This window comes from Enterobacter cloacae complex sp. ECL411, from assembly GCF_021869665.1.
In the GTDB taxonomy this organism is placed as follows: Bacteria; Pseudomonadota; Gammaproteobacteria; order Enterobacterales; family Enterobacteriaceae; genus Enterobacter; species Enterobacter intestinihominis.
The window spans coordinates 1-56,257 of record NZ_CP091488.1 but is presented as its reverse complement, the minus strand read 5'-3'; the positions used below and the strand labels follow the sequence as shown (position 1 = coordinate 56,257).

The following is a 56,257-nucleotide window of genomic DNA, read 5'->3' as shown; positions in this document are numbered from 1 at the left end:
AAATTTCGCCTTTCAGAGAGAGCCAGTAGTGCTCGCCGCAGCTGAACGACAGGGCGAAGCCCGCGAGTGAGCGAGGAAGCACCAGGGAGCACCAGGGAGCAGAACGAACATAATCTACTGACGCGCCGTATGCAGGACCAAGACAAAACGCCCTCAATATGGATGATGATAACCGATTACTGAATAGAATGGGGCCATGGTCCCGGTTCCTTCCGGAGCGTGCAGCGAGTAATCCGGCCGGGCAACCGGGTGGCTCATGACACTGTGGTGCATAGTGGGACCGTGGTCCCAGTTCCTTTTGGAGTGTGACGTCAGCATTCCAGCCGGACAGCCGGGTGGCTCATGGCACTGTGGTGCATGGTGAGACCGTGGTCACAGTTCCTTTTGGAGTGTGACGTCAGCATTCCGGTCGGATAACCGGGTATGTCATGGCTCTCTGATGCAAGGTTGGACCGTGGTCCCAGTTCCTTTTGGAGTGTGGCGTCAGCATTCCGGTCGGATAACCGGGTATGTCATGGCTGTCTGGTGCAAGGTGGGACCGTGGTCCCAGTTCCTTTTGGAGTGTGGCGTCAGCATTCCGGTCGGATAACCGGGTATGTCATGGCTGTCTGGTGCAAGGTGGGACCGTGGTCCCAGTTCCTTTTGGAGTGTGGCGTCAGCAATACGGTCGGATAACCGGATATGTCATGGCTCTCTGATGCATGGTGGGACCGTGGTCTCAGTTCCTTTTGGAGTGTGGCGTCAGCAATACGGTCGGATAACCGGGTATGTCATGGCTGTCTGGTGCAAGGTGAGACCGTGGTCCCACTCAGTTCTCTGACTTATTAAACATCTGCGGAAGCCTACTGTAGATCGTTTTATTTCCATTACATTCGGGCGGAAAAGAGTAAAACAGATTTTCTGAACAATATTGGACGGACTATTTCGGGGGGATACTGCTTGGGATATCTATATCCCGAAGCAGCATGTAAGACAGGAAAGAAACCAGAAGTGAATTATGGGGATTAAAGGCATCACTACGCAGGCTGAATCTGTTGTAAATCACGCAGTATGCTTTCAATCTTCTCGATACACTCGGCAGGTAAACGTGATTTATCGAGATTGAAAATCACCTTATCGCCTTTATAAAGGGCTGTCGCACCGGGTACAAACTGATGACGGGTACTCAGATTAACTTTTTTACCGGATGGCTCTTTCAGTACTTCCATAAGTAAGCCGATGACTTCTTCGGGTTCAAACATAACACCGGCAGTTTTTTGTTCATGAAGTTGCTGCATCTGTTGCAACAATAACGCCTCTTTGCCTGAGAACGCTTTGTACAGCGCCTCACCGGACCGGGCGGAAAGTTCACCAGGATGAGTAAAGAGGGCAACCACGGATTTTGGTAACAGGGCCGTATTTATGCAGCGCGTGATGATTTTACGGGAAATATTCTCGGCATCTGCCAGAGCGGAGACATTGCCGTTAAATTCATTTTCCAGCCGAAGTGCGTAGCGTTTGCCCCGCTCATAAGCACTGACAGGTCGGTAATCATTACCCAGCCGGGATAATGCCATCATCTGTGCGTCATCGAGATCCCCTACGAGAACCCGGTAATCGGAAGAAGTCAGTATGGCGGCTTTCCGGCGACGACTGCCATCGGCAACCTCGATAACGCCTTCCACCCTCCGCCCGAACGCCGGTGTCTGCTGCCCACTCAGGAGAAAAGAGGGGATCAGATCATCAAGTGCGTCTTCGGTCAGTAGTTCCTGGTCACGTTCATTACCTGACCAGACTCTCGATGCCGTTTCAATACTCTCGCCCGGGACAGTTTCCAGAATAAATTTCACTTCCCGGCCACAAACCGGAAGCAGAATGGCATTCCCGCGGGCCATGGCTCCCACCCGTGCAATTAATGAATCAACCATCGGTGCAGCAGGTGCCGCTGACGGATCAGTTTCGGGACGGATATCTTTTACGGTATGTTTTGGAATGACTGGTGCACGTTTCATTATCTGATCTCCCAGCGAGGTTTAATCAGGCGATCAAAAATTTCGTTACAGACAGGCTCCCAGATAGCCAGCGCATTTCGCCAGGCTCCTGTAGATGAGCGCTGATCGATAGCCTGCTCAAACACCGTTCTCATACGGATCTGACCTTTACCGACCTCGTCGGTCTCGCGTACAACGTTTTTCAGTACCATGCTTCCCCAGGCATCGCGGATCTGTTCTTCCATCCAGGGTGACTGTGAGCCATTGTTATTGCTGTACTTGGTCAGAAGAATTCTGACGTCAGGTTCAAAACCCTGCAGGTCCACGTTTTTTAACAAATCGCGCAGCATGTCAAAAAACTGAAGGGCAGAAGTGTAATCGAATAACTCTGCTGGCGTTGGCACGATGAGCACATCCGCAGCACAGACGACATTGATGGTGCCAATACCGAGGTTAGGTGCACTGTCGATAACAATGACATCATAATCATGAGCCACCGTTTCAATGGCCAGGCGAAGCATCATGTGGGGTTCTGTCGGTAATTTTCCGTCGTCATACCGACCCATAAGCTCAGTTTCGATACGATGCAGCGCCAGGCAAGAAGGAATAATATCAAGTCCAGGCCAGCAGGTGGGTTTTACCGCATAGGCGACATCATCACGCTCACCAAGATAAAAGGGAAGTAAGGTGTCTTCGGCATGGATGTGCAAATCAGGAACCCAGCCGTGGTACATGGAGGCGGTACCCTGAGGATCGTTCCCTTCCACAAGCAGTACCCGCAGTCCTTTCAGTGCCAGATCCTGTGCCAGATGTACAGATACAGATGTCTTATAGACCCCCCCCTTATGTGCTGCCACTGCAATGACGGGCGGAACGCTGTCATCAGGCCGCCGCAGGCGGGTGCCAAACACATCCCGCATATGGTTAATCTGTTCGATCGTGTAACCCACTCTCTGCTCAACCCGGCCACGCATTTCCATGTCCGGGTGAGGGAGGCGACCTGCTTTTTCTGCATCACGAATAGCCTGGGATGAGACACCAATTAAATCGGCAGCTTCTCCCACACGCCAGCGACGCGTAATTTTTCTTGCCTCAGGGCTGTCATCATTGAACTGAGCAACTGCAATAGCTTTCGTCATTTCGTGGCCGGCTGCTATGCACTGATCGAGCGTATTCATCAATCCCATTGTACGTTCCTTGAACTCAACTTTGCATTGATATATTAAATCTTGATAAAACAAGCAAAGCAACACTAAATTTGCAAACCTAAGCTAAAAATGCAAAGTTGGTCAATATGTGAGTATATGTAAGTCTGAAAGCATTCCTCCAGGTTTGACTGGCATATCTCAGTCAATATCTGCCGCTCGCCGCAGTAAGGATACGAACGAAGATCGTATTCGTCGAGGAAGCGGAATTGCTGCGTAATCATATGATCCACTGACGCTCTTTAGCTGAAAAGGGTATGGGATGGTGGATTTAAGATTTTAAAAATTGACTGTTATATGCAGTATCTTGACTATAGCGTGTAAGATATCTGGAAACGTAAAGGGTGACCGGTCGCTCTGCTCTGCATACCACTGTCAATATTAAAGTGTTTCGGTAATGTTCTTTTCCTGTTTAGCCAATGACTGGAATGCGTAATTTGTGTTGTCCTGTGTTTTTACAGGGCTCTGCTCAGGTTATTCATAGGGTAGATCCAGTAATTGATCCTTAAGGAGATCATAGTGAGATCAAAAAGAGATCCCCGGATCGTGCTGTGCACCGATATTACTGGCCTGAAGAGGGGGCATCATTTACTGAGGTATGTCATATCTTGACTGTTGTGTGCAGTCTCACATATTGCGGTATGCATTTGTATTAACTGGGGTATGTATTTCCGTTGACTGAGATATGCGTATATACTTGCTTTTGTGGATAACTGTCGGTGTTTAAAATGGCTAAGGAAAATAATGAGTTACCTCTGAATCTTGAGGAGGTGAACAAAACAACAGGTGAAGTTGTTAAGCTGGATGTTAACAGCGCCAGTACTGTTCAGCCTGTTGCGCTCATGAGGCTTGGTCTCTTCGTTCCTACGTTAAAATCGACGTCCAGGAGCAAGACTAACCGCAAAAACGTCACTGATGCGACTGAGGAGCTCGTACAGCTCTCTATTGCCAAAAGTGAAGGGTATACCGATGTCAGGATCACAGGATCGCGTCTTGACATGGATACGGACTTCAAAGTCTGGCTTGGGATCATTCGTTCGATGTCTGAGTGTGGCGTCAAAAATGACACACTTGAATTATCCTTTGTCGAATTCGTGAAGATGTGTGGTTTCGATTCCCGCCGCTCAAACCAGAAAATGCGTGACCGGATCAGCAATTCACTGTTTAAACTTGCGTCAGTAACCCTCAAATTTCAGAGCGAGACGAAAGGGTGGACAACACACCTGGTACAGTCCGCTTATTACGACATCACCGAGGATGTTGTTGAGATCAAGGCGGAACCTAAACTCTTCGAATTGTATCACATGGACAGGCGGGTTCTGTTGCGACTGAAAGCCATCGATGCCCTGCAGCGCAAGGAGTCTGCTCAGGCACTCTACACCTACATTGAAAGCCTCCCACAGAATCCCGCTCCTATTTCCATGAAACGCATGCGGGACAGACTGAACCTGACGTCAAACGTCTATACGCAGAATCACACGGTTCGCAAAGCCATGATGCAGTTGAAGGATATCGGTTATCTGGATTACACCGAATTCAAACGTGGGCGCTCCACATACTTCAGTGTGCATTATCGCAATTCAAAACTTATCAGCAGCACGGTGAAAGTTCCGCGCAAGCCAGAAGAAGAAATACCTGAACAGAATTACGATGAAGTGATTAACGCCCTGAAAGCTGCTGGAATTGATCCGCAGAAACTGGCAAAAGCCCTCGCCAGCGTCAAGCCCGATAATGACTGAGGTATGCAGAATTACATCTTATTGACTGTGGTATGCAGGGCGCATACCACAGTCAATAATTCTTCCCGGCAAAGACCCTACTCTTTATCCATTAAATTGACTGTCGTATGCAGATTTGGCTTCCGGAATGCAAATATTGACTACGGTATGTGATGAAGGTGGGTTCCTGTCGCTTACATTGACTGAGGTATGTTCGCGGGCACACCTCAGTCAATATCCTGCGAGGTTGATGAACGCTTCTTTGTCCTGACCTGTCTATTTGCCCGGGGGCAATGAACGCAGGATATCAGCGGCATCACGACCATCACTGGTAAACGGAACGGCAATTGTTGCGGCCAGCTCCAGCGCAAACACTCTGGTATATACCTCCATCGAGCGCGGATCCTTGTGGCCGGCCAGCGCCTGAATCACTTTCCGGGGCTGGCGGTGATAGAGCATATGCATGATATAGCTGTGCCGGAAGGTATGGGGCGTTACCGGAATTGAAAAATGGACCCCGTCAGCTTCGGCCCGCTTAACGGCCTGCTTCAGCCAGTTACGCATGGTTTCATCGGTGACGGCCCACAGCGGTTCACGCCGGCGGGGACGGGTGGTGACCATCCAGCTCGCCATCTGCCTGACATAGCTTATATCGGTCAGCGGGACCAGGCGGACCTCATCTTTCGGTGGGGCCCGCGTCGGGCCCGTACTTTTTCAGACAGTACCCGCACAAAGGGTCGCAGACCATCGAGATCAAATGACTCCGGGGTCAGCGTCCGGGCTTCTCCGATACGGATACCGGTGTTCCACATGGTGGCGAACAGCATGTGATGGCGCTGGTCGGGCATATACCAGAGGAGGGCACTCACTTCCGGAGCCAGCAGATAAGCCGGGGTGGCACCGGTGGAGGTGGCCATGCGTCGTAATGCCACGGCGGTCGCAAAATCAACGCCCGGGGCGATCGGCAACAACGAAACGCGTTCTGGTGAATTCTGCAGGGGAATGACGTTGTTCATCGGCTATTTTTCACGTAGCGCACGCACTTTTTATGGATACAGGTATTTTGCACCTGACCGGCCGATCCTGCCATGACAATAAATCGCAGCGCGCGGATCCTTTTATTGTCTTATCCCGCATTATTGCGGGTAAAACCAAATGCGTAAAGGATCCTTTTTCAACATAGATCCACGTTAAAGCCAGTCATGACGCGGCCTGAGGGCTGTTTTACGGTTTTTGGGAGAAATGGGGTAATGCCAGGACATACATGATCGGACCATAATGAGAATGGAGCAGAGAAGAAGAGGATGCGCTACGTGAATTCTGACCTTGGTACACCCCTGTAACCCTGTCAGTTTTCACGTAGCGCAATGTGGTAACTGACTATTGCCAGTTGATATGACGGCCGGCATTCTGATGCTGACTTAATATACGGATAATAGGTAATGCTGCCAACTTATTGATTTAGGGAAGGTGCGAACAAGTCCCTGATATGAGATCATGTTTGTCATCTGGAGCCATGGAACAGGGTTCATTATGAGTCATCAACTTACCTTCGCCGACAGTGAATTCAGCAGTAAGCGCCGTCAGACCAGAAAAGAGATTTTCTTGTCCCGCATGGAGCAGATTCTGCCATGGCAAAACATGGTGGAATGACCTGCTCCCCGTTGATTAGTACACCCCGATGTTAGTAATGTCTTCATAAGCCACATGAGGACATCCCCATGAAGAAGCGTTTTTCCGACGAACAGATCATCAGTATTCTCCGCGAAGCCGAAGCTGGGGTACCCGCCCGTGAACTCTGCCGCAAGCATGCCATTTCCGATGCCACGTTTTACATCTGGCGTAAGAAGTATGGCGGTATGGAGGTGCCTGAAGTTAAGCGCCTGAAGTCGCTTGAGGAAGAGAACGCCAGACTCAAGAAGCTGCTTGCCGAAGCCATGCTGGATAAAGAGGCGCTTCAGGTGGCTCTTGGGCGAAAGTACTGACGACAGACCAGAAGCGGGAAGCCGTGATGTTGATGTGTGATGCGACCGGTCTGTCGCAACGTCGTGCCTGCAGGCTTACAGGTTTATCCCTGTCGACCTGCCGCTATGAGGCTCACCGTCCGGCTGCTGATGCGCATTTATCAGGGCGCATCACTGAGCTGGCACTGGAGCGCAGGCGTTTTGGCTACCGTCGTATTTGGCAGTTGCTGCGCCGTGAAGGGCTTCATGTTAATCATAAGCGCGTGTACCGGCTTTATCACCTCAGTGGCCTGGGCGTAAAACGCAGAAGACGTCGTAAAGGGCTGGCAACAGAACGTCTGCCGCTGCTCCGTCCGGCGGCGCCCAATCTGACCTGGTCGATGGATTTCGTCATGGACGCACTTTCCACCGGTCGCAGGATCAAGTGTCTTACCTGCGTCGATGATTTCACAAAGGAATGCCTGACGGTCACTGTTGCCTTTGGGATTTCAGGCGTTCAGGTCACGCGTATTCTGGACAGCATTGCACTGTTTCGAGGCTATCCGGCGACGATAAGAACTGACCAGGGGCCGGAGTTCACTTGCCGTGCACTGGATCAATGGGCCTTTGAGCATGGTGTTGAGTTGCGCTTAATCCAGCCGGGCAAGCCAACGCAGAACAGATTTATTGAGAGCTTTAACGGACGATTTCGCGATGAATGTTTGAATGAGCACTGGTTCAGCGATATCGTTCATGCCAGGAAAATTATTAATGACTGGCGGCAGGATTATAACGAATGCCGCCCGCACTCCACGCTGAATTATCAGACACCGTCTGAATTTGCAGCGGGCTGGAGAAAGGGTCATTCTGAGAATGAAGATTCCGACGTTACTAACTGAGTGTTGTATCTAATCGTGGGGGCAGGTCAATGCTCTGTACGAAATCTCCTCCATGCGTCTGTTTGCCCGGTTATCCCTGGATAGCGCCTTGCCGGACCGCACCACCATCATGAATTTCCGCCACCTGCTGGAGCAGCATCAACTGGCCCGCCAATTGTTCAAGACCATCAATCGCTGGCTGGCCGAAGCAGGCGTCATGATGACTCAAGGCACCTTGGTCGATGCCACCATCATTGAGGCACCCAGCTCGACCAAGAACAAAGAGCAGCAACGCGATCCGGAGATGCATCAGACCAAGAAAGGCAATCAGTGGCACTTTGGCATGAAGGCCCACATTGGTGTCGATGCCAAGAGTGGCCTGACCCACAGCCTGGTCACCACCGCGGCCAACGAGCATGACCTCAATCAGCTGGGTAATCTGCTTCATGGAGAGGAGCAATTTGTCTCAGCCGATGCCGGCTACCAAGGAGCGCCACAGCGCGAGGAGCTGGCCGAGGTGGATGTGGACTGGCTGATCGCCGAGCGTCCCGGCAGGGTAAAAACCTTGAAGCAGCATCCACGCAAGAACAAAACGGCCATCAACATCGAATACATGAAAGCCAGCATCCGTGCCAGGGTGGAGCACCCATTTCGCATCATCAAGCGACAGTTCGGCTTCGTGAAAGCCAGATACAAGGGGTTGCTGAAAAACGATAACCAACTGGCGATGTTATTCACGCTGGCCAACCTGTTTCGGGCGGACCAAATGATACGTCAGTGGGAGAGATCTCACTAAAAACTGTGGATAACGCCTTAAATGGCGAAGAAACGGTCTAAATAGGCTGATTCAAGGCATTTACGGGAGAAAAAATCGGCTCAAACATGAAGAAATGAAATGACTGAGTCAGCCGAGAAGAATGTCCCCGCTTATTCGCACCTTCCTTAGCCGGCGTAATCATGCTGTTACTGCTGGTCATTAAGGCAAAAGTTCAGCCTTTCATTGCACTGTTGCTCGTCAGTCTGGTCGTTGCACTAGCCGCGGGGATCCCGGCGGGTGACGTCAGCAAAGTCATGATCGCCGGAATGGGAGGTGTTCTCGGCTCCGTCACGATTATTATCGGCCTTGGCGCAATGTTAGGGCGGATGATAGAGCATTCTGGCGGTGCTGAATCTCTGGCCAACTATTTCAGCCAAAAACTGGGAAGTAAACGCACCATTGCTGCACTCACCCTGGCCGCATTTTTCCTGGGTATTCCCGTGTTCTTTGATGTCGGGTTTATTATTCTGGCACCGATTATTTACGGTTTTGCCAAAGTAGCCAGGCTGTCCCCACTTAAATTTGGTTTGCCGGTCGCCGGGATTATGCTGACCGTTCACGTGGCGGTACCTCCTCATCCAGGCCCGGTAGCCGCCGCAGGGTTACTCCATGCAGATATTGGCTGGCTGACCATTCTCGGTATCGCCATTTCCATTCTGGTCGGTATTGTCGGCTACATTGCAGCCAGAATGATCAATAAACGTCAGTACGCGCTGTCCGTTGACGTGCTGGAACAGATGCAACTGACTCCCGCGGCCAGTTCCGGGGAAACCACGAAAATCAGTGACAAAATGAGCCCCCCAGGTGTGGCGCTGGTTACCGCTCTGATTGTCATTCCAATTGCCATTATTATGGCCGGAACCGTGTCTGCCACGTTAATGCCGGCATCGCATCCGCTGTTGGGCACGCTACAACTGCTTGGCTCCCCGATGGTGGCGCTGATGATTGCGCTGATACTGGCATTCTGGTTGCTGGCTTTACGTCGGGGCTGGGGTTTACAACATACCAGCGACATTATGGGGTCGGCGCTACCCACTGCAGCAGTTGTCATCCTGGTGACGGGGGCGGGGGGCGTATTTGGTAAGGTTCTGGTGGAGTCCGGCGTGGGTAAGGCCCTTGCCAGTATGCTCCATATGATGGACCTGCCTCTGTTGCCTGCCGCCTTTATCATTTCACTGGCTCTCAGGGCATCACAGGGCTCAGCGACAGTGGCTATTCTTACTACCGGTGGGCTACTTTCTGAAGCTGTTGTGGGGCTAAATCCGATCCAGTGCGTGCTGGTTACACTGGCTGCCTGCTTTGGCGGACTTGGGGCATCACATATCAACGACTCTGGTTTCTGGATCGTGACCCGATACCTGGGATTAAGTGTGGCAGATGGACTGAAAACCTGGACCGTATTAACCACGATCCTCGGCTTCACAGGCTTCCTGATTACCTGGGGCATATGGGCAGTGGTTTAGCGTCAGTAAAAATCAGACACCAGTCAGAATTTTCACGCCCTGACCAGGAATGGTGAGGGGATGGGCATTCCGGTCACAGTCACCGCTGGTGAGCCACATCGCTTTACCTTTGCAACCTGATGTCTGCTCAAAACTTGTTTTTGAGCAGACGACGGGTTGGGCAAGCCCACCGGGCGCGTCAGGCCGTTATCAAAGGACTCACACTGACCCTTTCAGCATGGCCACCGCATCCGTCTCCGGCATCTGAAACTGCACCCGGTGCCGCGCCGCCACGTCCAGTGCAAACACCTTCGTGTACACCTCTGTCGAACTGACTGACTTGTGGCCCATCAGGCTCTGCAGCACCTTCAGCGGGATACCGGCGTACAGCATATGCATGGCGTAGCTGTGACGGAACGTATGCGGTGTCACCGGCACGGAGAACATCACGCCGTCGACCGCAGCGATTTCAACCGCTTCATTCAGCCAGGTCCGGACCGTCCGGTCGGTGATCTCCCAGATGCGGGCCTTCTCCGTTCTGCCGGTGCGTTTATTCTTCCGCTCAAGCGGGATCTTCAGCGTGGCAACCATCATCTCCAGCTGGCTGACATACTGCTGATCAGAAAGCGGTACCAGGCGATGCGCCTGACTGCCTGCAGGGGCACGGCCTGCCGTTCTGGCTGCTTTCTCCGTGCGCTGTTTCAGGGTGGCCAGTTGCACAAACGGATAAGGCGGCGCGAGCGAAAAATCCCCCCTTGTCAGGGCCAGGGCTTCGTTGATGCGTGCCCCGGTGTTCCACAACGTCGCCAGCAGCATTTTACGGTGCAGGTCCGGCACATAGTGGAGCAGGGCACTCACTTCCGGGGCCAGCAGGTATTTCGGCAGTTCATCCTGCACCAGCGCCATCTGACGCAGGACCAGCGCGGCCGGATAATCAATGGCCACCGGCAGATGAACGGGCTGAACCGGCGAATGCAATGCCGGTCGCTGTACCGGCAGGTTACTGTTCATCCCGTTCTCCGTTGCCCTGCACCGGGCCATCAGTATCCGGAGCCATCCGCCAGACGGCCCCGCCGAACTCGGTTCCCCCGACCACCTGCGACCATTCGTCACTGCAGGCCAGGCTTTTCGCCACCACCGCAAAATCCACATGGCTGAGCGGGGTGTCGCCACGCTCGCCAGGCGTTTCCAGGACCAGACCATCCGGTACCACCGGGCCGGGCGTGCCGGCCAGTCTGGCAGAGCGGCGCCAGAAACTGCGGATACAGCCCCCCTGTCTCAGGACACTGAGCAGCACCTGTTCGCTGATCCGCATGTCAGATCCCCCGGAACATCAGGTTGATGGCGTTCTGGATGTCATTCTCCAGGTGGCTGAGATCGGCCACTTCTTCCCCGATGACAGTGGCCGGCACACTGGCCATATCCGTGGTCATCAGACGATAAGGGTCACCTCCGACTGACACCACCGGATAAAGCTCACGCGAGACTTTGTCGGACAGCAGGCGGGCGCTGACCAGCGGGATCACCATCCGGCGTCCCGGGGTGTCAATAATGTCACTCTGCACGTCGACGAACAGACGGTAGCGGCTTTCTCTTTTATAGGCGTAAACCTTAAACTGCATATCACCAATCCCTGTTTTCGTCAGCAAACGATCCGTTAGCCTCGATAAAGCTGGCCACCTCAGCCATACCTTCCCGGTTTTCTTCCTGCCAGCGTTCGGCGCGCAGACGGCGGGCTTCGTTCTGCATGGTCGTACTGACCAGACCGGAGATATTTACGTCGTATGCCTTGAGCAACTGATAGCTGTCGCTGTCCACTGTCACTGTAATACGCTGCTTCACAATGCACCTCTTTTTTACATACTTCAGGTATGCCATAAAGTATACATTCTGCTGAAGCAAAAATCTGCTCCGCTCTGTGAATACTGTAAACCGGCTTACAGTGACTGAGTTAACTGTACACTGCTGTTATAGACATACCTCGCATATGCATTTTGATGCGCATCTTATTGATGCCGGATTTCGCCCCTTATAACGAATACTGTTAGCCAGCCACTAGTAACCTAATCATATTTTACACATAGCAACTTTCACCAGATGCAATTACAACTCAACTTATAAAAACACCCCTGAATTACCGGATGGCAGTTTTCTGGTGATCCGATTTCTGGAGTATTTAAGACTTTCCGGAAGTGTACCACGGTCAGGGAATAAGCGAAGCGCTGTTTTCCGCTGCTGCGCGCCGGGTCACGGGGCAGGGTGAAAACACAACATGTGGCAGAAGATTCAGCTGATGGCGTGGCACATCTTGTGTTTCTGTGCCGCCGCGCGCCGGTGCGTTTCCGGAGGATCCGAAACTTGGGGTTTTCGGATCCCGAGCAACAAAGTGCATGATATTTCTCGTCAGTGCAAATATACATGCCTTATATAGTGAATTTTCACAATAATCCGTAATCAGCATTAGTCTTATGTCATTGTTAACACTATAAGCAATAAATACCCATATGCCCGCTCCGGATATAAAAGAAGGTCATCAAAAGTGTCCTCCGGCCGTCCGCGGCTGTGACGTCAGCTTCGTCACGTCTATCGGCCTGAAAAAGTTTCGGGTGACTGACGGGGCAGTAATGTTCAGGAAGCGCGACCGGATCATAATCCGGGAATGCTATTAGGATATCCTGAATCACGGTATTTCCCCGCCAGGATTCAGGCTCATATAAAACAGATATTGTATTCAGGGTTCCGGTAACAACGCTTTCTTACACACAGGACTGTATATGCGGCTCAGAAAATTAAAACTTACAAACTTCAGAGGCTACAGAAACTCTACTGAGATCAGTATCGATGAGGGCATGACGGGCATTGTCGGCCGAAATGACTTCGGTAAATCAACGCTTCTGGAAGCGCTGGCTATTTTTTTTGAAACAGAAGGAGTGAAGGCAGACAGGAATGACATGAACTGTTTCGGCCTGAGAGAAGGTGAGGGCCGTTTTGAAATCGCCTGTGAGTTCGATGACCTGCCCGATTTTATTATGATCGACGACAGGGTGCAGACCACTCTTGCTTCAGAACATTTGCTGAATAAAGACGGCAATTTTGAAATCGTCAAATCGTTTAAAGCCACGACCTCAGGAAAACCCGACCAGACCTGCATCCGCTGCATCCACCCGGAAGCGGAGCCCCTGAGAAATTTACTGGGGATGAAAATATCTGACCTCAGGGCGGCGGGTAAGGACATTGAAAAAAATGTGGCGGATAAACGCACAGCATCGTTATGGCGTCAGGCCATCAGGGACGCCGCTGCCCCCTATGCCTGTTCAGAAATATTACTGGATGTCGACAAAGAGTTCGGAACCGACACAAAATCATTATGGGGAAAGATCCTTGATTTGCTGCCCACCTATGCGATTTTCAAAGCTGACAGGGAAAGCAGCGACGGGGATTCCGAAGCCAGAAATCCCTTACAGCAGGCCGTAAAAGACGCTCAGGCTGCGCTGCAGGACAAAATAACAGCGCTGGAAAATGAGATTCAGGACAGTGTCCTGGATGTCGCGCAGAGAACGCTGGATAAATTACGTGAAATGGCCCCCGAACTCGCCAGTGAACTGACTCCACGATTTAAGGAAAAACCCAGGTGGACCTTTAATTTCACCCTGGACGGTGAAAATGGTATCCCCGTTAATAAGCGCGGCAGCGGGATAAGGAGGCTTATTCTGCTGAATTTTTTCAGGGCTGAGGCTGAGAAGAATGTCGCCGGGACGCCAAGAAATGTGATTTATGCAATTGAGGAACCTGAAACTTCACAGCATCCGAACTATCAGGTGATGCTGATGAAAGCGTTACTGGCACTGGCAGGCCAGCCGCACCGTCAGATTATCGTTACCACCCATGTCCCGGCGCTGGCTGGATTGATCCCTGTCGAAGGCGTACGTTATGTCACCCGAAATGAGACGGGTGAACCCGTTGTAAAAATGCCGGATGACACTGTGCTGAAGGAAGTAACTGAAAGCCTGGGAGTGTTGCCAGAGACCGGTATGGAAAGGGCTAAAGGCATTGTTCTGGTAGAAGGAAAGTCGGATGTTACGTTCCTGAGGCATGCGGCCAGTACATTAAAACAGTCCGGTGTGCTGTCCGCCTCTCTTGAGGACGTGAAAATTGTGCCCGTCCTGATCGGGGGATGTGGCAGCGTCAAACACTGGGTGACCTTAAATCTGGCCAATGACCTGGGGCTTCCCTGGTGCGTATTCCTGGACTCCGATACCGGGGGGGATCCTGCACAGGTTCAGTCCATTCAGAAGCGTAAAAAAGAAGTGGAGGATGCCGGTAAGCTCTTTTTCGCCACGCGCAAACGTGAAATAGAGAACTATCTGTGTCCGGACCTTATCGAAGAAATTACCGGTGTAGTCGTCACATTTACGGACACCTGTGATGCTAAAAAAATAATCGGACGGGCTGTGGGAATGAAACCCGATAATGTGCTTGATAAATTCTGGCCCCGGATGACAGCGGAAAGAATTATCTCAAGATCAACCTATCATGACGGAATGCAGGAAAGGATTGAGCTGGTTGAGATCCTGAACGACATTGTTTCCATGACGAGATAATGTGTAAAAAATATCACAGGTGCCTATATTCCGGTCCACAACAAAAGACCGGAGTACAGAATATAAAAAACCCGAAATTAATCGGGTTTTAATTATTTAACGTTTAACAGGCTCCCGTGCCCGGGAGTGGTTTAAAATTACGCTTATCATGGCGTTTTTGCAATCTTTATTTTTGGCTTCCAAGCCATTTATTCATCTGTTCGATTTCACCTTTCTGCGCTTTTATGATGTCCTGCGCAAGCTTTCTCATTTCGGGATCTTTTCCGTATTTGAGCTCGGTCTCAGCCATTGCGATTGCCCCTTCATGGTGTGCGATCATACCTTTTGCAAAGGCCTTATCGGGATTGGATTCATTAACGGCGGCCATCATTTTTTCATGCATATTTTTCATGCCAGCCATATATTCCTGTGATGATGCCGATGAGTGCATATCTGACATTTTCATTTCCGAATGTTCAGCAGAAATGGCTGGCAGGGATAACATTAATATTACAAAAAGGGTGTTTTTGATTTTCATATAATAATTCCTTTCAGACAGGTACCGGTTAAGTGTAGCTGAGTCAGACAAAAAAGCCCCCTGACGGGGGGCAAAAATGTAGCAACGTTGTTTCAGGAAAATCTATCAGGGAAAAGGTAACAGCACGGATACTACCGTCGCATTCAGCCTGCATTGATCATGCGGCGGTGCGCTTCGGCCATGGCCTGATGTGGGCCGGATTGCCCGTTATTCATGAATTCATGGGCAACCGCTGCTCTTTCATGCTCATTCATCGCCGCGTAAGACGTTGACGGGACGGTCGTGGATACCGTGTTATTTCCCATCATCTTCTGATGACTTTCCACCATTTTCTGGTGCGCATCCGCCGAGCCGTTCGTCATGGTTTCATGAGCAATAATGGCCTGTTCATGCTGGTCCATACCGGTCATACGAGGAGCAGTCCCCTGGATCCCGACAGGAGCCGCAGCAGACTGCATCTGGTGAGCAGGAGCCTGTGCATTGTTGACGCGATCATGGATATTCACGGTTTCAGTGGCCCAGGCCGATGAAATTAAACCAAAGCCCAGCAAAGATGCTAATACGATATTTTTCATGATAACTCTCCATTTCTGAATTAGTGATGTCCGGGGAAGTACAACCGGTGTTTTCAGTTCCATAACTGAAACAAGTTCGGCAGCGTTTATTTCTCCGGAAGAGGGCTGGATATTCATTTCCTGGCGTACTCTGACGCCGGGTATTGATGAAGCAATCCAGCCTTCCTGATAAGTTGCACTAATTATATCGAATGGCTTCTGTTTGCTGCATGACAGGCTAATGACATCTTTGTCATTTACATCTTTATTTTCAGCATTGGGTTTCCGGGATCATTTTCTCCAGTCTGGGCACGGATAAGATAAAACGCGTGGAGCGTACGTCTGATTCCACCTGCACTCTTCCGTGATGTGCTTCCACGATTGACTTCACAATCGCAAGGCCGATGCCGCTGCCTTCTCCTTTTCGTTGTCTGGATGGATCCACCCGATAAAAACGGTCAAACAGCCTTGATAAATGTTCTTCAGGGATCGGTTTCCCCGGATTTTCAATCACAAGGTCAAAAAAGCTCTCCTGCTCTCTTATTGAGACGGTGATTGCCTGTCCCTCCGGGGTATAACGCAGGGCATTGGATAACAGATTATTGATCGCCCTTCTGAACATTTGTGGATCTCCCTCAACCAGGCAGGGCATCCCGTCAAATTTGAGCGTGATATTGCGTTCTTCGGCCCAGGCTTCGAAAAACTCGAAGACTTTCATGACTTCCGCTCTGAGGTCAAACATGACCCTGTCAGGTATCAGCTGATTATTGTCTGCCTGCGCCAGGAACAGCATGTCGCTGACCATTTTGGTCATCCGGTTATACTCTTCCAGGCTGGAGTAGAGGACATCCTCAAGTTCCTTCTGGGTTCGATCCTGACTCAGCGCGATTTCAGTCTGTGTCACCAGATTGGTGATGGGCGTTCTGATCTCGTGCGCGATATCGGCAGAGAAATTGGCCTGGCGGGTAAAGACATCCTCAATCTTTCCAATCATATGATTGAACGAGATAACCAGTTGCTCCAGCTCAATGGGAACCCGTGTCGGTTCCAGCCGCGCATCAAGATTCTCGGAGGTGATGCTTTTAATGGCATTGCTGACATTACGAAGGGGCAGATGCCCCTGACGGACAGCGATGCGAATGATCAGAACAATCAGCAGGCTTATCACAACAGCGATTGCAATCAGATTTTTTTTCAGCGCATCAAGGTAATGGAGATGGAAATTAATGGAGAGGCCAGTCAGCATGACATAGTTCTGCTGTTTGCCCTGAAATATCGCCTGGCCAGAGGAGGCGATAATCCGGTATGTTTCCATCTTCATTCCGGACCCGGTATCCATCGGTCCCGCAGGATCCTCCACCGTCCAGAGAAAGACATCCCGTGCGCGGCTGTGCTCGCTAAAATCTGCTGAATTCACTGCCGGGCGTAGTGCCGCCCCCTGAGCTGAGCTCAAGAGCACTTCACCCCTGGGATTGAGGAGCAAAAGGGCAACGTTGCGGTAGCTGGCAATTGATTCCTTTATTTTGCTTACTTTTTTTTCATCCGGATCTGCCGGGGACTGGAGTATACGGCTCAGTGTGGTGCTGATTTGTTGCAGATCGCTGACATCCTGCTCGGCAAAATGCTTTTCAACAGAATGCAGCATAAACCAGGTGAAGGCGATAAACGCCAGTATTGTGGACAGGCTGATAAAAAAGGTCAGCCGCAGAGCGAGTGAGAAAGGTCGTCTGGACGGTTTGCTATGCATCCGGGATCTCCAGCATGTAGCCCACGCCCCGCACTGTCTGGATCAGTTTTGTCCCGTAATCGTTGTCTATTTTAGCGCGGAGTCGCTTTACTGCGACATCAATCGCGTTAGTGTCGCTGTCAAAATTCATGTCCCAGACCTGAGAGGCAATCAGGGAGCGGGGAAGAACTTCTCCCTGATGGCGAATGAAGAATTCCAGCAAGCTGAACTCTTTACTGGTGAGCACAATGCGGTTCCCGGCGCGGCTGACTTTTCTGGATACGAGATCAACCGAGAGGTCAGCCACTTTAAGCTGGCTTTCCGTGATCATCGTGTTTCCCCGCCTGAGGAGGGTTCTTACCCGGGCGAGCAGTTCAGCAAACGCAAAGGGCTTCACCAGATAATCGTCCGCACCCAGCTCAAGTCCTTTGACCCTGTGTTCAATCGTGCCAAGGGCCGTCAGCAGTAATACCGGCATCCCCTTTCCGGCACTGCGCAGCATACGGATGATATCCCAGCCGTTTACATCAGGCAGCATGATATCCAGGATGACTAAATCATACTCGGCTGTCATGGCAAGATGATATCCGGTCAGACCATTATCAGCGTGATCCACGACGAACCCCGCCTCTGTCAGCCCCTTGCTGAGATATTCACCTGTTTTAATTTCGTCTTCAACGATTAATATTTTCATCATGCTCCCCGGCTGGCTGCTAATGTCATTTTATTGCGCCCACGATCGTTATCAACGGATTACAGCAAAAATGACAACATTGTCATTATCCTGTCACCCGGCAAACAGAGAGCGTTCGGTAAAGTATCCCTATCAATACTCTGGACTTCGTTTGAACCATTTACCAGGTCTGCCTGTACGAGAAGCGTTATGTTCAAATTAAAATTACTCAGCATCAGTACCATATTCATCCTGGCTGGTTGTGTTTCTCTGGCACCTGAATATCAGCGTCCGCCAGCTCCGGTTCCCCAGCAGTTTTCATTGTCTAAAAACAGTCTGACGCCTGCGGTAAACAGCTATCAGGATACGGGCTGGCGAAACTTTTTTGTCGATCCCCAGGTCAGCAGGCTGATCGGTGAAGCCCTGAATAATAACCGTGATTTGAGAATGGCTGCCCTGAAGGTTGAAGAGGCCCGGGCCCAGTTCAACGTCACGGATGCAGATCGTTATCCCCAACTGAATGCCTCATCCGGGATCACATACAACGGTGGTCTGAAAGGTGACAAGCCGACCACACAGGAGTACGACGCGGGTCTGGAGCTCAGCTATGAGCTCGATTTTTTTGGCAAACTTAAGAACATGAGTGAGGCTGATCGCCAGAACTACTTTGCCAGCGAAGAAGCCCGTCGTGCCGTACACATCCTGCTGGTCTCCAACGTTTCACAGAGCTATTTCAGCCAGCAACTGGCGTACGAACAACTCCGTATTGCGCGGGAAACGCTGAAAAATTATGAACAGTCCTATGCTTTCGTTGAGCAACAGCTCGTGACCGGGAGTACGAACGTTCTGGCACTTGAACAGGCGAGAGGACAAATCGAAAGTACCCGCGCCGAAATAGCCAAACGAGAAGGCGATCTGGCTCAGGCAAACAATGCCCTGCAACTGGTGCTGGGAACGTACCGCGCACTTCCGTCAGAAAAAGGGATGAAAGGCGGGGAGATCGCACCAGTAAAATTGCCACCAAATCTATCTTCACAAATTTTGCTGCAGCGACCGGATATTATGGAAGCGGAATATCAGCTGAAAGCGGCTGATGCCAATATTGGCGCAGCGCGAGCGGCCTTTTTCCCCTCCATTACCCTGACCAGTGGTCTTTCCGCAAGCAGTACGGAGCTGTCAAGCCTGTTTACGTCAGGAAGTGGAATGTGGAATTTTATCCCTAAAATTGAAATTCCTATTTTTAATGCTGGCAGGAATAAAGCCAATCTGAAGCTGGCTGAAATTCGCCAGCAACAATCGGTGGTTAATTACGAACAAAAAATTCAGTCAGCCTTTAAGGATGTTTCCGACACGCTTGCGCTGCGCGACAGCCTTAGCCAGCAACTTGAGTCACAGCAGCGTTATCTTGATTCACTTCAGATAACTCTCCAGCGTGCCAGAGGATTATATGCAAGTGGTGCTGTCAGTTACATCGAAGTGCTGGATGCAGAACGTTCCCTCTTCGCTACGCAGCAAACCATTCTCGATCTTACCTATTCCCGACAGGTTAACGAAATTAATCTGTTTACCGCGCTGGGTGGCGGTTGGGTAGAGTAAATTTATTTAATTAATCAGGAAATTAAAAATGCGTAATTCACTTAAAGCCGTTTTATTTGGTGCCTTCTCTGTCATGTTTTCTGCCGGTCTTCATGCTGAAACACATCAGCATGGCGATATGAATGCTGCCAGTGATGCTTCGGTACAGCAGGTTATCAAGGGCACCGGTGTCGTTAAAGACATTGATATGAATAGTAAAAAGATTACCATTTCGCACGAAGCAATCCCTGCTGTGGGCTGGCCTGCAATGACCATGCGCTTCACTTTTGTTAATGCAGACGACGCTATCAATGCCCTGAAAACCGGCAACCATGTCGATTTCTCGTTTATTCAGCAGGGCAACATCTCCTTACTCAAAAGCATTAACGTTACGCAATCCTGATTATCAGTCCGGAGCGAATACATCCAGTGCGCCTGAACATTCATTAAGGGATTACTGTGAATGAATGATCGGGCGCATATGCCAGGTGTTTTGATTTTTCAGCGAGAAATTGTATGGCTTCTTTAAAGATAAAATATGCTGCAATAATTATCAGCAGCCTCATAGCAGGGGGGCTGATATCGGTTACTGCCTGGCAGTATGTAAACTCATCACAAAAAACAGTACAAACCGAACAAAAGGCACCGGAGCGAAAGGTACTTTTCTGGTATGACCCGATGAAACCGGATACCAAATTTGATAAACCCGGAAAATCTCCCTTTATGGATATGGACCTGGTGCCGAAATATGCTGATGAAAGTGGCGATAAAAGCAGTGGCGGGATCCGTATCGATCCAACCCAGGTTCAGAATCTGGGATTAAAAACGCAAAAAGTTACGCGAGGAATGCTGAATTATTCCCAGACAATCCCGGCTAATGTCAGTTACAACGAGTATCAGTTTGTCATTGTGCAGGCGCGTTCTGACGGTTTCGTCGAAAAAGTGTATCCCCTGACGATTGGCGATCATGTGAAGAAAGGCACTCCGCTTATCGATATCACCATTCCTGAATGGGTTGAGGCACAAAGTGAGTTCCTGCTGTTATCCGGTACAGGCGGTACGTCAACCCAGATAAAAGGGGTTCTGGAGCGACTTCGTCTGGCTGGTATGCCGGAAGAGGATATTCAAAGGCTGCGTTCAACCCGCACAATCCAGACCCGTTTTACCATTAAAGCACCTATTGATGGTGTCATTACTGCGTTTGACCTGCGCACCGGAATGAATATTTCGAAAGATAAAGTAGTGGCTCAGATTCAGGGGATGGACCCGGTCTGGATCAGCGCTGCAGTGCCAGAATCTATCGCCTATCTGCTGAAAGATACGTCGCAGTTTGAAATTTCGGTACCGGCTTATCCGGATAAAACATTCCATGTCGAAAAATGGAACATTCTTCCCAGCGTGGATCAGACAACCCGTACGCTTCAGGTCCGTCTCCAGGTTTCTAATAAGGATGAGTTTCTCAAGCCGGGCATGAATGCCTATCTGAAACTGAATACCAAGAGCCAGGAGATGCTGCTGATACCAAGCCAGGCCGTTATCGATACCGGCAAAGAACAGCGCGTGATTACTGTTGATGATGAAGGCAAGTTTGTGCCGAAACAGATCCACGTTCTGCATGAATCACAGCAACAGTCCGGCATTGGCTCCGGCCTGAATGAAGGCGATACCGTGGTGGTCAGTGGCCTGTTCCTCATTGACTCCGAAGCCAATATTACGGGCGCGCTGGAACGTATGCGCCACCCTGAAAAAACAGAAAACAGTATGCCAGCAATGTCTGAGCAGCCTGTAAATATGCATTCAGGGCACTGAGGAGACGACGATGATTGAATGGATTATCCGGCGCTCTGTCGCCAACCGTTTCCTGGTCATGATGGGCGCACTGTTTCTCAGCATCTGGGGCACATGGACGATAATTAACACGCCGGTCGATGCGCTGCCTGACCTGTCAGATGTGCAGGTCATTATTAAAACCAGCTATCCCGGACAGGCCCCGCAGATTGTAGAAAACCAGGTCACCTATCCGCTTACCACCACCATGCTGTCCGTACCTGGCGCAAAAACCGTGCGTGGCTTTTCACAGTTCGGTGATTCGTATGTGTATGTCATTTTTGAAGACGGCACCGATCTGTACTGGGCCCGTTCGCGCGTGCTGGAATACCTGAATCAGGTTCAGGGCAAACTGCCTGCGGGTGTGAGCTCTGAAATCGGCCCGGACGCCACGGGAGTGGGCTGGATATTTGAATATGCCCTTGTCGATCGCAACGGAAAACACGACCTTTCAGAACTGCGCTCTCTGCAGGACTGGTTCCTGAAATTTGAGCTGAAAACCATCCCGAACGTGGCTGAGGTCGCTTCGGTTGGCGGCGTGGTGAAACAGTACCAGATTCAGGTCAATCCGGTAAAACTGTCCCAGTACGGTATCAGCCTGCCCGAAGTGAAACAGGCACTTGAATCGTCTAACCAGGAGGCCGGTGGCTCATCCGTTGAAATGGCCGAAGCGGAGTATATGGTCCGTGCCAGCGGTTATCTTCAGAGCATTGATGATTTTAATAACATCGTCCTGAAAACAGGTGAGAACGGCGTGCCGGTTTATCTGCGGGATGTTGCCCGCGTGCAGACCGGGCCCGAAATGAGGCGTGGTATTGCCGAGCTGAACGGCCAGGGAGAAGTCGCTGGCGGCGTGGTGATCCTGCGGTCGGGTAAAAATGCGCGCGACGTTATCACGGCAGTGAGGGATAAACTGGAGACGCTGAAGGCCAGCCTGCCGGAAGGCGTTGAAATCGTGACCACCTACGATCGCAGCCAGTTAATCGACCGGGCGATTGATAACCTCAGTTCCAAACTTCTGGAAGAGTTTATCGTGGTGGCCATCGTCTGTGCTCTGTTCCTGTGGCACGTACGTTCTGCCCTGGTGGCGATTATCTCTCTGCCGCTTGGCCTGTGTATCGCCTTTATCGTCATGCACTTCCAGGGACTGAACGCCAATATCATGTCGCTGGGAGGGATAGCGATTGCCGTCGGTGCGATGGTGGATGCCGCCATTGTGATGATTGAAAATGCGCACAAACGGCTTGAGGAGTGGGATCATCAGCATCCGGGTGAGCAGATTGACAACGCCACCCGCTGGAAGGTGATTACCGACGCCTCCGTGGAAGTGGGACCCGCGTTGTTCATTAGCCTGCTGATCATCACCCTGTCCTTTATTCCTATCTTTACCCTGGAAGGGCAGGAAGGTCGTCTGTTTGGCCCGCTGGCATTCACGAAAACGTACTCCATGGCGGGAGCGGCCGCACTGGCCATCATCGTCATTCCTATTCTGATGGGATTCTGGATCCGGGGGAAAATTCCTGCCGAGACAAGTAACCCCCTGAACCGGGTGCTGATCAAAGCGTATCATCCTTTGCTGCTGCGGGTCCTCCACTGGCCAAAAACAACCCTGCTGGTTGCGGCCTTGTCCATTTTCACGGTTATCTGGCCACTGAGTCAGGTGGGCGGTGAATTTCTGCCGAAGATTAACGAGGGCGATCTGCTGTATATGCCGTCGACCTTGCCTGGCGTCTCTCCGGCAGAAGCTGCAGCGCTCCTGCAGACAACAGACAAGTTAATCAAAAGCGTTCCTGAAGTGGCTTCTGTATTTGGCAAGACCGGTAAAGCAGAGACCGCAACGGATTCCGCGCCGCTCGAAATGGTGGAAACCACGATCCAGCTCAAACCTGAGGATCAGTGGCGTCCCGGCATGACAATTGACAAGATTATTGATGAACTCGACAGGACAGTCCGTTTACCGGGTCTGGCAAACCTCTGGGTGCCGCCTATCCGTAACCGTATTGATATGCTCTCAACCGGGATCAAAAGCCCGATAGGTATCAAAGTGTCCGGGACTGTTCTGTCCGATATCGACGCGACGGCGCAGAGTATCGAGGCGGTAGCCAAAACCGTGCCTGGCGTGGTGTCTGTCCTGGCTGAGCGACTTGAGGGCGGGCGCTACATCGATATCGATATCAACCGGGAGAAAGCCTCCCGCTACGGGATGACGGTAGGTGATGTCCAGCTGTTCGTCTCTTCAGCAATCGGAGGTGCTATGGTGGGTGAGACGGTTGAAGGGGTGGCCCGGTACCCTATTAACATTCGCTACCCGCAGGATTACCGGAACAGTCCGCAGGCGCTGAAACAGATGCCGATCCTGACCCCGATGAAGCAGCAGATCACGCTGGGCGATGTCGCGGATATTAACGTCGTTTCTGGACCAACCATGCTGAAAACCGAAAATGCCCGGCCAGCCAGCTGGATTTATGTTGATGCCCGCGGCAGGGACATGGTGTCGGTGGTTAACGACATTAAGACGGCCATCAGCGAGAAAGTGAAACTGAGACCGGGAACCAGTGTGGCATTCTCCGGACAGTTTGAACTGCTTGAGCATGCCAACAAGAAACTGAAGCTGATGGTGCCGATGACGGTGATGATCATTTTCATCCTGTTGTATCTGGCATTCCGCCGGGTTGACGAAGCCCTGCTGATCCTGATGAGCCTGCCGTTCGCCCTGGTTGGCGGAATATGGTTCCTGTACTGGCAGGGCTTCCATATGTCAGTGGCGACCGGAACCGGGTTTATCGCCCTGGCCGGGGTGGCAGCAGAGTTTGGCGTGGTCATGCTGATGTATCTGCGTCATGCCATTGAAGCGCACCCGGAATTGTCCCGTAAAGAGACGTTCACACCGGAAGGTCTTGATGAAGCCCTCTATCATGGTGCCGTACTGCGTGTCCGGCCGAAAGCCATGACCGTGGCGGTGATCATTGCGGGTCTGCTGCCAATACTCTGGGGAACCGGCGCAGGTTCAGAAGTCATGAGCCGTATTGCGGCACCCATGATTGGTGGGATGATCACGGCTCCGCTGCTGTCCCTGTTCATTATTCCTGCCGCCTACAAATTAATCTGGCTGCGCAGACATAAAAAAAGCGTGTCCTGAACCTGAAAGGGCACCCCCTGTGGGTGTCCTTCTTTACTGATTCACCCTGACGTCAGGGTTTATATCGATAATATACAGAGGTGAGTATGAAAAAAGTGGTTCTAATGGCGCTGGCTCTCGGCCTTTCACTACCCGCGATGGCGAGTGAAAAAGTGATTGATATGTACAAATCTGAAAACTGTGGCTGTTGTTCCCTGTGGGGCAAAGCGATGGAAAAAGACGGGTTCGAAGTACGAACTCACGTCATGAATGATCAGGCGCTGTCAGCCCTGAAAGAAAAGCATGCTGTTCCTGCAGGACTACGAAGTTGTCATACCGCGGTTGCCGGTAATTTGATCATTGAAGGCCATGTGCCTGCGACAACGATACATAAGGCAATGCAGTCTGGTTCGGGTATATACGGTCTCGCCACCCCCGGTATGCCAGCAGGAAGTCCTGGAATGGAGATGGGAGCCCGAAAAGAGGCTTACGATGTTATCGCATTCTCACCGGATGGAAGTAAAAAAGTCTTCCAGCGAATCGAATAGTCAGCGGAACGGCTGATAACGGGACGCCGGTAGCAGGCACTCCTGTGCCGGCGATATTCGTGGTAATCGCATCCATGACATACCCTGAAGACAGAAGATGCTTCGGTATGCATAAGGAGAGTTACTGTGAAAAATGACAATGCAGTGCAACACAACAACCAGACTGCTTCTGAGCAGACATTATCCCCGGACGAGGGCCACGTATTGCATAAGGTGAGAGATCCCGTGTGCGGGATGGTCATCCTGCCTGACAAGGCGCACAGCAGCATTCGATACCAGGACCATCAGCTTTATTTCTGCTCCGCCAGCTGTGAGAGCAAATTTAAAGCCCATCCCGATCATTATTTTACCGAAGATGCCAGTGAACATTCCCATCACCATCACCACGATCATCACGAAGTCAGCCCTGATCAGATAAAACAGCCTCACAACCAGGCGGAAAAAGAGAATTCTGAAGGTGTGTGGACATGTCCGATGCACCCGGAGATACGCCGCAGTGGTCCCGGAAGCTGTCCTGTCTGTGGAATGGCACTGGAGCCGCTCGTAGCTACGGCATCCACGGGGCCGAGTGATGAACTTCACGACATGACAAGACGCTTCTGGCTGGGGTTGTTGCTGGCGTTTCCGGTTCTGATACTCGAAATGGGATCTCATTTGTTTCCCGCCTTGAGGAATACAGTACCGCCACAGTACAACACATGGCTACAGCTGCTTCTGGCCTCTCCAGTCGTGTTGTGGTGTGGCTGGCCATTCTTCACCCGGGCCGGAATGTCGTTGCGTAACCGCTCCCTGAATATGTTTACCCTTGTTGCAATGGGGACCGGCGTAGCCTGGGTTTACAGCGTCATTGCAACCGTCTTTCCCTCCTGGTTTCCTGCATCGTTCAGAAACATGGATGGCCTGGTGGCCGTTTATTTTGAAGCCGCAGCAGTTATTACGGTGCTTGTTCTGCTGGGACAGGTTCTTGAGCTGCGGGCACGGGAACAAACCTCAGGTGCCATTACTGCGCTTTTGAACCTTGCCCCCAAAACCGCCAGGCGGCTGGATCATGACGGTCATGAAACGGATATTAATGCGGAAGATGTCCTACCTGGCGATAAGCTCCGCATCAGACCTGGAGAGAGTATTCCGGTCGACGGTACCGTGATCGAAGGCAAAACAACCGTTGATGAATCGATGGTGACTGGGGAGTCTATGCCGGTTACCAAAACGGAGGGCGACCCTGTCATTGGGGGGACGATTAATCAGACAGGTAGTCTTATCATCCGTGCTGAGAAAGTCGGTGATGAAACGATGCTCTCACGAATTGTTCAGATGGTCGCTGATGCACAGCGTTCGCGTGCCCCCATCCAGAGAATGGCTGACAGCGTTTCAGGCTGGTTTGTTCCTCTGGTGATACTTATCGCAGTTGTTGCTTTCGTGATCTGGTCTGTCTGGGGGCCTGAGCCCAGGATGGCGCACGGTCTCATTGCGGCTGTATCGGTCCTGATTATTGCCTGTCCCTGCGCGCTGGGGTTGGCCACGCCGATGTCGATAATGGTGGGAGTGGGCAAAGGAGCCCAGGCCGGGGTGTTAATCAAGAATGCCGAAGCCCTTGAGCGTCTTGAAAAAGTGGACACGCTGGTTGTCGACAAAACAGGCACGCTCACGGAAGGTTCGCCTACGGTGACAGGGATTATCAGTCTCAATCCGGGTGGGGAAACATTTCTTTTGCGTGTAACGGCCGCAGTGGAAAAAGGCTCGCAGCATCCGCTGGGTATGGCAGTAGTTAAAGCAGCGCAGGAAAAGGGAATCGCAATACCCGCAGTCACTCATTTCGATGCGCCGTCGGGTAAAGGTGTCTCAGGCGATGTCGAAGGTCAACGGGTTGTTATTAGTAATGAACTGGCTATGCAGGAAAACAGTATCGTTATTGATAATCAAAAGGCCGTTGCGGATACGTTGCGGATGGAAGGCTCTACCGTTATATATGTGGCCACAGACGGGGACCTTGCAGGTCTGATAGCTATCTCGGATCCCGTGAAAGCAACCACGCCGGATGCGCTTAAAGCTTTGCGTCAGGCGGGGATCCGCATTGTTATGCTCACCGGGGATAACCAGCTTACTGCTGAAGCAGTCGCACGGAAACTGGGAATAGATGAGGTTGAAGCCGGGATTCTGCCGGATGGCAAAAAAGCAGTAATAACCCGACTGAAAGCGTCTGGCCATGTGGTTGCGATGGCCGGAGACGGTGTGAATGATGCCCCGGCGCTGGCAGCGGCTGACGTGGGTATAGCCATGGGAACGGGTACAGATGTGGCAATTGAAAGTGCCGGTGTCACCCTTCTCAAAGGCGACCTGATGATGCTGAACAGGGCCCGTCATCTGTCAGAGATCACCATGAAAAATATCCGACAGAATCTGTTTTTTGCATTTATCTACAACGCACTTGGCGTGCCTGTGGCTGCAGGTCTGCTTTATCCTGTGTATGGAATACTGCTGTCGCCAGTTATTGCGGCGGCGGCCATGGCTCTTTCCTCCGTCAGCGTCATTGTGAATGCGTTGCGTCTGAAAAGTGTCAGGCTCGGGAAATAACACTGAGTGAAGGGTCTGTTACGAACAGAAGGAGTCCAGTATGAAAAGTACCACCTATGCGCTTATTGCTGTCGCCGCGATTGCGGCATTTGCCCTCCTGCGCGAACACTGGTCACATGTGGCAGGTTACTGGCCATATCTTTTATTGCTGGTCTGTCCGCTAATGCATCTTTTCCACGGCCACGGAGGGCATGGAGAGCATCAACATAACGGAAGTGAAAACGATAAAAAAAATTAATCTGGCAGACGGGACCGCGTCGCGGTCCCGTTATCAGTCCAGGTATCGTTCGTAGTCTCTGGCATGCGCAAAGGCATGCTGTTCGAGTTTGTTATCAGCGGGTGCCGCTGTCCGGAACGCCAGTGAGTTAACAGGATTGTTATTGATGACCAGCTCGTAATGCAGATGAGGACCGGATGAACGTCCGCTGTTACCGGATAACGCAATAGCGCCTCCCCGGGTAACCCTGGCCCCTTTAGTAACGAGTATTTTATTGAGGTGGAGATAGCGAGTTTTAACACCGGCTTTTCCCGTTACTTCAACAAAATATCCCATGGTACTGTTGTATTCGGCCCGGGTGATTTTTCCGTCGATGACGCTGACTATTTTCGTGTTCATGGGCATGGAATAATCAATGCCATTATGGGGACTCACTTTTCCCGATACCGGGTTAAGTCTTGCAGGATTGAAAGGCGAACTGAGTCTTGCTGTGGCCGGTAACGGATAATCGAGACTGCTTTTCCCGGAAGTATCGGAAAGGTTATAGAACTTTTTGTCTGATATACGATACGCCGTGTAATTAAATGAACCGGACGTAAATTTATAGGCCACTACACGTGATTTTCCCGCTTTCTTTTGCAGTACGAGTTTTAATGATTCATTTTTTTTCAAATGCCGCAGATTAAACCGGGAAGGCAAGGAGCGCTGAAGAGTAGCGATCTCGTTCGATTCCAGCCCCGAGCGGGTGGCTGAAAGGTAGGCATTTTCTTTTACGACATCGGTAGAATACATTTACTGGAATTCGCCGTTAGCATGAACACTGCGGCGTATGCTAGGGGTTTTCAGGAGGCGTGTCATCTGTCAGTTAATCGGGAGCACCGTTGATGGTCGTCATTTTTGTAACATATCTTGTTTCCCGTTTGCTCCTGAAGCTCTGGGAACTGTATGACCAGCCCGACGGTGATGATTAACGGGACTGAAACAGGTTACGGCAGAGCAATATGGGGCTCATGTCCTGCTACGTAACCCGTCAGTAAAGCCCTGCTGCGCACCTGACGCTAAGCACTAACCCGCCTGCAGTTACCTGGTCGAATACAGCCCGCGAAGCTTTCTTGCCTGCGTCTGATGTGCTTCCGCACCGGCATTATTGACCTGCTCATGCACGAGAGCGGCTTTTTCTCCGGCATTCAGTTCGTTAAAAGAAGAAGACGAGGTCTTTGAATTTGCATCACTGCCGGACAGCATTTTTTTATGTTCCTCAATCATTTTCTGATGCGCATAGGACGCGCTGTTGTTCATAAATGAATGAGCAACAATGGCCCTTTCATGTTCATTCATTTCAGAGAATGAGGGCGTGTTGTTTTTATTAACCCTGTCCGGTAAGTTTTCATGCGTCGAGGAGTTCACATGACTGACGGCTGAGGCATTATTAACAAATCGATGTGCTTCATGGGCAATATCACTGGACTGAGCAAAAGCTGCCCCACAAAATAAAGCTGTAAACGCAGTGGTCGTGATTAATATATTCATGTGTAATTACCTTCTGAGGTACATAAAAGATGTCCTTATGATCATATATAAAAATAATCAACCTGTGGGGAAGATGACGTAAATGTAATACAGCTATGTACATTACACGATTGTAATGAATTTGTTTCTTAAGGTGTGCTAGATTCATTTCATTGTAAGTGGATGAACCAGTAATTTAATTTAAATCGGTTCTCGAATTCTGTCAGTAACCATACTTTAAATAAGGGAATGCGCATGCTGTTGAAAACGTCTCGACGAACTTTCCTGAAGGGGTTAACCCTCTCTGGCGTAGCCGGAAGTCTTGGCGTATGGAGTTTCAATGCGCGTTCCAGTCTGAGCCTGCCAGTTGCCGCATCCCTGCAGGGTACTCAGTTTGACCTGACCATTGGTGAAACGGCCGTCAATATCACGGGCAGTGAGCGTCAGGCCAAAACAATCAATGGAGGCCTGCCGGGGCCCGTTCTTCGCTGGAAAGAAGGTGACACCATTACCCTGAAGGTCAAAAACCGTCTTAATGAACAGACGTCCATTCACTGGCACGGCATTATTCTTCCGGCCAATATGGATGGTGTTCCGGGGCTGAGTTTTATGGGCATAGAGCCTGATGATACCTACGTTTACACCTTTAAGGTTAAGCAGAACGGGACTTACTGGTACCACAGCCATTCCGGTCTGCAGGAACAGGAGGGGGTATACGGTGCCATTATCATCGATGCCAGGGAGCCAGAACCGTTTGCTTACGATCGTGAGCATGTGGTCATGTTGTCTGACTGGACCGATGAAAATCCTCACAGCCTGCTGAAAAAATTAAAAAAACAGTCGGATTACTACAATTTCAATAAACCAACCGTTGGCTCTTTTTTCCGCGACGTGAATACCAGGGGGCTGTCAGCCACCATTGCCGATCGGAAAATGTGGGCTGAAATGAAAATGAATCCGACTGACCTCGCGGATGTCAGTGGCTACACCTACACCTATCTCATGAACGGGCAGGCCCCGCTGAAAAACTGGACCGGACTGTTCCGTCCCGGTGAAAAGATACGCTTACGGTTTATCAACGGCTCGGCAATGACCTATTTCGATATCCGTATCCCCGGGCTGAAAATGACGGTCGTGGCTGCAGATGGCCAGTATGTAAACCCGGTTACCGTTGACGAATTCAGGATTGCCGTTGCCGAAACCTATGATGTCATTGTGGAGCCTCAGGGTGAGGCCTATACCATCTTCGCACAATCCATGGACAGGACCGGTTACGCTCGAGGGACACTGGCCACGAGAGAGGGGTTAAGTGCTGCCGTTCCCCCCCTCGATCCCCGTCCTCTGTTGACCATGGAAGATATGGGTATGGGGGGAATGGGACATGATATGGCAGGAATGGACCACAGCCAGATGGGAGGCATGGATAACAGCGGAGAGATGATGTCTATGGACGGTGCTGACCTTCCGGATAGCGGGACATCCTCCGCGCCCATGGATCACAGCAGCATGGCCGGTATGGATCATTCCCGGATGGCCGGAATGCCGGGTATGCAAAGTCATCCTGCGTCAGAAACGGATAACCCACTGGTTGATATGCAGGCGATGAGCGTCTCTCCGAAATTAAATGATCCGGGTATTGGTCTTCGAAATAACGGAAGAAAGGTTCTCACGTACGCGGATTTGAAAAGCCGCTTTGAGGATCCTGACGGACGTGAACCTGGCCGTACCATAGAACTGCATTTAACCGGCCACATGGAAAAGTTTGCCTGGTCATTTAACGGAATCAAGTTTTCAGATGCCGCACCGGTGCTGCTGAAATACGGTGAGCGGCTCAGGATCACGCTGATCAACGATACCATGATGACTCACCCCATTCACCTGCATGGTATGTGGAGCGATCTGGAAGATGAAAACGGTAATTTCATGGTTCGTAAACACACAATAGATGTTCCCCCTGGTACAAAACGCAGTTACAGAGTGACAGCAGATGCGCTTGGCCGCTGGGCGTATCACTGCCATTTGCTCTATCACATGGAAATGGGAATGTTTCGTGAAGTCCGGGTGGAGGAATGATGCGAATGAAGAGAAATTTGAAGGCCATACCTGTTCTGGTCGCCGGTTTGTTTACCTCACAGCTTTCTATTGCGGCGGGCTCCGTCTCTGCAGATCCCCACGCCGGGCACGACATGTCTGCCATGCAGATGCCAGCAGATGAGAATTTCACTGAGATGACGTCAATGGAGCCCATTGTAACTGAGAGCAGAACGCCAATTCCGCCTGTTACCGATGCCGACCGGAAGGCTGCATTCGGCAATTTACAGGGGCATGCGATTCACGACAGTGCGATTAATTATCTGGTTCTGCTGGATCAACTGGAATGGCAACGGTCGGATAACACCAACAATTTCAGCTGGAGTGTTAACAGCTGGATTGGAGGCGACACAGATCGGATTTGGCTAAAGAGTGAAGGTGAACGAAGCAATGGGGAAACGGAGGCGGCTGAAGCGCAGTTACTCTGGGGACATGCGGTTGGCCCATGGTGGGATTTGGTTGCGGGTGTCAGGCAGGATTTCAGACCTGCTTCTGCCCGGACCTGGGCTGCTGTCGGTTTTCAGGGGCTGGCACTCTATAATTTTGAGTCTGAAATTACGGGTTTTGTCAGTAATGGCGGAAAAGCAGCCCTTCGTCTGGGAGGAGAATACGACGTTTTACTGACTAACCGGCTCATACTCCAGCCATCCTATGAGGTGAATTTCTACAGTCAGGATGATGAATCGCGGGGTCGCGGCAGGGGACTGACTGACACAGAGCTGGGGCTCCGGCTGCGCTATGAAATACGCCGTGAGTTTGCACCCTATATAGGCGTTTCCTGGAATCAACTTTACGGGAAAACATCCGATATGGCGAAAAGAGAAGGTGAGAAAGACCATCAGGTAGTATTCCTGGCGGGAGCCAGAATCTGGTTTTAACGCACTGATATAAAACACTCAACTAAACAGGTAAATAAAATGTCGATTTTAAATAAAGCCATTCTTACAGGTGGCCTCGTTATGGGCGTTGCTTTCTCTGCTATGGCCCATCCGGAATTAAAAAGCTCTGTGCCACAGGCTGATTCAGCCGTAGCGGCCCCGGAAAAGATTCAGCTTAATTTCTCGGAAAATCTGACCGTGAAATTCTCAGGTGCAAAATTAACGATGACGGGTATGAAAGGCATGTCATCACATTCTCCGATGCCGGTCGCGGCAAAAGTGGCGCCAGGCGCTGACCCTAAATCGATGGTCATTATTCCGCGAGAGCCTTTACCCGCTGGCACTTATCGTGTTGACTGGCGCGCGGTTTCTTCAGATACGCACCCTATTACCGGTAATTACACCTTTACAGTGAAGTAATATTATGAACGACCTGATTATGATTGTTATTCGTTTTCTTCTTTATCTGGATTTGATGGTAATATTTGGATTGCCATTTTTTCAGATATATGGAATAAGCGGTGTCAGACATGAAACCTATAACCTGACTAATTTCAGGTCGTTTATAACCTTTGCTGTTGTTACAGGCATCATTCTTACTGGCATTAATATGCTCCTGGTATCTAATGCCATGAGTGGAGTAACTGACCTCAGAGAATTATCCATCCATGTTATCGAGATGGTGATAGAAGAAACTGATGTGGGTATTAGCTGGATTGTCAGGCTCTGTGCCCTGTTTACCACACTCGGTGCTTTGTTCCTTTACACTAATAAGAGAGTATTGTCCTGCCTGCTGATGACGATGAGTGGGGGCGTGGCGCTGGCTACACTTGCCTGGGGAGGACACGCCGTTATGCATGACGGTCTGCATTACTATCTCCATTTACTGAGCGATCTGACCCATCTCGGCGCTGCAGGTGCCTGGACAGGTGCTCTGGTTGCATTTGCTATCCTGCTGATGCGCAGAAACGAGCATAATGCACAGAGCGTCATTGTGATATCTGACTCCCTGGCAAAATTTGCCACGGCAGGAACGGTGATTGTTGTAGCCCTGATCCTGAGTGCGCTGGTCAACTATCTGTATATTGCTGAGGGTAACTTAACTCCCTTATTCAACAGTTCCTGGGGGAGGATATTGCTTGCCAAGACGGCTCTGTTTGTTCTGATGCTTCTTCTGGCTGCAGCAAACCGGTTTCACCTGGGTCCCCGGCTTGAAGTTATGGTCAGGGAAGGGAATTATGATCGCAGCGTTGCCCTGATGCGAAACAGCATCCTGACAGAATTCGTTGTTGCGATTATCATTCTGGGCGCCGTAGCGTGGCTCGGAATGCTTGCTCCGTCTCAGGTCAGCTAGGGGACAGCCAAAGCTCATGCGTGAGATTTTTACTTTCATATCAGCGAGTTGACCATGCAGCGTATTTTAATCGTTGAAGACGAACAAAAAACAGGTCGTTACCTGCAGCAGGGACTGGTTGAGGAAGGCTATCAGGCCGATCTCTTTAATAATGGCCGCGATGGTCTCGGGGCCGCGTCGAAGGGACAGTATGATTTGATAATACTGGACGTGATGCTGCCTTTCCTCGACGGGTGGCAAATCATCAGCGCACTGAGGGAGTCCGGGCACGAAGAACCGGTCCTGTTTTTAACCGCAAAGGACAACGTGCGGGACAAAGTGAAAGGACTGGAGCTTGGCGCAGATGACTACCTGATTAAGCCCTTTGATTTTACGGAGCTGGTTGCACGTGTAAGAACCCTACTGCGCCGGGCACGCTCGCAGGCCGCAACAGTCTGCACCATCGCCGATATGACCGTTGATATGGTGCGCCGGACCGTGATCCGTTCGGGGAAGAAGATCCATCTCACCGGTAAAGAATACGTTCTGCTTGAGTTGCTGCTGCAACGCACCGGAGAAGTGTTACCCAGGAGTCTTATCTCGTCCCTGGTCTGGAACATGAATTTTGACAGTGATACGAATGTGATTGATGTCGCCGTGAGACGTCTGAGAAGTAAAATTGATGATGACTTTGAGCCAAAACTGATCCATACCGTTCGCGGTGCCGGATATGTCCTGGAGATCAGAGAAGAGTGAGGTTCAAAATTTCCCTGACCACACGCCTGAGCCTGATTTTTTCTGCGGTGATGCTTACGGTATGGTGGTTATCAAGTTTTATCCTGATTAGCACCCTTAATGGCTATTTCGATAATCAGGACCGCGATTTTCTGACAGGTAAACTTCAGCTCACCGAAGAGTTTCTTAAAACAGAGACGTTCCGGAACAAAACGGATATTAAGTCATTATCAGAAAAAATAAACGATGCGATGGTAGGGCACAATGGTTTATTCATTTCTATAAAAAATATGGAAAATGAAAAAATTGTGGAACTGTATGCCAAAAATTCTGTTGTTCCAGCGGTTCTGCTTAATAAGTCGGGTGATATTCTCGACTATATGATCCAGACGGAAGAAAATAACACCGTGTACCGCAGTATCTCGCGGCGGGTTGCCGTGACGCCGGAACAGGGTAAAAGCAAACATTTCATCATTACGGTTGCCACGGATACTGGGTATCACACCCTGTTTATGGATAAGCTCAGTACCTGGCTGTTCTGGTTCAATATCGGTCTGGTCTTTATTTCTATTTTTCTGGGCTGGCTGACCACACGTATTGGTCTGAAACCGTTACGGGAAATGACCAGTCTGGCTTCCTCCATGACCGTACACAGCCTGGATCAGCGTCTTAATCCCGATCTGGCTCCGCCGGAAATCTCTGAGACCATGCAGGAGTTCAATAACATGTTCGATCGCCTGGAGGGGTCATTCCGGAAACTGTCAGATTTCTCGTCTGACATCGCGCATGAGCTGCGCACACCGGTCAGTAATCTGATGATGCAGACGCAGTTTGCACTGGCTAAGGAAAGGGATGTTTCGCATTACCGCGAAATTTTATTCGCTAACCTGGAAGAACTGAAAAGGTTGTCACGAATGACCAGTGACATGCTTTTTCTGGCACGTTCAGAGCATGGTCTGCTGCAGCTGGATAAACATGATGTGGACCTGGCCGCCGAACTGAATGAATTACGTGAGTTATTCGAGCCCCTGGCAGACGAAACAGGAAAGACAATCACGGTTGAAGGAGAGGGGGTTGTTGCCGGAGACAGCGATATGCTGCGTCGTGCTTTCAGTAACCTGCTTTCCAATGCAATCAAGTATTCTCCCGATAACACCTGTACAGCGATACACCTTGAGCGTGACAGTGACTGTGTGAACGTGATGATTACGAATACGATGTCTGGCCCGGTTCCCGCTAATCTGGAACGTTTGTTTGACCGGTTCTATCGCGCAGACTCATCAAGGGTTCACAACACGGAAGGCGCAGGGCTGGGATTATCAATTACAAGGTCGATCATTCATGCTCACGGCGGCGAGTTGTCAGCAGAACAGCAGGAGCGGGAAATTGTGTTCAAAGTGCGCCTGTTAATGGATTAATCCCGTTATTCAGGAGAAATATGGAAGGTGACAAAAATGTCATCATTCAGTCACGCGAGAAACAGAGGCGGTTTTTTATAATCATTCATAAATCAGGAGCGGCGAGATACTCAATCGCCTGGTTCCTGAAGTGATGAATAACCAGCCCTGAGATCAAATGCTTTCTCTGTTATAAGCCGTTGATTGTTTGGGGATGAAAACACCGGAGACCCAACCATGAAAAAGATCCTTGTATCATTTGCTGCCATTATGGCTGTCGCTTCAACCGCCGTGGCTGCAGAGACAATGAACATGCATGACCAGGTAAATAATGCCCAGGCACCTGCCCATCAGATGCAGTCAACCGCTGAAAAAAGCGCTATTCAAGGAGACAGCATGACAATGATGGATATGAGCGGGCACGATCAGGCTGCAATGTCCCATGAAATGATGCAAAACGGCAACGCTTCTGCCCACCAGGGCATGGCGGAAATGCATAAAAAAATGATGAAAGGAAAATCAGGAGCTACCAACGAAACAGCAAAGTCATTTTCTGAAATGAACGAACATGAAAAAGCCGCTGTTGTGCATGAGAAGGCGAATAATGGTCAGTCTTCCGTTGTTCATCAGCAGCAGGCTGAAAAGCATCGCAGCCAGATCACCCAGAATTAACCCGTAGCTCCACTTGTAAGACCCTCATTTGACGCCAAAGTCACTGGCTTACGCTCCCGACCGGGAGCGTTTTTTTTATAAAAAAATGAATAATAATGAAAGTTGCCATACACAATGTCTTTTTTGGTTATGCCTGCATGTTATTTAACATAAGATAGATTACACGAATCAAGCAATTGATTTGTATGCATTTTAATTTCTTGCCTGGTTATCTCCATGGTTCATGCCGCGCCATATCCTGAGACTGGCTGAGAATACGTATGACCGTAATCACCGAATGTGATGACACAAAGTAGATCATGTGTTGTTCCACCGGCAGCGAGCAGATATTGTCTCCCAGCTCTGAGCGATGCGTGCCGATGTCATGCATGGCCAGAACGTCAAACACCGCTGCTATTCGGCCGATATACGCATCCGCCTGAACAACCCCGAACTGCCGGAAGCTGTAGTCCCAGATTGCTTCCAGATCATCTTCTGCTTTGGGTGTCAGCTCAATCTCTTTCATTTGCCACCCTGGCTCTGACATTATTCAGGAATGCATCCTTGTTCCATGGTTTCGCCTCGCCGCTGCTGAGTCCTTCGGCCAGCAGATCGCGCAGTTCCTGAAGGCGTGATTCTGCCTGTTTCTCGCGCAGCAGACGCAGTGCGTCTCGCATGACTTCGCTCTGGGTACGGTAATCACCGGCCTTAACCAGGGAATCGATAAATTCACGCAGCTCATCACCCACGTCCACCGTCATCGTACGGGCCATACCCCCTCCTTTTCTTAATGTAAGATTTGTTCTTACATCATTATATCAGCTTACTCCCCTGCTTCCATCTCCGGCATCTTAGCAAAATAACCCAGCTGTAGTTTGGAGATCCGATTTAGCCAGAAACCGGATCTGCGCGGCGGGAAAACGGTATGAGATATGATAAGTAAACAAAACACATAAAATCATACTGTATGTGATATTCATTATTAATCATGAAATCATATCTGATATGATATTTACCAATTAAGTGTAAAATCATTTGAAGTTTGATTTTACATTTAACCGGACATTATCAGACGGAGCGTGCAGGATGGATGAGAAAGAAGTGACGTTTTCACTCAGCTATGAGCAGCTGACCCGGATAGCGGAAGAACGTATCCGGGAATGCGAGCTGGACAGCCAGGGCGTTAGATATATCAGCGAATCGAGTAAGGCCAGCACCCTGCTGGGATTCTGGTATGAACTGGCGCTTACTGGTGCGCCACTGAACAATTACGAACAAACCAAAGCGCTCATAGACGTCGATCATCAGCGTCTCAGAAAACTCATCTGGCCGGAGACGGATAAGCAATGACTCAGGCGCGCCGACCATCGCCGCTGCAGCGGCGGGTGCTGATTGTGCTGGCCGCCCTCGATGCGAAACGTCCGGGGCCGGTGGCCACGCGGGATATTGAGCGGGTGCTGGAGCAGGGCGGGGACGCCCCGGTGTACGGGCCGAACCTGCGCGCCTCCTGCCGGCGCATGGAAGCCGCGGGCTGGCTTCGCACCCTACGCGCGCCTAACCAGCAGCTGGCCGTCGAGCTGACCGGGACCGGACGCGATGTAGCGGAACCGCTTTATCAGGCAGCCCGAGATGACGAAATCTCCCGCCAGCGCCAGTTGAAGGTGCACAGTCTGCCCCTGCGCCAGTCGGAAACAGGTGAGGCGATGGAGGTTCTTCTCGGTGACAGCCTTCATCGTATCCGTCAGGCAGTCTACGTGATCCGCCTCGACGGCTCCACCTGTCTGCAAGTGACGAATGCAGGTGGAATACGTCAGATAATGGAAGGCGATCCCCTACAGGTGGCTGACTGGTATCAGGCCTGTTATGACGCGGGTCTTCCGGTACATATCCAGATTAACGAGAGCCAGGATTAACCTGGCAGAAACCCTTCCTGCACACCGTCTTTGAATGACGTGAATGCAGACTGTCGCACCACAAATGGAGTGGGTGTTTCATGTCAGAAATGAACATAATTAAAGCCAGCGTCAGCTATCAGGCCACCGTCGACTCTGTCATCTGGAAGGGATACGATGCCCTGACCCGCGAATATAGCCTGAAAGACACGGTGGATGTAGAGATCCCCGCCGGTAGCCATCCTCATTACGCCCTGGTGCTGATTGCTGACAGTATCAGTAAACAGCATCAGATGGAGATCAGCGGAAAACTGATTTCCCCGGTTCCTGGATCTGACGCCCGCGCAAGGTTACAGGACGGCCGGATTCAGATGGGGACTCACGAAATTATGGTCAGGGGTTATATGACGCTGAAAATCAAGTTCAGTGAGAATGAAGCCTGGCTGAACTCACTGGCAGCCTCCACAATGAGCGGAAAGAACGTCCTGCAACTGAAGGCCAGAAAATACCATTCCATCATGTTCAGGAAGTATTGCTCATGACAGAACATTCACCCTTTCCGCACAGAGTTGTCTGTGTGACACAGAGCCTGGCAGATTTCGGCCTGAAAGCCGGTGATAACGGCAAACTGGTACGTCTTGACGGTAGCCGTATCAAAACTCACGCGGCATTCAGGGACTGGCTCTACAGACTCAGACCGGGTGAACGCCTGCCTCGCGGCCGCTATTTTCGCAATAAAACCCCCGGGCGCCCGTGGCTGATGATGGATGAGCTTCACATGATGCTGAAGCCAATTAAACCGTGAAGGACCCTGAAGAGTGAAACTGACACAGAGCCGGATAGATAGCCTGATTGACACCCTGAATGACCTGATTTGCGATGAAAGAAGTCTGACACGGGAACACCGCGAGAATATGGTCAGGACGGTTGCAATACTCGGAGGACTGGGGGAGCGTCAGCGGCTGATCGCAGCTGAAGATGAAGCCCTGGAAGTAGCGGGTTCAGGAAAAAAGGCAGAGAAGGCCAAAAAACCGCGTGAACCGAATGCCGTCTTTCCCCGCACCGGGAAACCCTGGCAACAGGACGACCTCGAACTTATCCATTCAATAGTCGATGACATCCCGGATGATGAGATTGATAAGCACATTCTGTGGCTGTCCGGACAACAAGGACGAACACCCTATGCCATTGCCCTGAAGATTGTTGGTGAAGGACGACTGAATGAAGAATGGGCGAAAACCTGGAAAGCGGCAGCCAAAAAACTGCGTGAGGAATATGCCCTCACTAACGGTGGAGAGCCGTCACAAGGAACATAATGTTAATACTGAAAATACCCCTGATATACAATGTAACGTACTGAATAAATGATAAATTTAGCATAAATCTTTTCCCTGATGTGCCGATAATTAAAGGGTCAGGAAGGAAGGGTTATGAACGATTTTCATATTTTAAGTCTTTGTATTCAGAATAAGGATGTGGCAGGCGCCATGCGTGTGCTGCGGGATAAATCGGAGTTTGCTGCACGCAAAATTCTGGAGAAATTAAAGGTTCGCGTGACGTCTCAGACGGGCAGGGCATTCTGGCATCATGTCCAGGACTGGCTGCTGATGGCGTGCCGGCAGGAGAATACACCGAATGAATCAGTCCGTTCCCGGCCTTCTTCACCACCTTCAGACACCCGGCCAGCTCAGTCCGGCCGCCCTGGATATGGTCAAGCTTCTGGCGCTCCTGACCATGCTGATCGACCACATCAATACGGTGTTTATGACCCCAGCTCAGCCGGTGATGTATGCGCTTGGCCGGATGGCATTCCCCCTGTTCACGCTTATCTGGGCGATGAACGTGCGGCGCGCACCAGAACGTCTTCAGGTGAGAGCAAACCGTCTGTGGATATGGGCCATCATCACCCAGCCCGTCTTCAGCCTGGTCTTTGCCGGCCATCAGCCGTGGTGGGCACTGAACATTCTCTTCGTGTTCGCCGGCGTCACGCAGCTGCTCGCCCTGCAGTACCGGTTCGGCAGAAAGGGAAGTCTTGCCGGTGCTCTGCTGCTGGCCATCATGATCTGGCCGCTGAGTCCGGCCAGTTACGGTCTGGCGGGTGTTGCGCTGGCCACCGGCATGGTAATCACCACCGGCGGACAAAAACCTGGCGTGCAGCTCACGGGAATTATCGTGTCCGTCCTGGCGCTGTGTTGCCTGAACGGATTATCGCATCTGCTGAGTCTGCCGGCAGACACGCTGTTGTTCGCCACTCTTCCCACACTCGTTTTTCCCCTGATGGCCCTGTCCCTGAGCATTCATCTGTGTCCGGAAGGCTACCCGCGCTTCATGCCACGACATTTCTTCTACATTGCCTATATCGGCCATCTTCTGGTGCTGCTCCTCCTGATGCACCTCTGGTGAGAGAGCCACAGTTTCGGGGCGTCAGTGCGCCCCGGGAACCCCTCGCCCCCGCTCCAGTAAATCAATGGCCAGCTGAAGATAAAGGACCTGGTCCGGCTCCCATTTCCCGCTTTCGGCAATCCCATTTCGCAGCACAGCAACAATATTTTCACTGGTGGAATCGTGTCCGGCCTCAACAAGTGAAAACACAATACTGCCCACGACCTGGCACATCTCATCATGCTGGCGTAAGAACACTTCTGAATAGTCCATCCTGCTATCTCCACGGCGAGTCAGTTCAACATAATGATACATGGCCATTATGCCGCGTAGCGGCATAGAGACGCCAGCCGGAGCGGAATTGTATGCAGTGGGTGGGTGGCGTCGTGGCCGGCGTAAGCCGTTACTGGGGTCCGCTTGGAAAACGGAATCTATGGTCACTCCCGTTTTTGCAACACCGATTTTGACGACAAGTTGGCTTGCTTGAATCTATCCGGCGTCTGAATGGGATTTTATTCCCGCGCCTTGATGAGTTCCGCGCCTGATGAACCTCCAGAAAATATACGGCTTCAATGAGCCTTTCCGTTTTACAGGTTCCTCAACAGGCCGGTGGGCCGTTAGTATCATCAATATCAGTATTCGCAAAACCAGATCAGTAATTCTTTAAACCGGTGTATTTCTGCCGTTATGCTACATAAGTTTGCTGTCGTGCCGTTAGGGCCCAGGCTATTCTGGCCAGCTTGTTTGCCAGAGCACAAGTGACGACAAAGTTGCTTTTCCGGCACAGTAAATCCCTGACCCAATCGGCCAATTTGCCAGACTGGTGTTCCAGTTTTTGTATGAATACCCTGGCACACTGAACCAACAAAGTTCGGATCTTTTTATTACCTCGCTTACTAATTCCCAGCAATGTCGTCCTACCTCCCGTGCTGTACTGCCGAGGTACAAGCCCTGTTGCCGCCGCAAAGTCACGGCTGCTGGCGTACTGCTTCCCGTCGCCAATCTCAGTTGAAATAGTACTCGCTGTCAGTGTTCCGACGCAGGGAATGCTCAGCAAGCGCTGTCCAACCTCATCTTCGTCCAACTTTCGTTTCAACTGGGATTCCAAATCTTTAATCTGCTCAACAAGATAGTGATAATGCTGTTGTAATTTCAGCAATAACTGGCTGAGGTAAAGAGGCAAACTATTATCCTCAAGAATGGTACTCAGTCGGCTAATAACGGCAGCTCCTCGGGGAACGCTAATGCCAAATTCCAGCAGAAAAGCATGCATTTGATTGGTTGTTTTTACCTTATCCTGAACCAGGGATTCACGGACACGATGCAGAGCCCGCATTGCCTGCTGAGATTCCGTTCTGGGCTGCACAAAACGCATAGACGGACGCGATGCAGCTTCACAAATAGCTTCGGCGTCGACAAAGTCGTTTTTATTGCTTTTAACGAACGGGCGGACAAATTGTGGTGATATCAGCTTTGGGGAATGCCCCAACTCTTCCAACTTGCGTGCCATAAAGTGAGAACCGCCACAGGCTTCCATTGCGATGGTTGTAGCGGGGCATGTCGCCAAAAATTCGATCAACTTTGGCCGGGTAAATTTTTTACGGTAAACAGCCTTCCCGCGACGATCCTGGCAATGAATATGGAAAGAGTTTTTACCCAGATCGATACCAATGAGCGCAATGTTTTCCATGATAGTTCTCCGAATGAAAGCCTGTCCTCAGCATAGTACCGGGAAGGAGGGAGTGACCATCTCATTAATTATCCCACGCTAAGACTGCTTTTTGTACAATTCGGTATCGACTGAGCGTAATGGTCGATATTTTCCGGACTCCAGCTTAAGATTATTACGCCAGACGTAATCGCCACTCAGATTGATATGTTCCCAGCCCAGTGGAGAAAGATGAGTTTGGACGTCCCTCCGCACTGAACGAAGAACAGCAGCGGGCAGTGATTGCACGTATTGATTCCGGAATTAGTATCAGCGCCATCGCTCGCGAGTTCAGCACCACAAGACAAACCGTTCTCAGGGTGAAAGCAGCACATTTAGCACCTGATAAACCGCCCTCTCGTCCTGCTTGATTTGGTTAACCTGTTCAAGGGGAATTCTGATTATCCTCTTTTGTTAAATATCCGAATGCGTTGCGTTTGATAAAAAATAATATTTCCACTATTCTGGAAATATAGAATATTTGCAACGAAGGTATATAATGGATATCGAATCGGCTGCATCCGCACTAAAAGAACTCGGTCATCAGACTCGGCTGGCAATCTATAAACAACTCGTCAAAGCCGGGTCAACAGGGATGTCAGTAGGTGAACTACAGAAAAGAATTGAGATCCCTGCATCTACGCTAAGTCATCACCTGTCAGCTCTGATGTCCGTCGGCCTGATTAAGCAGGAAAGACAGGGTAGAACGCTTTTCTGCCATTCTCGCTACGAGAAACTAGAAGAACTCATGGCTTTCTTGATTGAGGAGTGCTGTGCTGGCGTATCTTGCCCTCGTTTTGAGGAAAACCTGACTCAAGGGAATAGCAAATGAATGAATTGAAAAACATTACACCTGATTTATTTGAATCTTCTATTAGCGAGGAACGCCTCGGTATTCCTGCAGTTCCCCATCCTCCTCGTATCCTGATGCTGTACGGTTCTGTACGCGAACGCTCCTACAGCCGACTGGCAACGGAAGAAGCGGCAAGGTTACTGACCGCCATGGGCGCAGAAGTGCGGATCTTCAATCCTTCTGGCTTGCCTCTTCCTGATGATGCGCCTGACTCGCATCCTAAAGTCATGGAACTGCGCGAGCTGGTTCGTTGGTCCGAAGGGATGGTGTGGTGCTCGCCTGAACGCCATGGTGCGATGACCGGTATCATGAAGGCCCAGATTGACTGGATACCACTATCGGAAGGCGCTGTACGCCCTTCTCAGGGTAAGACGCTGGCCGTTATGCAGGTCTGCGGTGGATCTCAGTCTTTCAATGCCGTAAACCAGATGCGTATTCTTGGCCGATGGATGCGGATGATCACCATCCCGAATCAGTCCTCTGTGGCAAAAGCCTGGCAGGAGTTTGATGAAGATGGGCGAATGAAACCGTCGTCTTATTACGACCGCATCGTGGATGTAATGGAGGAACTGGTGAAATTTACTCTGCTGACCCGAGGTAACTCAGCCTATCTCGTTGATCGCTACAGTGAACGAAAAGAGTCGGCAGAAGAACTTTCCCGGCGGGTTAATCAGAGCAAAATTTGAGGGCTGGTATGAGTGATGTAACGGCATTCAACAACTGCATGAGCGTGTTCTGGCGGCAACATGAAGCCGAACTCTCTCGCTTTCTGACATCGAAGACAGGTGATAGCGAAAAGGCAGCCGACCTTCTGCAAGAGCTATTCCTGCGTGCCCGCGCTCATTCAGACAGTTTCTGCGAGATGGAGAATCCACGAGCCTGGCTGTATCGGGCGGCGAGGAACCTGCTGATTGATGAGTACCGCACCACCAGGGAGTTCGTTGAGCTGGAAGAAGATGCCCCATTCACAGACGCATCCCCTGATGCCATCTCAACGCTGGATATATGCCTGCCTGAAACATTACAGGCTTTGTCCGAAGATGAGCGGTGGCTGATTGAAGAGTCCGATCTTAACCGGCGTCCTCAGCAGTCCCTGGCCGATGAACTGGGTATTACGCTTACCGCGTTTAAATCCCGTCTGCTGCCACAAAAAAATGAACTAATCGCGCATCTTTTTCCCACCACCTTCGTTTACCTCAGTGTAAAGCCAAATGGCTAAACACTGAGGTAAACAATCCATGTCAAAAATTGAGATCTTTGAAGCTGCAGGGTGCTGCGCAACCAGTAGCGTTGTGGTCAGCGACGAAGCCGTCAAATGGAACGCCAGCGCCGAATGGGCGAAAAAGAATAGCGTTGATATTCAGCGCTACAGCCTTGCGAAAAACCCGCAGCAGTTCCTGAATACCCCTGTCATCAAAGAGTTTCTGAACACATCAGGGATGGAGTCCCTGCCTGTCACCTTGCTCGATGGAAAACTCGTGATGGAAGGCAAACTCCCGACTCGTGAAGATATCGCCCGTTGGGCAGGTATTCCGCTTACTCAGGACTGGAGTGAAGACAGCACACAACCACGCTGCTGCTGCATTCCACGTATGCCTTAATTCCAGAGGAGCTAACACTGATGAATATGCCATTTTTAAAAGACATTCCCCCATTCATCTTCTTCACCGGTAAAGGTGGGGTGGGTAAAACATCCCTGGCCTGTGCTACTGCGGTATGGCTGGCTGACCAGGGCAAGAGAACGCTTCTGGTGAGTACCGATCCGGCTTCCAATGTCGGCCAGGTATTTAGCCAGACTATCGGCCACCGAATCACAGGTATCAGCACCGTTGAAAATCTTGCCGCGATGGAAGTTGATCCAATGGCTGCTGCACAGGCTTACCGCGACCGTGTGCTCGACCCCGTTCGTGAGCTAATGCCAGCTGATGTGGTCAAGAGCATTGAAGAACAGCTCTCAGGTTCATGCACCACGGAAATCGCAGCATTTGATGAGTTTACTGGTCTTCTTACCAATCATGAGTTGCGGGAAAAGTATGACCATATCGTATTTGATACTGCGCCAACCGGTCATACCATCCGTATGCTTGAGTTGCCAGGGGCCTGGAGTGGTTATCTCGAAGCGAACCCTGATGCCGCCGCTAACCTCGGGCCGCTAGTGGGTCTGGAGAAACAACAACACCAGTACTCAGACGCGGTTAAGGCGCTCGCTAATGCTGCACTCACGCGCCTGGTTCTGGTTGCCCGCGCCCAGGCTTCGACACTGAAAGAGGTTTCCCATACGCATGATGAGCTGTCTGCTATCGGTTTGCAGCATCAGCACCTTGCCATTAATGGTGTGTTGCCGCCATTTGTGGGAGAAAATGATCCGCTGGCACATAGTATTTTGGCTCGGGAGGAAAAAGCGCTACTTGCTATGCCAGAGAATCTGGCGAACCTTCCCCGCTCGCAGCTGTATCTCAAGCCATTTAATCTGGTCGGTCTCGAAGCCTTGCGTGAGTTATTTACAGAGAGCGAAGCCTCGATGTCTCTCCCAACTACCACGCTGAACACTCTGGATTTACCGAAACTTGCCTCGCTGGTGGATGAACTGAGCCAGACGGGCAAAGGGCTGGTCATGACGATGGGTAAAGGCGGTGTGGGTAAAACGACCGTGGCGGCATCGGTGGCGGTATCTCTGGCAAAACGCGGTCATAAAGTCCATCTGACCACGTCAGATCCGGCAGCACATCTGTCTTATACGCTGGATGGCTCGCTACCAAACCTTCAGGTCAGCCGTATTGACCCGAAAGTAGAGACAGAACGCTATCGTCGCTTTGTTCTGGAAAATCAGGGGAAAGGGTTAGATGCTGAAGGGCTGGCGGTGCTGGAGGAAGATCTCCGCTCACCATGTACTGAGGAGATCGCCGTCTTCCAGGCATTCTCGCGGATCATCAAAGAGGCAGACGATCATTTTGTCATTATGGACACAGCGCCAACAGGTCACACGCTTCTGCTACTGGATGCAACAGGAGCCTATCACCGGGAAATGGTGCGCCAGATGGGGCAAACTCATGACCATGTGTTGACGCCAATGATGCAATTGCAGGACCCGGAGAAGACGAAGGTGATTATCGTGACGCTTGCCGAAACGACACCTGTACTGGAAGCAGCCAACCTGCAGCAGGATTTGCGTCGGGCTGAAATTGAACCATGGGCATGGGTAATCAATAGCAGTCTGGCTGCTGCGAAACCGTCCTCACCGTTCCTGGTAACCCGAGCCAGTCGCGAACTGCCGCTGATAAATGACGTTACAGAGCAGTTTGCAAAGCGTATTGCATTAACACCACTGCAGAACGAAGAACCAGTGGGTGCGACTCTGCTGGCAAAAATGGCAGGCTAATAGATGGGGCTGCGGCCCCATCTTCTGTAGCCAAACTTTTGCTTATACAGATTATAAGTTTAAGTGCTTAACCTGCTGTCGCGAATTCCGGTAGTTTGTAAAACACCATTACTGGAGCAATTCGATGCACATTATCAAAGCTGAAGAACAGCACATTACCGCGATATGCAATATCTATGCTCACCATGTTCTACATGGTACAGGTAGCTTTGAAACCGAACCTCCTGATACGCAGGAAATGCTTAACCGACTGAGGAGCATTCAGTCTCGGGGATTCCCATGGTATGTCGCCCTGCAGGGCGATACGATCATTGGCTACTGTTATATTTCCCGTTACCGCGAACGCCATGCTTATCGGTTCACGGTTGAAAATTCGATATATATTGATCCGGCTTATCAGCGCCAGGGCGTCGGAAAAGCACTGCTCGATCATGCATTAAAATGGGCCGAATTTCAGGGATATCGTCAGATGATTGCTGTTGTGGGTGACAGCGCTAACGTTGCTTCTGTTGCGCTGCATATCCGCGCAGGATTTACTGAAATAGGCACATTAAAGGACATTGGTTTCAAACATGGTCGCTGGCTTGACACGGTTTTGCTGCAAATGAAACTTGGTGAAGGGAATAGTACTCTGCCAGAAGGTTCAGATCCTATGCCTTGAGGCAGGAATAAGGGGGCGTCTGCCCCCTTTATGTTTATTTCAATCGCTTACCTGTTTCATCAACGACTTTCTCGCCGTCTTCCTTAGCAAATGCGCCTTTTTGCGCATCCGGAAGAATATCCAGTACCACTTCGGAAGGGCGGCAAAGGCGCGTTCCCAACGGTGTCACCACAATCGGGCGGTTAATCAGGATCGGATGCTGAAGCATAAAATCGATTAACTGATCGTCAGTAAACTTATCTTCGGCAAGCCCCAGCTCTTCATAAGGTTCGACATTTTTACGCAGCAGCGCCCGTACTGTAATCCCCATATCTGCGATAAGTTTGACCAGTTCATCGCGTGACGGTGGATTTTCAAGGTAATGAATAACGGTCGGTTCATTACCGCTGTTGCGGATCATCTCCAGCGTATTACGTGACGTGCCGCAGGCCGGGTTGTGATAAATGGTGATGTTGCTCATATCAGTATCTCATTACAAAGTGAAAGAGAGACGTAGCGCCAGCGCTGCCAGCGTTACAAACAGCACAGGCAGAGTCATGACGATCCCGGTGCGGAAATAGTATCCCCAGGTGATGGTCATATTCTTCTGTGAAAGGACATGCAGCCAGAGCAGCGTTGCCAGGCTACCAATAGGTGTAATTTTCGGGCCCAGATCGCAGCCAATCACGTTGGCGTAGATCATCGCCTCTTTAATAACGCCAGTTGCAGTGCTTCCATCAATAGAAAGAGCGCCAACCAGCACGGTAGGCATGTTGTTCATGATGGAAGACAGGAAAGCCGTCAGGAAGCCAGTACCCAGCGTCGCAGCCCAGAGTCCTTTATCCGCCAGTACGTTCAGCACACCTGAAAGGTATTCGGTTAGCCCGGCGTTGCGCAGACCGTAGACCACCAGGTACATCCCCAATGAGAAGATGACGATCTGCCATGGCGCACCGCGCAGCACTTTGCCAGTGTTAATGGCATGGCCTCGTTTAGCTACTGCAAACAGGATCACAGCTCCAACAGCCGCAATCGCGCTAACGGGAATGCCGAGCGGCTCGAGGACAAAGAACCCAACCAGCAGAAGAATTAAAACTATCCAGCCGGTTTTGAAAGTTGCCAGATCTTTAATCGCCTTTGCCGGTGCTTTCAGGAGAGCCAGATCGTAAGTCGGTGGAATATCTTTGCGGAAGAACAGATGCAGCATCACCAGCGTGGCGATAATAGCGGCAATATCCACCGGCACCATTACCGACGCATACTCAGTGAAGCCCAGTCCAAAGAAGTCCGCCGAGACTATATTCACCAGGTTCGACACGATAAGCGGCAGGCTGGCCGTATCGGCAATAAAACCGGCAGCCATGACGAATGCCAGCGTGGTGCCTTTGCTGAACCCTAGTGCCAGCAGCATGGCGATGACTATCGGCGTTAGAATAAGTGCCGCACCATCGTTGGCGAACAGTGCCGCCACCGCCGCACCGAGCAGAACAATATACGTAAAGAGCAAACGTCCACGACCGTTACCCCAGCGGGAAACGTGCAGCGCTGCCCATTCGAAAAAACCGGACTCATCAAGCAGCAGGCTGATAATAATTACGGCAATAAAGGTCGCCGTCGCGTTCCAGACGATATTCCACACCACCGGAATATCTCCCACATGCACAACGCCAGATATCAGAGCCAGTCCCGCGCCCAGCATTGCACTCCAGCCGATCCCTAATCCCTTCGGTTGCCAGATAACCAAAACAATGGTCAGGACAAAAATAGCGCCTGCCAGTAACATAAAACCTCCTGACAGGGCGACTTTGTCGCCCTGTATATGCCAAAAAATTAACTCATCAACTCTCTGAGCTTTTCAATACCGGCGGGCTCTGACGCCAGCACCGGAACAAGCGCTATACGGTCAGCGTGCTGATTCTTAACAGCCTCAATCTGAGGCAGTTCCTGATGAGCACGCTGGCAAAGCAACGAAGAACGCGTATCCGCAATGGAAAGGCTGTTATTGATAATCCAGCCCCAGGGATGAATCCCCGCTCTTTCAAGGTCAGCCTGCAGGTTTGCCGCTTCCAGCACTGGTGTTGTTTCAGGCAGGGTGACCAACAGGACTTTGGTTCGCTCCGAGTCCTGAAGCTGCATCATCGGAGTGGTAAAATGACCTTTATCCCCCATCTTCTTAGCAATTTCGCGGTGATACGCCCCGGTAGCATCCAGCAACAACAGCGTGTGCCCGGTAGGTGCCGTATCCATGACCACAAACCGTTTGCCTGCTTCACGGATTACGCGTGAGAACGCCTGGAACACCGCAATCTCTTCTGTGCAAGGAGAACGTAAATCCTCTTCAAGCAGTCGTTTCCCGGCATCGTCCAGATCTCTTCCTTTGGTCTCAAGGACATGCTGACGATAGCGTTCGGTCTCCTCGTGAGGATCAATTCTGCTGACCTGCAGGTTGTTGAGACTACCGTTGAGGGTGGTACTGAGGTGGGCCGCAGGATCAGAAGTGGTGAGATGCACATCAAACCCCATGTCGGCCAGCCTGACGGCGATTGCCGCAGCCATCGTGGTTTTCCCGACACCACCTTTACCCATCAGCATAATCAACCCATGTTCATTACGGGCAATGTCATCGGCCAGAGTAGATAACGACGGGATGTCTGGTTTTTGCGGCGGCTGCTCTTCAGGGATAGACATCAATTCAGGCCGGGAGGCGAGTAGTCCCTTCAGTGCCGACATACCCACCATATTCACCGGTTGCAGGAATAAGGTATCCGTTGGCAGACCGGACAGACCTTCCGGAAGATTTTCCAGCGCGTCCTGCTCCCGACGCCAAATTGCCGCTGCCAGTGTGTCGTTCATGGCCTCGGTTTCGGGCAGCACACCATTGATGACCAGATACTGGTTTTTAAGGCCTATTGCGGCAAGCTCTTCATGCGTGCGGGCAACTTCCTGCAAGGTTGATTTTTGCAGTCGCGCAACCAGAACCAACCGGGTACGCTCCGGGTCAGACAATGCTTCAACGGCGTGAGCATACTGTTCACGCTGCTTTTCCAGTCCCGCCATCGGACCGAGGCAAGAAGCGCCATCCGGATTACTTTCAATAAAGCTGCTCCAGGCGCCCGGGAGCTGGAGAAGGCGAATGGTGTGACCGGTTGGCGCGGTATCAAAGATGATGTGGTCAAAACGATTCAGCAGGGAGGGATCAGTCAGTAAACCAGTGAACTCATCAAATGCAGCAATCTCTGTGGTACAGGCGCCTGAGAGTTGCTCGGTGATGCTATTAACGACCTCATCAGGCAGCAGCCCTTTAATAGGATCAACAATTCTGGCCCGGTATTGTTGTGCCGCAGCTTGTGGGTCAATCTCCAGAGCCGACAAGCCAGGTACGGCAGCGACTGGCAGAATAGTATTGCCAATTGTCTGGTCAAAGACCTGGCCTACGTTTGAAGCCGGGTCAGTACTCACGAGCAAAACGCGTTTGCCCAGTTCTGCCAGGCGGATAGCCGTAGCACAGGAAATAGAGGTTTTACCGACACCACCTTTACCGGTAAAAAACAGGTAAGGCGGGATATTGTGTAAAAAATTCATATGTCCTCCTGACATATTCAGCAACAGGAAGTCTTACCACCACAGCAACTTGTTGGTGCTAAGCCCACTTTCTCCAGCGGTATGCCGAACCAGCGAGCCAGTTCAGTACGTTTCGGGTAACGCCCGGCCATCACCGTTTCTCCGTCCAGCAGCAGCAATGGAAGACCTTCAGCACCTGATACCTCAAGGAATGCTTTCGCTTTCTCGCTCTGTACAAAGTTCATGGGTTGCTGTGCCAGGTTATAGCGGTCAACCTGAACACCGCGCTGTTTCAGCCATTGCACATCTGCGGAAAAATCAATCAGAACCTGATCGACATCTGAACCACAAACACCGGTACTGCAGCACATTACCGGGTCGAACACCGTTAGCGTTTTCATTCTCAATACCTCACATTCGTAAAATCATATATGTATAAGCAAATTTTTTAGATACAGGCAGCTTTACCGCTACCAGAGCAGTTAGCTGATGCCAGCTTGTGGGCGATGGCCTGAACGCCGTCTTGTTGGCTTAACCAGGCTTGCTCGATAATCTGCGCGGCCCATGAGGGGATATGCGGCGATAAGCGGTAGTTAACCCATTTTCCCTGCTTGCGATCCAGCAAAATTCCGCTTTCCCGCAGCATTGCCAGATGGCGGGATATTTTAGGTTGTGACTGCTCCAGTGCAGTACACAAATCACATACGCACAGTTCCCCCATCTCTCTGAGCAAGAGAACGATACCCAGACGGGTTTCATCAGACAGGTTTTTGAAGAGTTGTATGGATGATAATTGCGGCATAAGCCCTCCTGCTTTTATCTGGCAGTGTCTCTCTGCGGCAGCAGAATGTCAAAAATATATTTGAATTTCCATATATAAAAACGAGTGGTCGTACTAAATGAAAGCCTGTTAGCAAGGTTGTTTACTTACCAATACGGTTGAGTTCCTGCTGAAGAGACATACGATCCAGTTTATGCAGCGGCAGGTTCATAAAAATTCGAATCCGGTTGCTAATTTCTTTGTATATCCGGCTGAATTCTTGCAACTTCTGCTCTTCAGTTCCTTTAAACAAGGCCGGATCGGAAAATCCCCAATGGGCAGTAATCGGTTGCCCTGGCCAGGCCGGACAAGACTCGCCTGCTGCCTGATCGCAGACAGTGAAAATGAAGTCCATTTTGGGAGCATTGGCATCTGCAAATAAGTACCAACTTTTACTGGATAGCGTTGAGGTATCTATGTGATGTCGCTGCAAGAAAAGTGTCGTCATCGGATGCAGCTCTCCCCGAGGGTGAGTGCCAGCGCTGTAAGCTTTAAAATTGCCTTGCCCTATCTGATTCATGAGCACTTCAGCCATGATGCTTCTTGTTGAGTTACCTGTACAAAGAAACAGCACGTTGAATGGTTGATTTTGCATCTCAATCTCCTGCCGGACAGCTTGTCAGGTCAATCCCGTAAGTTATTGCGCCAGATTGAAACGCTCAATCATGGCAGCCACAATGTTAAACAATGCCACATTGGGTGTTTACTCCAGTGTGGCGAAAAGCGGGACTCGGTGTTTAGTCAGGTTCAGGGTAGAGGAGGCCTAACGCCTGATACTGAATTGGCTTGATGTTGAGTACCGGGCGAATAGATTTAGCTCGCTCAACCGCTTCCGGTAAGGTTTTGCTGATGTTTAATTCCAGCAAGACGCCTGCTGCCACCGTTCCAGTCCGTCCTCTGCCTGCGCCACAATGAAATGCCACTTTATGACCATTTTGATAGGCATCCACTACCGCGAGAATTGCATCACGGAACAGTTGCTCCTCGGGCTCTTCGGCATGATCACTCAATGGAATATGTACCCACTGCACCTCTGGTTGATGTGCAGCACAGCCCGTCGATTCGGCACGTAAATCAACAACCACGTCGATGCCATCTTCATCCACCATCTGCTGGATATCATTAGCGCCGCCACAGTAAATATGACCCGGGATTAGTGCATGATATAGCTTGCTCATGTACTTGTTTTCACTCCTTCTAAACTAGAAAAAGACTAAATACTTAACCCACCAGATTACCGATACGGTCCAGTTCGGCTTTCAATAGGGTTTTATCCTGCTGCAATTTTGCCAATGGAAGAGCAAAAAATGCCTCGATACGCGAACGCAGAATGGTATATGCCGTGACAAATGCCACATCGATCTCCTCGTCCGTCCCTGTGGCATGAGCAGGGTCCTCTACACCCCAATGGGTTCGTAACACAGGTCCCAAATAGGTCGGGCAGGTTTCATTGGCAGCATTGCCACAGACGCTGATGACGATATCCGGCACCTGGGGTAGATTTTCCCACGACTTACTGTAATAACCCTCGGTGGCGATACCTTCACGAGCCAGTAAAGCAAGTGAGCGGGGATGCACCTGACCCGTCGGATGACTTCCGGCACTCATACCATGCCAGCCTTCTGGTGCCAGATGGTTGAATATCGCTTCGGCGAGAATGGATCGACAAGAATTACCGGTACACAGAAACAATACGTTCATTAGACTAGTCCTCACATTTTATCCTGGTGGGTGCCGGTGGTTCTGTGGATGAGCAACTTGGATCGGAGTACAGAGATATGCATTTTTCCGGATGACCAGAACAACACTCTTCAGTCAGGAAAGTTATCAACTCCACCATCAAAGAGATGTTGGCCCGATAACGCTGGAAACGTCCTTCCTGCTCAACCGAGAGCAATCCGGCATGGATCATAGCCTTGAGATGAAATGACAAATTATTTGGAACAATGGCAAGGCTTGAGGCAATTTGCCCCGCGACCATCCCCTGTGGCCCGGCTTTCACCAGCAAGCGATAGACATCCAGTCGGATGCCAGAAGCCAGGGATTCAAAAACTTGAGTTGCGGTGTCTTTTCTCATAATTCAATGCTACAAGAACTATTGAAGTAATCAATCGGATTTTATGGCCTGGTGGACTCAGGGGTTTGAAGCTCTGCGGTGGCCAAGTGTACGTAAAGTGCGTTTTTTGAACAGATTTGCTAGGCAAAGAAAACGAGGGTTTTGTGGACTCTTTTCATTGATGCCAGTATCCACGAGGTTTACCATACTTTTGAAGTTAACAAACTCGATAATAAAACCAGAGTAAGCGCACTAGAACTTACCATTGATGTATAGATTTAAAATCATACAATTACGTTCTTAGCTTATATTTCCATCCCGTTGGGCTTCAACTCCGTCTACTCACCTCAAGCAGAGATCCGGGAAAGACCGGTCATTACGCGCTGTTGACATCAATTTGTACAAAAAACAATCTTAGCGTGGGATATTTAATGAGATGGTCACTCCCTCCTTCCCGGTACTATGCTGAGGACAGGCTTTCATTCGGAGAACTATCATGGAAAACATTGCGCTCATTGGTATCGATCTGGGTAAAAACTCTTTCCATATTCATTGCCAGGATCGTCGCGGGAAGGCTGTTTACCGTAAAAAATTTACCCGGCCAAAGTTGATCGAATTTTTGGCGACATGCCCCGCTACAACCATCGCAATGGAAGCCTGTGGCGGTTCTCACTTTATGGCACGCAAGTTGGAAGAGTTGGGGCATTCCCCAAAGCTGATATCACCACAATTTGTCCGCCCGTTCGTTAAAAGCAATAAAAACGACTTTGTCGACGCCGAAGCTATTTGTGAAGCTGCATCGCGTCCGTCTATGCGTTTTGTGCAGCCCAGAACGGAATCTCAGCAGGCAATGCGGGCTCTGCATCGTGTCCGTGAATCCCTGGTTCAGGATAAGGTAAAAACAACCAATCAAATGCATGCTTTTCTGCTGGAATTTGGCATTAGCGTTCCCCGAGGAGCTGCCGTTATTAGCCGACTGAGTACCATTCTTGAGGATAATAGTTTGCCTCTTTACCTCAGCCAGTTATTGCTGAAATTACAACAGCATTATCACTATCTTGTTGAGCAGATTAAAGATTTGGAATCCCAGTTGAAACGAAAGTTGGACGAAGATGAGGTTGGACAGCGCTTGCTGAGCATTCCCTGCGTCGGAACACTGACAGCGAGTACTATTTCAACTGAGATTGGCGACGGGAAGCAGTACGCCAGCAGCCGTGACTTTGCGGCGGCAACAGGGCTTGTACCTCGGCAGTACAGCACGGGAGGTAGGACGACATTGCTGGGAATTAGTAAGCGAGGTAATAAAAAGATCCGAACTTTGTTGGTTCAGTGTGCCAGGGTATTCATACAAAAACTGGAACACCAGTCTGGCAAATTGGCCGATTGGGTCAGGGATTTACTGTGCCGGAAAAGCAACTTTGTCGTCACTTGTGCTCTGGCAAACAAGCTGGCCAGAATAGCCTGGGCCCTAACGGCACGACAGCAAACTTATGTAGCATAACGGCAGAAATACACCGGTTTAAAGAATTACTGATCTGGTTTTGCGAATACTGATATTGATGATACTAACGGCCCACCGGCCTGTTGAGGAACCTGTAAAACGGAAAGGCTCATTGAAGCCGTATATTTTCTGGAGGTTCATCAGGCGCGGAACTCATCAAGGCGCGGGAATAAAATCCCATTCAGACGCCGGATAGATTCAAGCAAGCCAACTTGTCGTCAAAATCGGTGTTGCAAAAACGGGAGTGACCATAGATTCCGTTTTCCAAGCGGACCCCAAGATAAAGGACCTGGTTCGGCTCCCATTTCCCGCTTTCGGCAATACCATTTCGCAGCACAGCAACAATATTTTCACTGGTGGAATCGTGTCCGGCCTCAACAAGTGAAAACACAATACTGCCCACGACCTGGCACATCTCATCATGCTGGCGTAAGAACACTTCTGAATAGTCCATCCTGCTATCTCCACGGTGAGTCAGTTCAACATAATGGCCATGTACCATTATGCCGCGTAGCGGCATAGAGACGCCAGCCGGAGCGGAATTGTATGCAGTGGGTGGGTGGCGTCGTGGCCGGCGTAAGCCGTCACTGATTGATAGGTTCTCCCAATTCCGCCCTTCACCCTGCCAGGCCATACCCGCTTAATGCCATTCCTGTTGTTACTGTGCGCGATCGGAGTGAGTCCGTCGAGGCCAGAGGCCGCTGACGGGCTGTATCTCCGCGTTAGCGCCGGAAGGCGCTTACGAGCGTGTACGCTCAAGCCTCGCCCCATTTCCTACAGCCACACGAAGCTCTAGTTACAACATCCCTTTTAAAGCGAGGATGTTCCGGCCCTTCGGGCCGGGGCGGCGTCGCTTTAGCAGGGGCAGGTGTGTGCGCGGTGTTGGGTTCTGGCCAGAACGGGGCCCGGCGCGTGCGACGGGAGGCACTTCTGTTTTTCTCTGAGCGGCGGCCCTGTGGCCGCTGCAC

58 protein-coding genes and 4 pseudogenes (1 of these 62 cut by a window edge) are annotated in these 56,257 nt (G+C 50.8%); 35 read left to right on the top strand and 27 right to left on the bottom strand.

The window, feature by feature from the left end:
* A protein-coding gene (locus tag L3069_RS24840; protein ID WP_236901937.1) for a Y-family DNA polymerase crosses the window boundary here: on the top strand, nt 1–2 show a 2-nt sliver of it. Its footprint begins 1,270 nt before the window's first position; just 2 of its 1,272 coding nucleotides fall inside the window; the start codon falls outside the window, past its left edge; the stop codon is cut by the window's left edge — 2 of its three bases fall inside, at nt 1–2.
* A 1,014-nt stretch (nt 3–1,016) separates the two neighbouring features.
* On the opposite strand, the gene L3069_RS24835 is transcribed toward L3069_RS24840, so the two are convergent.
* Entirely contained in the window at nt 1,017–1,991 is a 975-nt protein-coding gene (locus L3069_RS24835; RefSeq protein WP_088545116.1) for a ParB/RepB/Spo0J family plasmid partition protein, read from the bottom strand.
* Nucleotides 1,991–3,157 carry a plasmid-partitioning protein SopA gene (sopA, locus tag L3069_RS24830; protein WP_088545117.1) on the bottom strand — a complete coding sequence of 389 codons (1,167 nt, stop codon included), beginning with the start codon at nt 3,155–3,157 and terminating at the stop codon, nt 1,991–1,993. The genes L3069_RS24835 and sopA overlap by 1 nt, the downstream gene beginning before the upstream one ends.
* A gap of 746 nt (nt 3,158–3,903) precedes the next feature.
* Here sopA and L3069_RS24825 point away from each other — a divergent pair.
* Nucleotides 3,904–4,914, top strand: a complete 1,011-nt coding sequence (locus tag L3069_RS24825) for a RepB family plasmid replication initiator protein (protein ID WP_088545125.1) — start codon at nt 3,904–3,906, stop codon at nt 4,912–4,914.
* A gap of 255 nt (nt 4,915–5,169) precedes the next feature.
* Here L3069_RS24825 and L3069_RS24820 read toward each other — a convergent pair.
* Nucleotides 5,170–5,909 (bottom strand): annotated as a pseudogene (locus tag L3069_RS24820) (tyrosine-type recombinase/integrase).
* 517 nt (nt 5,910–6,426) lie between these two features.
* Between L3069_RS24820 and L3069_RS24815 the strand changes: the two are divergent.
* The 4 genes and pseudogenes from L3069_RS24815 to L3069_RS24800 all read left to right on the top strand — a co-directional run.
* A pseudogene (locus L3069_RS24815) lies at nt 6,427–6,543 on the top strand (IS5 family transposase); the annotation flags it as partial.
* A gap of 71 nt (nt 6,544–6,614) precedes the next feature.
* Nucleotides 6,615–7,735 (top strand): IS3-like element ISSen4 family transposase gene (locus L3069_RS24810; protein ID WP_089046468.1). Its coding sequence is split into 2 segments (ribosomal slippage): nt 6,615–6,873 and nt 6,873–7,735, totalling 1,122 coding nucleotides; the frame shifts between segments, so codons are not numbered across the junction.
* A gap of 28 nt (nt 7,736–7,763) precedes the next feature.
* Nucleotides 7,764–8,510 (top strand): annotated as a pseudogene (locus L3069_RS24805) (IS5-like element IS5 family transposase); the annotation flags it as partial.
* 161 nt (nt 8,511–8,671) lie between these two features.
* Complete coding sequence (locus L3069_RS24800; RefSeq protein WP_016479957.1) at nt 8,672–9,994, top strand: GntP family transporter; 1,323 nt, start codon at nt 8,672–8,674, stop codon at nt 9,992–9,994.
* Between the two features lie 198 nt (nt 9,995–10,192).
* Here the strand turns inward: L3069_RS24800 and L3069_RS24795 are convergent, their stop codons facing one another.
* From L3069_RS24795 to ccdA, 4 genes are read right to left on the bottom strand one after another with little or no spacing between them, the layout of a single operon-like run.
* The gene (locus tag L3069_RS24795) at nt 10,193–10,984 is read right to left on the bottom strand and encodes a site-specific integrase (protein ID WP_008322208.1); all 792 of its coding nucleotides are present in this window, start codon (nt 10,982–10,984) and stop codon (nt 10,193–10,195) included.
* A complete protein-coding gene (locus L3069_RS24790; protein ID WP_008322211.1) occupies nt 10,974–11,288 on the bottom strand; it encodes a hypothetical protein in 315 nt (104 codons plus the stop codon). Before L3069_RS24790 ends, L3069_RS24795 begins: the two co-directional genes overlap by 11 nt.
* 1 nt (nt 11,289) lies before the next feature.
* Nucleotides 11,290–11,595, bottom strand: a complete 306-nt coding sequence (ccdB, locus tag L3069_RS24785; RefSeq protein ID WP_008322213.1) for a type II toxin-antitoxin system toxin CcdB — start codon at nt 11,593–11,595, stop codon at nt 11,290–11,292.
* A gap of 1 nt (nt 11,596) precedes the next feature.
* A complete protein-coding gene (ccdA, locus tag L3069_RS24780) occupies nt 11,597–11,815 on the bottom strand; it encodes a type II toxin-antitoxin system antitoxin CcdA (protein WP_032934863.1) in 219 nt (72 codons plus the stop codon).
* A 932-nt stretch (nt 11,816–12,747) separates the two neighbouring features.
* Here ccdA and L3069_RS24775 point away from each other — a divergent pair.
* Entirely contained in the window at nt 12,748–14,574 is a 1,827-nt protein-coding gene (locus L3069_RS24775) for an AAA family ATPase (RefSeq protein ID WP_127851252.1), read from the top strand.
* Nucleotides 14,575–14,740: 166 nt separating this feature from the next.
* Here L3069_RS24775 and L3069_RS24770 read toward each other — a convergent pair whose 3' ends face one another.
* From L3069_RS24770 to silR, 4 genes are all read right to left on the bottom strand, one after another.
* Nucleotides 14,741–15,091 (bottom strand): DUF305 domain-containing protein, encoded by a 351-nt coding sequence (locus L3069_RS24770; protein WP_000694954.1) that lies wholly within the window; start codon nt 15,089–15,091, stop codon nt 14,741–14,743.
* Nucleotides 15,092–15,234: 143 nt separating this feature from the next.
* Nucleotides 15,235–15,666 carry a silver-binding protein SilE gene (silE, locus tag L3069_RS24765; RefSeq protein WP_000790483.1) on the bottom strand — a complete coding sequence of 144 codons (432 nt, stop codon included), beginning with the start codon at nt 15,664–15,666 and terminating at the stop codon, nt 15,235–15,237.
* A 250-nt stretch (nt 15,667–15,916) separates the two neighbouring features.
* Entirely contained in the window at nt 15,917–17,392 is a 1,476-nt protein-coding gene (gene silS / locus L3069_RS24760) for a copper/silver sensor histidine kinase SilS (RefSeq protein ID WP_032638115.1), read from the bottom strand.
* On the bottom strand, nt 17,385–18,065 hold the full coding sequence (gene silR / locus L3069_RS24755) for a copper/silver response regulator transcription factor SilR (protein WP_001572351.1): 681 nt from the start codon (nt 18,063–18,065) through the stop codon (nt 17,385–17,387). The genes silS and silR overlap by 8 nt, the downstream gene beginning before the upstream one ends.
* Nucleotides 18,066–18,254: 189 nt before the next feature.
* Here silR and silC point away from each other — a divergent pair, with 189 nt between their 5' ends.
* The 7 genes from silC (at nt 18,255) to L3069_RS24720 (ending at nt 27,924) form a co-directional block, all read left to right on the top strand.
* Nucleotides 18,255–19,640, top strand: a complete 1,386-nt coding sequence (gene silC / locus L3069_RS24750) for a Cu(+)/Ag(+) efflux RND transporter outer membrane channel SilC (protein ID WP_000475512.1) — start codon at nt 18,255–18,257, stop codon at nt 19,638–19,640.
* Nucleotides 19,641–19,668: 28 nt separating this feature from the next.
* The gene (gene cusF, locus L3069_RS24745) at nt 19,669–20,022 is read left to right on the top strand and encodes a cation efflux system protein CusF (RefSeq protein ID WP_001246153.1); all 354 of its coding nucleotides are present in this window, start codon (nt 19,669–19,671) and stop codon (nt 20,020–20,022) included.
* A gap of 113 nt (nt 20,023–20,135) precedes the next feature.
* A complete protein-coding gene (silB, locus tag L3069_RS24740) occupies nt 20,136–21,428 on the top strand; it encodes a Cu(+)/Ag(+) efflux RND transporter periplasmic adaptor subunit SilB (protein ID WP_001485328.1) in 1,293 nt (430 codons plus the stop codon).
* Nucleotides 21,429–21,438: 10 nt separating this feature from the next.
* Nucleotides 21,439–24,585, top strand: a complete 3,147-nt coding sequence (silA, locus tag L3069_RS24735) for a Cu(+)/Ag(+) efflux RND transporter permease subunit SilA (RefSeq protein ID WP_000574021.1) — start codon at nt 21,439–21,441, stop codon at nt 24,583–24,585.
* A gap of 86 nt (nt 24,586–24,671) precedes the next feature.
* A complete protein-coding gene (locus tag L3069_RS24730; RefSeq protein WP_008322815.1) occupies nt 24,672–25,112 on the top strand; it encodes a DUF411 domain-containing protein in 441 nt (146 codons plus the stop codon).
* A gap of 126 nt (nt 25,113–25,238) precedes the next feature.
* Nucleotides 25,239–27,686 (top strand): Ag(+)-translocating P-type ATPase SilP, encoded by a 2,448-nt coding sequence (gene silP / locus L3069_RS24725; RefSeq protein ID WP_236901936.1) that lies wholly within the window; start codon nt 25,239–25,241, stop codon nt 27,684–27,686.
* A 40-nt stretch (nt 27,687–27,726) separates the two neighbouring features.
* Complete coding sequence (locus L3069_RS24720) at nt 27,727–27,924, top strand: DUF2933 domain-containing protein (RefSeq protein WP_127851226.1); 198 nt, start codon at nt 27,727–27,729, stop codon at nt 27,922–27,924.
* A 33-nt stretch (nt 27,925–27,957) separates the two neighbouring features.
* Here L3069_RS24720 and L3069_RS24715 read toward each other — a convergent pair whose 3' ends face one another.
* Both L3069_RS24715 and L3069_RS24710 read right to left on the bottom strand, forming a co-directional pair.
* Nucleotides 27,958–28,695: a peptidoglycan DD-metalloendopeptidase family protein gene (locus L3069_RS24715; RefSeq protein WP_127851227.1), complete on the bottom strand. Its 738-nt coding sequence runs from the start codon at nt 28,693–28,695 to the stop codon at nt 27,958–27,960.
* 288 nt (nt 28,696–28,983) lie between these two features.
* Nucleotides 28,984–29,433 carry a copper resistance protein gene (locus L3069_RS24710; RefSeq protein ID WP_001023257.1) on the bottom strand — a complete coding sequence of 150 codons (450 nt, stop codon included), beginning with the start codon at nt 29,431–29,433 and terminating at the stop codon, nt 28,984–28,986.
* 234 nt (nt 29,434–29,667) lie between these two features.
* Between L3069_RS24710 and pcoA the strand changes: the two genes are divergently transcribed.
* The 7 genes from pcoA (at nt 29,668) to L3069_RS24675 (ending at nt 36,518) form a co-directional block, all read left to right on the top strand.
* On the top strand, nt 29,668–31,485 hold the full coding sequence (pcoA, locus tag L3069_RS24705; protein ID WP_000925242.1) for a multicopper oxidase PcoA: 1,818 nt from the start codon (nt 29,668–29,670) through the stop codon (nt 31,483–31,485).
* A 5-nt stretch (nt 31,486–31,490) separates the two neighbouring features.
* Nucleotides 31,491–32,381 carry a copper resistance outer membrane transporter PcoB gene (gene pcoB, locus L3069_RS24700; RefSeq protein WP_001378118.1) on the top strand — a complete coding sequence of 297 codons (891 nt, stop codon included), beginning with the start codon at nt 31,491–31,493 and terminating at the stop codon, nt 32,379–32,381.
* A gap of 39 nt (nt 32,382–32,420) precedes the next feature.
* A complete protein-coding gene (gene pcoC, locus L3069_RS24695) occupies nt 32,421–32,801 on the top strand; it encodes a copper resistance system metallochaperone PcoC (RefSeq protein ID WP_000025662.1) in 381 nt (126 codons plus the stop codon).
* A 55-nt stretch (nt 32,802–32,856) separates the two neighbouring features.
* Nucleotides 32,857–33,735 carry a copper resistance inner membrane protein PcoD gene (gene pcoD, locus L3069_RS24690; protein ID WP_229692861.1) on the top strand — a complete coding sequence of 293 codons (879 nt, stop codon included), beginning with the start codon at nt 32,857–32,859 and terminating at the stop codon, nt 33,733–33,735.
* 54 nt (nt 33,736–33,789) lie between these two features.
* Complete coding sequence (pcoR, locus tag L3069_RS24685) at nt 33,790–34,470, top strand: copper response regulator transcription factor PcoR (protein WP_001188930.1); 681 nt, start codon at nt 33,790–33,792, stop codon at nt 34,468–34,470.
* Nucleotides 34,467–35,867 carry a copper resistance membrane spanning protein PcoS gene (pcoS, locus tag L3069_RS24680; RefSeq protein WP_217188907.1) on the top strand — a complete coding sequence of 467 codons (1,401 nt, stop codon included), beginning with the start codon at nt 34,467–34,469 and terminating at the stop codon, nt 35,865–35,867. The genes pcoR and pcoS overlap by 4 nt, the downstream gene beginning before the upstream one ends.
* Nucleotides 35,868–36,083: 216 nt before the next feature.
* Nucleotides 36,084–36,518: a hypothetical protein gene (locus L3069_RS24675; RefSeq protein ID WP_059443650.1), complete on the top strand. Its 435-nt coding sequence runs from the start codon at nt 36,084–36,086 to the stop codon at nt 36,516–36,518.
* Between the two features lie 208 nt (nt 36,519–36,726).
* Here L3069_RS24675 and L3069_RS24670 read toward each other — a convergent pair whose 3' ends face one another.
* Both L3069_RS24670 and L3069_RS24665 read right to left on the bottom strand, forming a co-directional pair.
* The gene (locus L3069_RS24670) at nt 36,727–37,023 is read right to left on the bottom strand and encodes a type II toxin-antitoxin system RelE/ParE family toxin (RefSeq protein WP_127851272.1); all 297 of its coding nucleotides are present in this window, start codon (nt 37,021–37,023) and stop codon (nt 36,727–36,729) included.
* Nucleotides 37,010–37,270: a type II toxin-antitoxin system ParD family antitoxin gene (locus L3069_RS24665; RefSeq protein WP_127851271.1), complete on the bottom strand. Its 261-nt coding sequence runs from the start codon at nt 37,268–37,270 to the stop codon at nt 37,010–37,012. The genes L3069_RS24670 and L3069_RS24665 overlap by 14 nt, the downstream gene beginning before the upstream one ends.
* A 313-nt stretch (nt 37,271–37,583) precedes the next feature.
* Here L3069_RS24665 and L3069_RS24660 point away from each other — a divergent pair, with 313 nt between their 5' ends.
* The 6 genes from L3069_RS24660 to L3069_RS24635 all read left to right on the top strand — a co-directional run bounded on the left by L3069_RS24660 (nt 37,584) and on the right by L3069_RS24635 (nt 40,792).
* Nucleotides 37,584–37,847 carry a hypothetical protein gene (locus L3069_RS24660; protein WP_127851270.1) on the top strand — a complete coding sequence of 88 codons (264 nt, stop codon included), beginning with the start codon at nt 37,584–37,586 and terminating at the stop codon, nt 37,845–37,847.
* Nucleotides 37,844–38,410 carry a hypothetical protein gene (locus L3069_RS24655; protein WP_127851269.1) on the top strand — a complete coding sequence of 189 codons (567 nt, stop codon included), beginning with the start codon at nt 37,844–37,846 and terminating at the stop codon, nt 38,408–38,410. Before L3069_RS24660 ends, L3069_RS24655 begins: the two co-directional genes overlap by 4 nt.
* An 80-nt stretch (nt 38,411–38,490) precedes the next feature.
* On the top strand, nt 38,491–38,931 hold the full coding sequence (locus tag L3069_RS24650) for a hypothetical protein (protein WP_127851268.1): 441 nt from the start codon (nt 38,491–38,493) through the stop codon (nt 38,929–38,931).
* The gene (locus L3069_RS24645; protein ID WP_217188908.1) at nt 38,928–39,194 is read left to right on the top strand and encodes a hypothetical protein; all 267 of its coding nucleotides are present in this window, start codon (nt 38,928–38,930) and stop codon (nt 39,192–39,194) included. Before L3069_RS24650 ends, L3069_RS24645 begins: the two co-directional genes overlap by 4 nt.
* Nucleotides 39,195–39,207: 13 nt before the next feature.
* Nucleotides 39,208–39,705, top strand: coding sequence for a hypothetical protein (locus L3069_RS24640; RefSeq protein ID WP_217188905.1), 498 nt, complete (start codon nt 39,208–39,210; stop codon nt 39,703–39,705).
* Nucleotides 39,706–40,024: 319 nt separating this feature from the next.
* Complete coding sequence (locus L3069_RS24635; RefSeq protein WP_236901935.1) at nt 40,025–40,792, top strand: TraX family protein; 768 nt, start codon at nt 40,025–40,027, stop codon at nt 40,790–40,792.
* A 21-nt stretch (nt 40,793–40,813) separates the two neighbouring features.
* On the opposite strand, the gene L3069_RS24630 is transcribed toward L3069_RS24635, so the two are convergent.
* On the bottom strand, nt 40,814–41,044 hold the full coding sequence (locus L3069_RS24630; RefSeq protein WP_127851265.1) for a DUF2767 family protein: 231 nt from the start codon (nt 41,042–41,044) through the stop codon (nt 40,814–40,816).
* Between the two features lie 412 nt (nt 41,045–41,456).
* The gene (locus L3069_RS24625; protein WP_000427623.1) at nt 41,457–42,461 is read right to left on the bottom strand and encodes an IS110-like element IS4321 family transposase; all 1,005 of its coding nucleotides are present in this window, start codon (nt 42,459–42,461) and stop codon (nt 41,457–41,459) included.
* A gap of 215 nt (nt 42,462–42,676) precedes the next feature.
* Here L3069_RS24625 and L3069_RS24620 point away from each other — a divergent pair.
* From L3069_RS24620 to L3069_RS24590, 7 genes and pseudogenes are all read left to right on the top strand, one after another.
* Nucleotides 42,677–42,850, top strand: a pseudogene (locus L3069_RS24620) (helix-turn-helix domain-containing protein); the annotation flags it as partial.
* A 128-nt stretch (nt 42,851–42,978) separates the two neighbouring features.
* A complete protein-coding gene (locus tag L3069_RS24615; protein ID WP_127851242.1) occupies nt 42,979–43,311 on the top strand; it encodes a helix-turn-helix transcriptional regulator in 333 nt (110 codons plus the stop codon).
* On the top strand, nt 43,308–44,018 hold the full coding sequence (arsH, locus tag L3069_RS24610; RefSeq protein WP_127851241.1) for an arsenical resistance protein ArsH: 711 nt from the start codon (nt 43,308–43,310) through the stop codon (nt 44,016–44,018). Before L3069_RS24615 ends, arsH begins: the two co-directional genes overlap by 4 nt.
* An 8-nt stretch (nt 44,019–44,026) precedes the next feature.
* On the top strand, nt 44,027–44,551 hold the full coding sequence (locus L3069_RS24605) for a sigma-70 family RNA polymerase sigma factor (protein WP_370651369.1): 525 nt from the start codon (nt 44,027–44,029) through the stop codon (nt 44,549–44,551).
* Between the two features lie 19 nt (nt 44,552–44,570).
* Nucleotides 44,571–44,933, top strand: coding sequence for an arsenic metallochaperone ArsD family protein (locus L3069_RS24600; RefSeq protein WP_127851239.1), 363 nt, complete (start codon nt 44,571–44,573; stop codon nt 44,931–44,933).
* 20 nt (nt 44,934–44,953) lie between these two features.
* Nucleotides 44,954–46,711, top strand: coding sequence for an arsenical pump-driving ATPase (gene arsA, locus L3069_RS24595; RefSeq protein ID WP_127851238.1), 1,758 nt, complete (start codon nt 44,954–44,956; stop codon nt 46,709–46,711).
* 124 nt (nt 46,712–46,835) lie between these two features.
* Nucleotides 46,836–47,372, top strand: a complete 537-nt coding sequence (locus L3069_RS24590) for a GNAT family N-acetyltransferase (RefSeq protein WP_127851237.1) — start codon at nt 46,836–46,838, stop codon at nt 47,370–47,372.
* A gap of 34 nt (nt 47,373–47,406) precedes the next feature.
* Here the strand turns inward: L3069_RS24590 and arsC are convergent, their stop codons facing one another.
* The 9 genes from arsC to L3069_RS24545 form a co-directional block, all read right to left on the bottom strand.
* Complete coding sequence (gene arsC, locus L3069_RS24585) at nt 47,407–47,832, bottom strand: glutaredoxin-dependent arsenate reductase (RefSeq protein WP_017880248.1); 426 nt, start codon at nt 47,830–47,832, stop codon at nt 47,407–47,409.
* A gap of 12 nt (nt 47,833–47,844) precedes the next feature.
* Nucleotides 47,845–49,134 (bottom strand): arsenite efflux transporter membrane subunit ArsB, encoded by a 1,290-nt coding sequence (gene arsB / locus L3069_RS24580; RefSeq protein WP_127851236.1) that lies wholly within the window; start codon nt 49,132–49,134, stop codon nt 47,845–47,847.
* A 47-nt stretch (nt 49,135–49,181) separates the two neighbouring features.
* Nucleotides 49,182–50,933, bottom strand: a complete 1,752-nt coding sequence (gene arsA / locus L3069_RS24575) for an arsenical pump-driving ATPase (protein ID WP_127851235.1) — start codon at nt 50,931–50,933, stop codon at nt 49,182–49,184.
* Between the two features lie 17 nt (nt 50,934–50,950).
* On the bottom strand, nt 50,951–51,313 hold the full coding sequence (arsD, locus tag L3069_RS24570) for an arsenite efflux transporter metallochaperone ArsD (RefSeq protein ID WP_127851234.1): 363 nt from the start codon (nt 51,311–51,313) through the stop codon (nt 50,951–50,953).
* Between the two features lie 47 nt (nt 51,314–51,360).
* A complete protein-coding gene (arsR, locus tag L3069_RS24565) occupies nt 51,361–51,714 on the bottom strand; it encodes an As(III)-sensing metalloregulatory transcriptional repressor ArsR (RefSeq protein ID WP_127851233.1) in 354 nt (117 codons plus the stop codon).
* Between the two features lie 121 nt (nt 51,715–51,835).
* Nucleotides 51,836–52,327 (bottom strand): arsenate reductase ArsC, encoded by a 492-nt coding sequence (locus tag L3069_RS24560; protein ID WP_127881752.1) that lies wholly within the window; start codon nt 52,325–52,327, stop codon nt 51,836–51,838.
* Nucleotides 52,328–52,469: 142 nt separating this feature from the next.
* Nucleotides 52,470–52,910 carry a dual specificity protein phosphatase family protein gene (locus tag L3069_RS24555; RefSeq protein ID WP_127851291.1) on the bottom strand — a complete coding sequence of 147 codons (441 nt, stop codon included), beginning with the start codon at nt 52,908–52,910 and terminating at the stop codon, nt 52,470–52,472.
* A gap of 43 nt (nt 52,911–52,953) precedes the next feature.
* Complete coding sequence (locus L3069_RS24550) at nt 52,954–53,433, bottom strand: arsenate reductase ArsC (RefSeq protein ID WP_127851292.1); 480 nt, start codon at nt 53,431–53,433, stop codon at nt 52,954–52,956.
* A gap of 4 nt (nt 53,434–53,437) precedes the next feature.
* Complete coding sequence (locus L3069_RS24545; RefSeq protein WP_127851293.1) at nt 53,438–53,809, bottom strand: helix-turn-helix transcriptional regulator; 372 nt, start codon at nt 53,807–53,809, stop codon at nt 53,438–53,440.
* 475 nt (nt 53,810–54,284) lie between these two features.
* On the opposite strand from L3069_RS24545, the gene L3069_RS24540 reads away from it, so the two are divergent.
* Nucleotides 54,285–55,289, top strand: coding sequence for an IS110-like element IS4321 family transposase (locus L3069_RS24540; protein WP_000427623.1), 1,005 nt, complete (start codon nt 54,285–54,287; stop codon nt 55,287–55,289).
* A gap of 181 nt (nt 55,290–55,470) precedes the next feature.
* Here L3069_RS24540 and L3069_RS24535 read toward each other — a convergent pair whose 3' ends face one another.
* A complete protein-coding gene (locus L3069_RS24535) occupies nt 55,471–55,743 on the bottom strand; it encodes a DUF2767 family protein (RefSeq protein ID WP_217189052.1) in 273 nt (90 codons plus the stop codon).
* Between the last annotated feature and the right edge of the window lie 514 nt (nt 55,744–56,257).

What these genes read in the sequence shown, in the direction of transcription:
- L3069_RS24835 (WP_088545116.1), bottom strand. Translation starts at nt 1,991, where the DNA reads ATGAAACGTGCACCAGTCATTCCAAAACATACCGTAAAAGATATCCGT.
- sopA (WP_088545117.1), bottom strand. Translation starts at nt 3,157, where the DNA reads ATGGGATTGATGAATACGCTCGATCAGTGCATAGCAGCCGGCCACGAA.
- L3069_RS24825 (WP_088545125.1), top strand. Translation starts at nt 3,904, where the DNA reads ATGGCTAAGGAAAATAATGAGTTACCTCTGAATCTTGAGGAGGTGAAC.
- L3069_RS24800 (WP_016479957.1), top strand. Translation starts at nt 8,672, where the DNA reads ATGCTGTTACTGCTGGTCATTAAGGCAAAAGTTCAGCCTTTCATTGCA.
- L3069_RS24795 (WP_008322208.1), bottom strand. Translation starts at nt 10,984, where the DNA reads ATGAACAGTAACCTGCCGGTACAGCGACCGGCATTGCATTCGCCGGTT.
- L3069_RS24790 (WP_008322211.1), bottom strand. Translation starts at nt 11,288, where the DNA reads ATGCGGATCAGCGAACAGGTGCTGCTCAGTGTCCTGAGACAGGGGGGC.
- ccdB (WP_008322213.1), bottom strand. Translation starts at nt 11,595, where the DNA reads ATGCAGTTTAAGGTTTACGCCTATAAAAGAGAAAGCCGCTACCGTCTG.
- L3069_RS24775 (WP_127851252.1), top strand. Translation starts at nt 12,748, where the DNA reads ATGCGGCTCAGAAAATTAAAACTTACAAACTTCAGAGGCTACAGAAAC.
- L3069_RS24770 (WP_000694954.1), bottom strand. Translation starts at nt 15,091, where the DNA reads ATGAAAATCAAAAACACCCTTTTTGTAATATTAATGTTATCCCTGCCA.
- silE (WP_000790483.1), bottom strand. Translation starts at nt 15,666, where the DNA reads ATGAAAAATATCGTATTAGCATCTTTGCTGGGCTTTGGTTTAATTTCA.
- silS (WP_032638115.1), bottom strand. Translation starts at nt 17,392, where the DNA reads ATGCATAGCAAACCGTCCAGACGACCTTTCTCACTCGCTCTGCGGCTG.
- silR (WP_001572351.1), bottom strand. Translation starts at nt 18,065, where the DNA reads ATGAAAATATTAATCGTTGAAGACGAAATTAAAACAGGTGAATATCTC.
- silC (WP_000475512.1), top strand. Translation starts at nt 18,255, where the DNA reads ATGTTCAAATTAAAATTACTCAGCATCAGTACCATATTCATCCTGGCT.
- cusF (WP_001246153.1), top strand. Translation starts at nt 19,669, where the DNA reads ATGCGTAATTCACTTAAAGCCGTTTTATTTGGTGCCTTCTCTGTCATG.
- silB (WP_001485328.1), top strand. Translation starts at nt 20,136, where the DNA reads ATGGCTTCTTTAAAGATAAAATATGCTGCAATAATTATCAGCAGCCTC.
- silA (WP_000574021.1), top strand. Translation starts at nt 21,439, where the DNA reads ATGATTGAATGGATTATCCGGCGCTCTGTCGCCAACCGTTTCCTGGTC.
- L3069_RS24730 (WP_008322815.1), top strand. Translation starts at nt 24,672, where the DNA reads ATGAAAAAAGTGGTTCTAATGGCGCTGGCTCTCGGCCTTTCACTACCC.
- L3069_RS24720 (WP_127851226.1), top strand. Translation starts at nt 27,727, where the DNA reads ATGAAAAGTACCACCTATGCGCTTATTGCTGTCGCCGCGATTGCGGCA.
- L3069_RS24715 (WP_127851227.1), bottom strand. Translation starts at nt 28,695, where the DNA reads ATGTATTCTACCGATGTCGTAAAAGAAAATGCCTACCTTTCAGCCACC.
- L3069_RS24710 (WP_001023257.1), bottom strand. Translation starts at nt 29,433, where the DNA reads ATGAATATATTAATCACGACCACTGCGTTTACAGCTTTATTTTGTGGG.
- pcoA (WP_000925242.1), top strand. Translation starts at nt 29,668, where the DNA reads ATGCTGTTGAAAACGTCTCGACGAACTTTCCTGAAGGGGTTAACCCTC.
- pcoB (WP_001378118.1), top strand. Translation starts at nt 31,491, where the DNA reads ATGAAGAGAAATTTGAAGGCCATACCTGTTCTGGTCGCCGGTTTGTTT.
- pcoC (WP_000025662.1), top strand. Translation starts at nt 32,421, where the DNA reads ATGTCGATTTTAAATAAAGCCATTCTTACAGGTGGCCTCGTTATGGGC.
- pcoD (WP_229692861.1), top strand. Translation starts at nt 32,857, where the DNA reads ATGGTAATATTTGGATTGCCATTTTTTCAGATATATGGAATAAGCGGT.
- pcoR (WP_001188930.1), top strand. Translation starts at nt 33,790, where the DNA reads ATGCAGCGTATTTTAATCGTTGAAGACGAACAAAAAACAGGTCGTTAC.
- L3069_RS24675 (WP_059443650.1), top strand. Translation starts at nt 36,084, where the DNA reads ATGAAAAAGATCCTTGTATCATTTGCTGCCATTATGGCTGTCGCTTCA.
- L3069_RS24670 (WP_127851272.1), bottom strand. Translation starts at nt 37,023, where the DNA reads ATGAAAGAGATTGAGCTGACACCCAAAGCAGAAGATGATCTGGAAGCA.
- L3069_RS24665 (WP_127851271.1), bottom strand. Translation starts at nt 37,270, where the DNA reads ATGGCCCGTACGATGACGGTGGACGTGGGTGATGAGCTGCGTGAATTT.
- L3069_RS24660 (WP_127851270.1), top strand. Translation starts at nt 37,584, where the DNA reads ATGGATGAGAAAGAAGTGACGTTTTCACTCAGCTATGAGCAGCTGACC.
- L3069_RS24655 (WP_127851269.1), top strand. Translation starts at nt 37,844, where the DNA reads ATGACTCAGGCGCGCCGACCATCGCCGCTGCAGCGGCGGGTGCTGATT.
- L3069_RS24650 (WP_127851268.1), top strand. Translation starts at nt 38,491, where the DNA reads ATGTCAGAAATGAACATAATTAAAGCCAGCGTCAGCTATCAGGCCACC.
- L3069_RS24645 (WP_217188908.1), top strand. Translation starts at nt 38,928, where the DNA reads ATGACAGAACATTCACCCTTTCCGCACAGAGTTGTCTGTGTGACACAG.
- L3069_RS24635 (WP_236901935.1), top strand. Translation starts at nt 40,025, where the DNA reads ATGAATCAGTCCGTTCCCGGCCTTCTTCACCACCTTCAGACACCCGGC.
- L3069_RS24630 (WP_127851265.1), bottom strand. Translation starts at nt 41,044, where the DNA reads ATGGACTATTCAGAAGTGTTCTTACGCCAGCATGATGAGATGTGCCAG.
- L3069_RS24625 (WP_000427623.1), bottom strand. Translation starts at nt 42,461, where the DNA reads ATGGAAAACATTGCGCTCATTGGTATCGATCTGGGTAAAAACTCTTTC.
- L3069_RS24615 (WP_127851242.1), top strand. Translation starts at nt 42,979, where the DNA reads ATGGATATCGAATCGGCTGCATCCGCACTAAAAGAACTCGGTCATCAG.
- arsH (WP_127851241.1), top strand. Translation starts at nt 43,308, where the DNA reads ATGAATGAATTGAAAAACATTACACCTGATTTATTTGAATCTTCTATT.
- L3069_RS24605 (WP_370651369.1), top strand. Translation starts at nt 44,027, where the DNA reads ATGAGTGATGTAACGGCATTCAACAACTGCATGAGCGTGTTCTGGCGG.
- L3069_RS24600 (WP_127851239.1), top strand. Translation starts at nt 44,571, where the DNA reads ATGTCAAAAATTGAGATCTTTGAAGCTGCAGGGTGCTGCGCAACCAGT.
- arsA (WP_127851238.1), top strand. Translation starts at nt 44,954, where the DNA reads ATGAATATGCCATTTTTAAAAGACATTCCCCCATTCATCTTCTTCACC.
- L3069_RS24590 (WP_127851237.1), top strand. Translation starts at nt 46,836, where the DNA reads ATGCACATTATCAAAGCTGAAGAACAGCACATTACCGCGATATGCAAT.
- arsC (WP_017880248.1), bottom strand. Translation starts at nt 47,832, where the DNA reads ATGAGCAACATCACCATTTATCACAACCCGGCCTGCGGCACGTCACGT.
- arsB (WP_127851236.1), bottom strand. Translation starts at nt 49,134, where the DNA reads ATGTTACTGGCAGGCGCTATTTTTGTCCTGACCATTGTTTTGGTTATC.
- arsA (WP_127851235.1), bottom strand. Translation starts at nt 50,933, where the DNA reads ATGAATTTTTTACACAATATCCCGCCTTACCTGTTTTTTACCGGTAAA.
- arsD (WP_127851234.1), bottom strand. Translation starts at nt 51,313, where the DNA reads ATGAAAACGCTAACGGTGTTCGACCCGGTAATGTGCTGCAGTACCGGT.
- arsR (WP_127851233.1), bottom strand. Translation starts at nt 51,714, where the DNA reads ATGCCGCAATTATCATCCATACAACTCTTCAAAAACCTGTCTGATGAA.
- L3069_RS24560 (WP_127881752.1), bottom strand. Translation starts at nt 52,327, where the DNA reads ATGCAAAATCAACCATTCAACGTGCTGTTTCTTTGTACAGGTAACTCA.
- L3069_RS24555 (WP_127851291.1), bottom strand. Translation starts at nt 52,910, where the DNA reads ATGAGCAAGCTATATCATGCACTAATCCCGGGTCATATTTACTGTGGC.
- L3069_RS24550 (WP_127851292.1), bottom strand. Translation starts at nt 53,433, where the DNA reads ATGAACGTATTGTTTCTGTGTACCGGTAATTCTTGTCGATCCATTCTC.
- L3069_RS24545 (WP_127851293.1), bottom strand. Translation starts at nt 53,809, where the DNA reads ATGAGAAAAGACACCGCAACTCAAGTTTTTGAATCCCTGGCTTCTGGC.
- L3069_RS24540 (WP_000427623.1), top strand. Translation starts at nt 54,285, where the DNA reads ATGGAAAACATTGCGCTCATTGGTATCGATCTGGGTAAAAACTCTTTC.
- L3069_RS24535 (WP_217189052.1), bottom strand. Translation starts at nt 55,743, where the DNA reads ATGGACTATTCAGAAGTGTTCTTACGCCAGCATGATGAGATGTGCCAG.